This is a genomic window from Stenotrophomonas sp. 109824_Sma (assembly GCF_056480025.1).
The window spans coordinates 1-56,258 of record NZ_CM151078.1 but is presented as its reverse complement, the minus strand read 5'-3'; the positions used below and the strand labels follow the sequence as shown (position 1 = coordinate 56,258).

The following is a 56,258-nucleotide window of genomic DNA, read 5'->3' as shown; positions in this document are numbered from 1 at the left end:
GCGGTCATGATCCGAATCGCCGTCGAAGATGCCCTGGATGCTGACCATGAACGGGTATTCGCCGGCCGGAGCCGCTTCACCGCCGATGATGCGTGGTGCTTCGCGTGCCTGCGGCGCAGCGATGGCGGGTACGGCAGACGCGGCCAACAGCAGGCCGATGAACAAAGAGGTGCTGCGATACATATCCCTGTACTCCTCTATCGATGGTTGGAACCGGCGCGGCCGCGGTCCGTGCCGGTGCATCGATTGGGGAGCAGTGATGAGACCAACAGCGCGAACGCGCGCACAGTTCCGGAGCCTTGCGCCGCCTGCGACAGCTGCAGACCCACAAATGCGAACGCCATCCCGCATGGATAGGGATGGCGTTCGACGTGCCGGCGTGACCGACGTCGGCGGTGGGCTCAGCGGGCAGCCAGAGCCGACGCGATTTCCTGCTGGATTGCCCGCGCTGCGGCCTGCGGATCAGCCGCCAGGCGGATCGGTCGGCCAACCACGATGGCATCGGCGCCATCGGCGAAGGCCTGCGCCACGCCAACGGTGCGCTTCTGGTCATCGCCGACCGGGCCACCGGGTCGGATGCCCGGGCAGACGATCGAGAACCCAGCGCCGGTGGCGGCACGGATCGGGGCGGCTTCCTGGCCCGAGGCGATCACGCCGTCGATGCCAGCGGCCTGGGCGGCCAGCGCGCGCTCGACCACCACGTCCACCGGCTCGCGGTCGATGCCCATCTGCGCCAGGTCGGGGCGGCCCATCGAGGTCAGCACGGTCACTGCCAGCAGGCGCATGTCGCTGCTGTTGGCGGCTGTGCAGGCCTCCATCATGGCCGGGTGCCAGCCGTGGATGGTGGCGTAGCTGACTGGCCACTGCGACAGGCGCTTGATCACCGCCGCAGCGGTGGCCGGGATGTCGAAGAACTTCAGGTCGACGAACACGCGCTTGTCGCGGCGGGCCAGCGCATCGAGCACCTGGAAGTACTCGCCGGAGGCGAGCAGTTCCATGCCGATCTTGTAGAACGCCACGCTGTCGCCGAGGCGATCGACCCACTCCAGCGCCTGCACGCGGTCGGGTACGTCCAGCGCGAAGATCAGGCGCTCGTCATCGCGCAGCGGCAGCGGTGCGCGGCTCACGGTGCGTAGTCCAGCGCAGCGCGCTTGGCGTCGTGGCGGGCCTGGCGCGACTGGCTGTAGTCGTTGTTGAACTGCGCCGGCTCGAAGCCGCCGTAGGTCGGGTTCGGCAGCATCCACCAGCGCTCGCCGAACCAGTCGTGGTACTGCTGCAGCAGCGCGTCGCGGCCGTCGTTGGTGTTGGCGGTCACTTCCACGAAGTCGCCCAGCTGGTCACCGAACTGCATCAGCACGCGGTACTTCTGCCCGGCCAGGCGGCGGCGGCAGTTCTTCTCGCTGCCGTTCTGCTCGCACCCCGGCACCACCGTGCCCAGGCCGAGGAACACACTGTCGTCGGCCACCGGCAGGCCCTGCTCGCGCAGGTTGGCCAGGGTCGCGTCCTTCAGGTGCACGGCGCGGTTGGAGATGTACAGCAGGGTCACGCCCTTGGCATTGGCGGCCTTGGCGAAGTCGACCACGCCCGGGATCGCCTTGGCCTTCTTTTCGGCTACCCACTGGTCCCAGGTCAGCTCGTCGTATTCCTTGCCATCGCGCACCAGGCGCGCCTGGTAGGGCGAGTTGTCCAGCACGGTCTCGTCCACGTCCAGCACCACCGCCGGCTTCAGGCCCTTGGCCTCGTTGCCGCGTTCTTCCGGCACCAGTGCGTCCCAGTGGGCTTCCTTCAGCGCCGCGTCGAGACGGTCGGCGGCGGCACGGTAGGTCTGCTCGGTGATCGCCTTGTACTCCTGCGCGCGCTGCATCCACAGCACCGCGTTGAGGTTGTCGTTGGCGGTGGCATCGAGCGCGCCATCGGCCTTGGCGGCGGCGGCCGGGGCCTGCGGGGCAGCGGCTTCGGCGGCAGGCGCATCCACGCGCTTGCAGGCGGACAGGCCCAGCGCCGCCGTGGCGAGCAGGGTCAGGGACAGGGAAACGGGACGACGCATGGGTTCACCGGCAATCAGATATACCGGCGCATTTTACCGGCAAAGCCGGCCCTGGGACGGCTATGCTTGGCGGTTGACCCGTTGCCCTTCCGGAGGCCGCCATGACCGATTCCGCCCAGACCCCCGACGTCCCCCTGCTCGACGCCGTGCAGGCCCGCCTGCTGGGCTGCCTGGTGGAGAAGGAGGCGACCACCCCGGATACCTACCCGCTGACGGTCAACGCGGCGCAGTCGGCCGCCAACCAGAAGACCGCCCGCGAGCCGGTGATGAACGTCGATGCCGGCAGCGTGCAGCACGCCCTGCGCCAGCTGGAGACGCTGGGCCTGGCCCGCCAGCACTTCTCCTCGCGTGCCGACCGCTACGAGCACCGCCTGCAGGCCGCGCTGGACCTGACCCGGCAGCAGACCGTGCTGTTGGCGATGCTGCTGCTGCGTGGGTCGCAGACGCTGGGCGAGCTGGTGACGCGCAGCGAACGCCTGTACCGCTTCGCCGACACCGACGAAGCCCGCCACGCCATCGAGCGCCTGCAGCAGCGCGCGCTGCTGGTGGTGCTGCCACGCGCCAGCGGCCAGCGCGAAGACCGCTACATGCACCTGCTGTGCGGTGAAGTGGACGGTGCGGCGCTGGCGGCGAAGTACGCCAGCAGCGGCGGCGGCAGCAGCGATGCGGCCGACCCGGGCCTGGCCGAGCGCGTGGCCCAGCTGGAAGCGGCCGTGGCCGATCTGCAGGCGCAGCTGGCCGAACTGCGCGGTTGAACGTCCATATGCGGTAGTGCCGGCCGCTGGCCGGCAACCCAGGTTCACCGAGATGCCGGCCAGCGGCCGGCACTACCGGATGTCCTGCCGATGCAGTGCCGACCAACGGTCGGCACCCGCCACGATCAAACCTCGGCCGCGCCCGGCGTGGCATACAGCCGGCTCGGGCTGTCCACGCCCGGCAGCTGGATCACCCCGCGTTCCTGCATGCCCAGCCCCAGCAGGATCTTCCCGGACACCACGTTGTCCAGGTCGGTGATGCCATACAGATCGTTCAGGCCCAGTGCTCCACGTGCATGCGCAAACACCGCCCGCGCCGCCTCACCGGCATAGCCCTGCCCGGCAAATTCCGAAAGCACCGCATAGCCGATATCCGGCCCCGGCAGGCCGTCACGCCGCACCAGCCCGGCATTGCCCAGCCAGGCACCATCGGCCAGCCGCTCGATGGCATACATGCCATAGCCATGCAGCGCATAGGCCGGCAGCACCCTTGCCGCCGCGTAATCGCGCGCCTCCTGCTGCGTACGCACGCCACGATCGCCGATGAAGCGCACGAAGCCCGGATCGTTCAACAACGCCAGCATCTGCGCGGCATCACGCTCCGGATCGATCCGGCGCAGCCGCAGACGTTCGCTTTCAATCGGATGCACGCCCAGACCTCCAACAGAAAAAACGATTGTAGAGCCGTGAGCTGGGGTCGGATCCCTTCGCGAAGCGAGGGGCTCTGACCCCGATCAGGCTGGCCCTGGGGTCAGAGCCCTTCCCTGTGGGAAAGGATCCGACCCCGGGTCAATCGAACAACGCTTCGATCGCCGCCAACCCCGCCGTCGCCCGCTCCTTCTTCCGCGCCGCATCGGCCACCGGATCCGCACCATCGCGCTGGATCTCCTCGGCCGGAATCTCCTCGAAGAACCGGCTCGGCTTCAACCGCACGTGCTCGCCGAACTTGCGGGTCAGCTTGCTGTAGCTCATCCACAACTGGATCTTGGCGCGGGTGATGCCCACGTACAGCAGGCGGCGCTCTTCCTGCAGGTTGCCTTCGTCCAGGCTGACCTGGTGCGGCAGCACGCCATCCTCGCAGCCGACGATGAACACGTACGAGAACTCCAGGCCCTTGGAGGCGTGCATGGTCATCATGCGTACCTGGTTGCCGCCCTCGTCCTTGTCGCTGCGCGACAGCAGCGCCAGCTGGCCGGCCAGGTCGGCGGCAGTGGCACCACGCGGGCCACCCTCGAACCACTGAGCCAGTTCCTCGATGTTGTTGGCACGGCGCTGGTAGCTGGCCTCTTCCTTGGCCTGCTGGCGCAGCTCACTCAACAACCCTGATTCCTTGGCGACCTTGCGGATCATGTCGCCGGAGGTGACCTGCCGGGTCTGCGCACGCAGGTCGCGCAGGATGTCGGTGAAGCGCGCCAGGCTGTTGGCCGCGCGCGGTGGCAGCTGCTGCAGGGCGCCGATCGCCTCGGCGGCCTGCGCCATCGGCATGTCCTTTTCCTGCGCCAGTTCGGCCAGCTTGGCCAGCGTGCCGGCACCAACATCACGCTTGGGCGACTGCACCGCACGCATGAACGCGGTGTCGTCGTCCGGGTTCACCAGCAACCGCAGCCAGGCCAGCGTGTCCTTCACTTCCTGGCGCTCCAGGAACATCGTGCCGCCGGTCAGGTGGTAGGGAATGCGCAGCAGCTGCATCGCCTTTTCCAGCGGGCGCGACTGGAAGTTGCCGCGGAACAGGATGCAGAAATCGCTCCACGGCACGTTGCGCGACTGCGCCACGAAGGCAATCTCCGCAGCGACCTTCTCCGCTTCATGCTCGCTGTTGCGGCATTCCCACACGCGGATGCGCTCGCCGTCAGCCTGGTCGCTCCACAGCTTCTTCAGGTGCTCGTGCGGGTTGTTGGCGATCAGCGCATTGGCCGCGCGCAGCACGCGGTTGGAGCAGCGGTAGTTCTGCTCCAGCTTGATGATCTCCAGCGCGGGGTAATCACACCCCATCTGCTGCAGGTTTTCCGGGTTGGCGCCGCGCCAGGCGTAGATCGACTGGTCATCGTCGCCGACGCAGGTGAAATTGCCCTTCTCACCGGCCAGCTGCTTGAGCAGGCGGTACTGCGCGTCGTTGGTGTCCTGGCATTCGTCCACCAGCAGGTATCCGATGCGCTCGCGCCAGGCCAGGGCGATCTCCGGGTTCTCTTCCAGGATCTGCACCGGCAGACGGATCAGGTCGTCGAAGTCGACCGCATTGAACGCGGTCAACCGCAGCTGGTAGCGCTCGTAGACGCTGGCCGCTTCCTTCTCGCGGTTGCTGCGCGCAGCGGCCATCGCCTGCTCGGGCGACAGGCCGGCGTTCTTCGCGCGCGACACCAGGTTCTTCATGTCCTCGATGTCATCGGGCTTGGCGCCGTACATCAGGTCCTTGATCTGCGCGGCGGCATCGTCGGCATCGAAGATCGAGAAACCGCGCTTCAGGCCCACGGCGGCATGTTCGATCTGCAGGAACTTCAGGCCCAGCGCATGGAAGGTGCAGATGGTCACCTCGTCGGCGTCCTGCTCACGCAGGCGCTTGGCCACGCGCTCGCGCATTTCCTTGGCCGACTTGTTGGTGAAGGTGATCGCGGCGATGCGGCGGGCCGGGTAGCGGCCACAGCCGATCAGGTGGGCGATTTTCTCCACGATCACGCGCGTCTTGCCGCTGCCGGCGCCGGCGAGCACCAGCAACGGGCCTTCGATGTGCAGGACCGCGGCAGCTTGGGGAGGATTGAGACCGTGCATGGGGACAGGATTGTAGCGGGGTGCCGGCAGGCCCACCTGACTTGCATGGCGCCCGGCCGTAAGGTATTGAATCGGCACCGGAACACAGGAGCGTGGTCCATGTCCTCGACTGTCATCGCCCGTCCGCTTGCGGCCGTCCTGCTGGGCCTGCTGGCCATGCCAGCGGCCGGGTCCGGCCCGCCGCCGCGCACGGATGCCTATGAAACGATCGTGCTGCAGTCGCACGAGTTCCTCGTCTACCACCCGGACCTGCGCTTCCGCCAGCTGGGCATGGAGGCCCGCGAACGGGGCCGCGACGAAGAAGCCCGCAACAACTTCCGCAATGCCGCGCGCTATGGCGACAAGCTGTCCCAGGCGGCGCTGGCCGACATGCTGTGGAACGGGCAAGGCGGCCCGGCCGACCGCGCCCTGGGCTATGCGTGGATGGATCTGGCTGCCGAGCGTGGCACCGAATGGCTGGTGGCACAGCGCGAACGCTTCTGGGAGGCGCTGTCAGCGGATGAACGCGAGCGCGCGGTGCGCGAGGGCCGCACGCTGTACGCCGAGTTCGGCGACCCCGCCGCCACGCCGCGGCTGGAACGCGAACTGCGCGCCGGCAGCATGCAGCAGACCGGCAGCCGCGCCGGCTGGAGCGGTGCCATGCGCAGCCAGGGCCGCGGCGATGCCGGGCCGCGCGTGCTGCAACCGGAGAAGCACCAGCTGGCCCGCTACTGGGATCCGGTGGCCTACCGGCAATGGCAGGACGAAGAACTGGCCAGATCCGGGCGATGAGCCGCGCCTGCCGGGCCATCGGTGCCTTCGTGCTGGTGCTGCTGGCACCGGGGTACGCGGCCGCCAGCACCTGCGCGCCCGACCCGGCCGCGTCGATTCCGTCGGCATTGCTGACCGAGGGTTTCCTGCAGGCCCATCCCGACCTGTACTGGCGCGACCTGGGCCAGCTGTCGTGGCGACGTGGCAAGCCTGCACAGGCGCGGCTGCGCTTCCAGCGCGCCAGCCTGTACGCCGACAAGTTCTCGCAGTCGCTGGTTGCGCGCATGTACCAGGAAGGCATCGGCATCGACGCCGATCCGGTATTGGCCTACATCTGGATGGACCTGGCCGCCGAGCGCGGTTACCGCGACCTGCTGGTTGAACGCGAGCGTTACTGGCAACGGCTGGATACGGCGCAGCGGCAGCGGGTACTTGCCGAAGGCCCGGCGCTGTACGCGCAGTACGGCGATGCCGTGGCCAAGCCGCGCATGGAAACCGTGCTGCGGAACGCCCGCCATGCGATGACCGGCAGCCGCACCGGCTTCGTCAACCCGGGCCTGCGCATGGCGCTGGGCGAGGGGCCGGAGGCCAACCGGCCGGTCACCGGCGATGACTACTACCGCGATGCCTTCTGGGAACCGGCGGCCTACTGGTGCCTGCAGGAGCAGATCTGGCAGAACACCCGGCTGCGGCCCAGCATCGAGATCGGCGCTCCCCGGCAGATCCGCGACGGCGGGCCGGTCGGCGACTAGAATTGGCCGATGGCCAAGCTCTACTTCTACTATTCGGCGATGAACGCCGGCAAGACCACCACCCTGCTGCAGAGCGCACACAACTACCGCGAACGCGGCATGCGGGTGGCGATCCTGACCCCGCGCCTGGACGACCGTGCCGGCGCCGGCGTTGTCGCTTCGCGGATCGGCCTGCGCGCCGATGGCATGGCCTTCGACCGCGATACCGACCTGCAGCACTGGGTCGAGCAGGATCTGGCAGCCAACGGTCCGATGGGCTGCGTGCTGGTGGACGAGGCGCAGTTCCTGACCCGTGCCCAGGTCTGGCAGCTCAGCGAAGTGGTCGACCAGCTGCGCATTCCGGTGCTGTGCTACGGCCTGCGTACTGACTTCCGCGGCGAGCTGTTCGAGGGCAGCCAGTACCTGCTGGCCTGGGCCGACGAGATGCAGGAGATCAAGACCATCTGCCACAGCGGCAAGAAGGCGACGATGACCGTGCGCGTGGACGAGCATGGCCACGCCGTGCAGGACGGCCCGCAGGTGGAGATCGGTGGCAACGAGCGCTACGTGTCGGTCAGCCGTGCCGAGTTCAAGAAGATCACCCGCGGCGAAGGACGGATCGATCCGGCGCAGGCACCCCTGCCGCTGTAAGGGGTGTTCTTTTGCAGGGCTTGCAGCCCTGCACCTGCTCAACGCAACAGCAACAGCGAAAGCTGGTATCCCGTGGGATGGCGGGGCGGTGTGGGCTTGCAGGACACGCCGTAAACCCATCCCTGGGGGCTCGATGGCACCATCCATGGCGCCAACGGTCCTGCAAGCCCACACCGCCCCACCTCTGTCAGATCCCCACGGCTGTTGGTAGGTGTCGACCTTGGTCGACACATCTGTCAGATATCGAATGAAATTCCGGGGGTCAGATCCGTTTTCCTTCGGGAAACGGATCTGACCCCCAGAGCAATTCCCACAGATCGCGGAGATCTGTCGAAGGCGGGGTGGGTCCGGTGGCGGGAGTGTCCGCGGCATGGATGCCGCGGCCAAGCCCCCATGGACGGGTTTACGGCGTCTCCCACCACCGGACCCACCCCGCCTACCCACGGAATGCCGGCTTTTGCTTCGGCTGTTGCCGTTGCTTGGAGCCTCTGCGGGTGCAGGGCGCAGCCCTGCCGATAAACCCACTTAGTACAGCGTGCGCTCCGGCGCGCCCGCCGGCGGCGGGGTGTACTGGTACAGCCAGGTCTCCGTAAGCGTCTTGCCACCACTGCGCAGGAACAGGCGGATGTCGATCTGCTCGGTACTGCCTTCCGGCGGCACCAGGTCGAACATCGCGCGATAGCCGTTGATCTCGCGCAGCGGGCGCGCCGACACGATCTCGACCCGGCCACGGCTGGCTTCCACCACCGCCTCGACCTCGCCCTTGTCGATCAGGCTGGCCAGCTCGCCCCCTTCGAAGTCCACCGCGAAGCGCCAGCTGAAGTACTCGCGCTTCTTGCCAACCACACCGCCCAGGCCGGTACGGCTGGCCACGCAGTGCGCCAGCGGCGGCCGCGCCGGCGGTTCGGCGCCCCAGTACAGGCGGTAGCCGACCAGCAGCTCCTGGCCCGGCTGCGGCTTTTCCTTCGGGTTCCAGAACGCCACGATGTTGTCGAAGGTCTCGTCCACGGTGGGAATCTCCACCAGCTGCACCGAGCCCTCGCCCCATTCGCCCTTCGGCTCCACCCACAGGCACGGGCGCTTCTCGTAGAACACGCCGTCGTCCTGGTAATGGTCGAAGTTGCGGTCGCGCTGCAGCAGGCCGAAGCCGCGCGGGTTGCGGTCCACGAACATGTTGAAGCGCAGGTTGCGCGGGTTCAGCAGCGGCCGCCAGATCCATTCACCGGCACCGGTCCACAGCGACAGGCCATCGGTATCGTGGATCTCCGGGCGCCAGTCCCATGCCATGCGGCGGTCGTTCTCGCCCACCTGGTACATGCTGGTGCACGGGGCGATGCCCAACCGCTCGATCGCCTTGCGCGGGTACAGCGCACTGTCGATGTCCATCAACAGCACGTCGCCATTGGTGATCGCGAAGCGGTAGGCGCCAGCCACGCTGGGCGAATCCAGCAGGCCGTAGACCACGATCGTCTCCGAATCGGCCGACGGCTGTTCCAGGTAGTAGGCGATGAAGTCCGGGAACTCCTCCGGCTTGCCCATGCCGGTGTCGATCGCCAGGCCACGCGCGGACTGGCCGTACTGGCCTTCCTTGCCGACCGCGCGGAAGTAGCTGGCGCCGAGGAAGGCGGCGAAGTCGCGGTCGGTATCCTTGCGGGTGTTCAGGCGGAAACCGGCGAAGCCGAGGTCAGCCGGCAGCTCGCCATCCTTGATGCCGCTCTTGCCGTAGTTGAACGCCGCGCCGTCATAGGCCAGCTCCTGCGCCTTGCCGTCGACCACGTCGAACATGCGCACCGGCGAATGGAAGTACAGGCCCAGGTGGAAGAACTTGGCCTGGAACTTGCCCGGCTGGTCAGCCCACAGCGCATGGTCCTGGCGGTAGCCGATCGACTGGTACTGGTCCCAGTCCAGTCCCTCCAGGCGGCCCGGCAGCACCCGCTTGTGGCTCTTGTAGGGCGCCTGCGCCAGCGCGCGCGCCTGGCCCTTCAGGGTGGCGAAGTCGAACGGCTGCGGCTGGCCGAGGCGGCGCAGGCCCATCTGGCCGCTCTTGCTGGCCGCGCACGCGGGCAGGGACGGCAGGCCGAATGCAGCCAGGGCGAGGGAGGCATTGCGGATGAAGTCGCGTCGTTGCATGCAGGCGCGTCAGGCACAGGGAGGAAGGTCGGCCATCATAGGCAGACAAACGTTAACGGGCAGCGGAGACGCGCCCTGCCCGTTCAGCTGCCGCTGGCGGCCCGGCTCAGCGCTGGCAGTGGCTGCACCAGACGCTGGCACGCTGGCCGATGGTGGCGTGCTTCAGCGCACGGCCGCAGTTCGGGCAGGGCAGCCCGTCACGGCCGTACACCAGCAGTTCCTGTTCGAAGTAGCCCGGCGCGCCATCGGGGCTGATGAAATCGCGCAGGGTGGTGCCACCGCGGGTGATGGCGTAGCCCAGGATCTCCTTCACCGCGTCGGCCAGCCGCTGGTAGCGTTCGCGCGAGATCTTTCCCGCCTCGCGCAACGGACTGATGCCAGCCTTGAACAGGCTCTCGGCGGCGTAGATGTTGCCCACGCCCACCACCACCGCCTGGTCCATCAGGAAGGTCTTCACCGGCGCGCTGCGGCCACGGCTGCGGGCGAACAGGTAGTCGCCGTCGAACGCGTCGTCCAGCGGTTCCGGGCCCAGCCCCTGCAGCAGCGGGTGGATCTCACCGGCGGGCTGCCACAGCAGGCTGCCGAAGCGGCGCGGGTCGTTGAAGCGCAGCAGGCGGCCGTTGTCCAGGCTGATGTCGACGTGGTCGTGCGCACGCAGCGGGGTATCGCCGGGCAGCACGCGCAGGCTGCCGGACATGCCCAGGTGCAGCACCGCGCTGCCGATGGCGGTGTCCAGCAGCAGGTACTTGGCGCGCCGCCGGATGTCCTCGATGCGCTGCCCCGGCAGCAGCTCGGCCACTTCCGGTGGGATCGGCCAGCGCAGGTCGGCGCGGCGCAGGATCACCCCGTGCACGCGGCGGCCCTGCAGGTGCGGCGCCAGGCCGCGGCGGGTGGTTTCGACTTCGGGCAGTTCAGGCATGTAGGGATTCTATCGCTGCTCTGCCGCCGGCACCTGGCCGTCGAAGCCGGGGAATGATCCCCGGCTTCGACGGGTGTCAGGCGTCCTGCCCGGCGCGCGCAGGCTCCGCCGGGACAGGTGCGGCAGCGGCGGAACGGTCCGGGAACAGCAACGGCAGCGTTTCCACGAACCGGGCCAGGCACTGGTCGCTGTAGCGCTCGGCCGTCTGCTTGACCAAGGCGTAGTCGTCGGCCTGCCAGGCTTCCAGGGGTGCGGCCACCGGCTCGTCCACCTGGCACTGCACGCCTTCGCCACCGACCAGGCGCAGCAGCTTGCGGGTATACGGGAAGCCGACGTGCTGGGTCTGGCGCAGCTCGTACTGGGTATCGGCATCGCCCAGTTCCTTGTAGATCAGGGTGAAGCCATCGGCGGTGATCTGCACCGGCCGTACCTCTGCCGGCACAGCGCCCGGATGCGCGGTGAAGTATTCGGCCAGGCGCAGGCGCACCTGGTCCTGCAGGTAACCGAAGGCCGGGTTCGGAACAGTCTCGATCCGGGTTCCCTTCAGCTGATCCTTCTTGAACGAGCTGCCACCGAGCGTGCCGGAAAACAAAGACACGGCAACCTGCGCGGCCACCAGCTTGCCGGTGGTGGAACGCTGCACCAGGCGCAGCGTCTTGTCGCCGACCGGCTGGCCATCTGCGCCCATCTGCAGCTTGACGCTCAACGGCACCCAGCCTTGCCAGGCAGGCACCTCCGCCACGGTGGCCGCCGCCGTGTCTTCCACGACGGCGACAGCACCGGCATCAGCTGCGGGAACGTCTGCAGCCGTCGCCGTGTCGGACGGGGTGGTTGGGGGCGGCTCATTGGCCAGCACAGGCGAGGCGATGACGAGGCTGCCGAGCAGCGCGGCCGCCAGCAGCGGTGGGTTCGATTTCATGGGGGATCCTTGGGTCGTGTCGGGCCAGTGCAGGCGATTCCGTTCGGCATCGATCATCGCAATGGCACAGCACTCCCTTCCATGTCCTTCCCCCTACCGCGATCCATCGCGGTCGACATGCCAGCTCGCCTTACCCGTGCGGATCGACCGGTTCCCGGGATCGCGTCGAACCCACCATCGGCAGCACGCCGGGAATCTTTAGCGCGGAGGCGCTGCCAGTTCGCGCGCATCCAGGAAGCCATCACCGTTGGCATCCTGCTTGTGGAAGCGCTGCACGATCACCTGCCGCTGCTGCTCGCGGCTGATCACCCTGCCCTTGCCACCGGGCAGCTCCTCGGCCGTCAGCACACCGTCACCATTGCGGTCCATGCGGTCGAAGGCATACAGCATCCACTGCACGTACTCGGCCTCGCTGACCCTGCCGTCGCCATCGCTGTCCATCCGCTGCAGATAGCTGGCGGTATCGGTGACCTGGGCCAGCGCCGCGCCCGGCAGCAACGCCGCCAGCAGAAGCCCGTACCCTGCCCTCACGCGCCCACCAGGCTGTAGCCCTTCAAGCGTGCGGCGTAGGCCTGCAACGCCGCGATACCGCTTTCCTCGGCCTCGCGGCACCACGCCTGCAGCTGATGCAGGCGCTCGGCGGCATCGTGGCCGCGGGCTTCCAGCAGCGCCGCCAGCCGCGCGCGGTACTCGACCAGGGTGCGGATGCGCGGGCGCTGCGCCACCCATTCGCTGAGCTGGGCACGACTGTCCGGCTTCAGCCAGCGGCCATCGTTGACCAGGCCGCGGCGCAGCCGGCGCGGCAGCAGGCGGCGCAGCTTGGCCCCAGCCTGTACGGCTTCCTCGCGCAGGGCCGGCATGAACACATTGCGCTGGTAATCGGTCATCGCCTGGAAGCGGTGCGACAGCAGCGCCTTCAGGGTCTCGGCGTCGGGCACGGCGATGTTCGGGCGCACGTCCATGGCCGGCGCCACCCGCAGCACCCTGGCCAGGCGCAGCGCCTGCAGCAGGCGGATCGCACTCCAGCCGATGTCGAACTCCCAGCGCCGCATCGCGAAGCGCGCCGAACTGGGGAAGGCATGATGGTTGTTGTGCAGCTCCTCGCCACCGATCCAGACCCCCCACGGCGTGAGGTTGGTGGAGGTATCGGCCGACTCGTAGTTGCGGTAGCCCCACCAGTGGCCCAGGCCATTGACCACGCCCGCAGCCCAGAACGGGATCCACGCCATCTGGATCGCCCACAGGGCCACGCCGGGCAGACCGAACAGCACGCTGTTGATCACCAGCAGCAGCACCGGCCCCAGCGTCGCGTGCGGGGTATACAGGTGGCGCTCGATCGCATCGTCCGGGGTGCCGCGCCCGTACTGCTCGATGTCCGCGCGCATGCCGCGCGCTTCCCGGTACAGCTCCACGCCGTGCCAGAACACCTTGCCGATGCCGCGGGTAACCGGGCTGTGCGGGTCGTCCTCGGTCTCCACCTTGGCGTGGTGCTTGCGGTGGATGGCCACCCACTCGCGGGTGATCATCGAGGTGGTCAGCCACAGCCAGAAGCGGAACACGTGGGCCAGCGCCGGGTGGAAATCGACCCCGCGATGGGCCTGGCTGCGGTGCAGGTACAGCGTCACCGAAAAGATGGTGATCTGGGTGAAGACCAGCAACACCGCCAGCATGGCCCACCAGCCCAGGCCGAGCACACCACCGGTCAACAGGGACATCAGCGCATCAGGCATGGCAGCTCTCCGGATCGACGCGGGGATGGCAGACATGATGGGCGCTTGCGTTGCAAACTGCATCCCTGCGGCGATGAATCCCATCGCCATCCGTGGCACCGTTCACAGTTGGGGACCTGAGTTGTCGAGCCTTGATCCACGCGCCAGCGCCATGACCGCCGCCCCGCCCGTCGCGGAGCTCCCCCCGTTGATCGAACTGGACCGCGCCACCGTGGTGCGCGGCCAGGTGAAGGTGCTGCACGGGCTCAGCCTGCGCATCGCGCAGGGCCAGCACACCGCCCTGCTAGGCCCCAACGGCTGCGGCAAGTCCACCTTCATCAAGCTGATCACCCGCGAGCTGTACCCGCTGGCCCAGGGCGACGGCACGGTGGCGGTGAAGGTACTGGGCCAGAACCGCTGGCAGGTGGACCGGCTGCGCTCACAGCTGGGCATCGTCACCGGCGACCTCAGCAGCAACCTGGCCGACATGCCCGGGCTGACCGTGGAACAGGCGGTGCTGTCCGGCTTCTTCGCCAGCTACGTGGTGCCGGCCTTCCGCGAAGTGACCGCCGACATGCGCACGCGCGTCGGCGAAACACTGGCGATGACCGGCGCCCTGTCCCTTCGCGAGCGCGCCTATGCCGAGCTGTCGGCCGGCGAAACGCGCCGCGTGCTGATCGCGCGCGCGCTGGTCAATCGGCCGCAGGCACTGCTGCTGGACGAACCCTCCACCGGGCTGGACCTGGTCGCCCGCGAGCAGCTGGTGGCGACCATGCGGGTGCTGGCGCAGCAGGGCATCACCCTGGTGCTGGTGACCCACCACATTGAAGAGATCATTCCCGAGATCGAGCGGGTGGTGCTGCTGCGCGATGGCCGCGTACTGGCCGACGGCACCCGCGCCGAGCTGCTGCGCAACGAACCGCTGTCGGCGGTGTTCGGCGGCGCGATCACGGTGATCGAGCAGGAAGGCCGGCTGACCGCGTATGCGGGGTGATCGACATGCGCAGTGCAGCGGGCCGGATATCCCGGCCCACTGCACCCTCGCTCAGAACTTCAGCGCCAGCGCACGCGACTCGATCGGCGCCATCCGGCTCTGGTCCTGAAGCTGCAGGTCGCGCAGCTCATACGGCGCACCGAAGCCGACCGGCAACGCAGCCTGGTCGAACGGCAGCACCAGCTGGCCTGCGCCCGGGCCATCGAACCACGCGGCCGCATGTGCCTGCGCGACCGGCTTCAACTGGCCATCGCGGGCCGTGGCATACAGCGTGCCCCGCGCCTCATAGCGTCCGGCCGCTGCTACCTGCAGCGGCAGCGCCACCTGGCGGCTGGCCGGGTCCGGTGCCGCCTGGCCGCTGAAGCGCGCGGTCGGCCGTGCCACCGCGAAGGCCACCTTGCCATCGCGCAGCACGCCATCGGCCTGGGCGAACACCTGCAGTTCCCATAGGCCCTGCACAGTGCCGACATCGGCCGGGATCCGTACCTGCGCGCGCAGGCTGCCATCGGTGGTGCGCAGCAGGCGCTGCGGCCAGCTGCGGCCATCCGGCGCGACCAGCAGGGCTTCACCGCCCAGGCCGCCACGACGCGATGCCAGCTGCGCGGTGGTGGCGCCGTCTTCCAGCAGGCGTGCCTGCAGCTGCACGTTGCCACCGGCCAGCACCTGCGCCTGGTTGGCCTGCACTTCCAGCCGCAGCGGGCTGTTCGGCTCCAGCACCTGCACCACATAGCGGCCCTGCGCCTGCGTGCTCTGCAGGGTGTACGCACCGGCCGCACTGGTCGCGCCGGTGCGCAGCATGCTGCTGCCATCCCCCACCGGCATGCCGGCATCCTGCAGCGCGCGCGCATCGACGCTACGCGCCACGCTACTGCGGCCAGCCGGATCGCGCACCTGCAGGGTGTTGGCCGGCACTGCGCGGGCACCTGCGGCCGGGCTCAGCTGGATCACCGCATCGGGCGCCGTCAGCGGCAGGTCCAGGCCGCGCTGCAGCTGCGTGCCATCGACCTGCTGCCAGTAGCTGCGGCTGACCGAGGCATACGGCGTGGCCGCCTGCAGCGGCTGTGCCGGGTCCAGCGCCCAGGCAAACGACAACGGTGCGTGTTCGCTTTCATCAGCCGGCAGCGGCGCGGCCACCAATGCGGCAGGCACCTGATCGCCTGCACGGGCGGCCTGCAGCGGCTGCGCGGCCTGCGCCGTGGACAGGGACAGCACGGCCAGCACCGCACTGGCCAGCAGAGTGGAATGGTTCGTCATGGTCGTCTTCCTCACTGGGCCAGGTCGGTGCGCAGGATCGTGCCGAGGCCGAAGCACTCGCGGCGGCTCTGGTTGTGGCTGAGCGGCTCGGCATCCTTGGTGCGCTGCTTGTCGGTGAACCAGGTGGTGCCGGCGGCCTTCTGGCTGCTGCACTCCAGGAAGCCATCGGAGCAGGACGACAGCCAGTTCTGGGTGAACTCCAGGCCGACATTGGCGGCGTAGCCACCGCAGTAGCTGTTGCTGTCCCACACCGCCGATTCCACGTCGCTGCCGACCACGGCGCGGAACGGTTTGGGCAGCGCCGGGCGACCCGCGGTGCCGTACAGGTTCTGCGCGTTGTAGGTGGCCATGCTCGCCACCTGCTGCTGGCGCACGGCGTCGTTCTTGTAGCCCAGCAGCCAGCCCAGCGACGTCTCGAAGGTGTTGCCGTTGAGCACCGCATCGGCCAACGGCGTGCCTGCCGAAGACGGTGCCAGTGCGTTGACCTTGCGCACCGTTCGGATGATCTTCGGATAGCGGCTGTCGTAGGTCGGGTTGGACAGGATCCAACGCATCACGTTGCCGCCGTTGGAGTGGGTGATCACCACCAGCTGGGTGATGCCACGGCTGTCGATGAAGCTGGTCAACTGATTGGCCAGGCAGCCGGCGGCTTCCGGCTTCCACATGTACTGGGTGAAGTCACAGTTGATGACGACGTAGTTGCTGCTGTTTGGCAGGCCCTGGCGCACGGTGTCGATGATCGCCGGCTGCCAGTAGTCCTGGGTGGCATTGGTCTGCGCGCCGGTGCCATGCACGAAGGCCACGCCAACCACGTCGGCGGCCTGCGCTTGGGCGGTTGCCAGCCCGAGGAGCAGGGCCAGGACGGTACTTCCTGTTGCGGTGCTGCGCATCGCTTCTCTCCCTCTGTCAGCGGATCCCCCCGACCCGGCTGGAACTGGACGGCCTGTCGATCACCGTTGTGCCGATGCTCATGGCGCAGCCGTGTGAAAGTCCGTGCGCTGCGCCCGGATTCAGGAGACTGACGACAGTCGATGACGTTTTTCATACCGCTCCGATGACCATGCCGGGTCTGGCCGTATGACCGATGGCCACTGCGGTGTCGTATGGGGGCTGCGATCATGGCGCGATGTTTTCTGCCCGGAGCCTGCCCATGTCGCTGATTTCCCACCCTGCCCGCCCGCTGCTCGGCCTCGCCGTCGTCGCGGCCCTGGCCGGTTGCGCCGCCACCGCCGCCAAGCCGACCGCTGTCGAAGCCAACATCACCACCAAGGCGGTGGGCTATCTCGACAAGAGCGCGGTACCGGCCAGCCTCGACCTGGTGCCGGCACCACCGGTCGCCGGTTCGGCCGCCCTCGCCCTGGACGAGCAGGTCAGCCGTGAAGCCCGCGCGCTGCGTGGCAGCCCGCGCTTCGCCCAGGCCGGCGTCGATGCCGAACTCGGCTTCCCCGAAGGCGCCAACCACTTCTCCTGCGCCGCCGACATCGACGTCGATGCGGTGAAGACCCCGGCGCTGTACCGACTGCTCGAGCGCAGCCGGATCGATGCCAGCGCCGCCACCAAGGCGGCCAAGAACCACTACCAGCGCCCGCGCCCGTTCATGGTCAACGGTGAGCCGACCTGCTCGCCGAAGGACGAGGAAGGCCTGCGCAAGAACGGTTCCTACCCGTCCGGCCACACCTCGATCGGCTGGGCCTGGGCACTGATCCTGTCGGAGATCGCGCCGGACCGCGCCGATGCCATCCAGGCCCGCGGCCGCAACTACGGAGAAAGCCGCCTGGTGTGCAACGTGCACTGGCAGAGCGACATCCTCGAAGGCCGCTTCATGGGCGCCGCCGCCGTGGCCCGCCTGCACGACAACGCCGCGTTCAACAAGGACCTGCTGGCCGCACGCAGGGAAATCGCTGCCGCGCGCAAGGCCGGCCTGCACTCCAGCCGCGACTGCGCGGCCGAGAATGCTGTGCTGAAGATCCGCCCGCAGAGCGCGCTGTAAGCGGCGATCCGGGGTCAGAGCCCTTCCCTTCGGAAAGGGATCTGACCCCAGCGCGGAATGCCGATGCCATCGGGGTCGGATCCCTTTCCGCTGGAAAGGGCTCTGACCCCATTCGGCAACGATGGGTGTAAAGCAGAAGGGCCGGCATTGCGCCGGCCCTTCTTCATTGCATCAACGCAGCAACCGCATCAGAACTTCGCGGTGAATTCCACGCCCCAGGTACGCGGCTCGTTGAGGAAGCCGGTCAGGTTGTTGAAGTCGATCGCGCCGACCACGCGGGTCTGGTTGGTCAGGTTGCGGCCGAACACCGCCACGTCGTACTGGCCGTAATCCCAGTTGTAGCCCAGGCGCAGGCCGCCTTCCAGCGAACTACGGCCGCGGAATTCCGGCGACTCATAGATGAAGAAGTTCACCGCGCTGCGGTAGGCCCAGTCAGTGTAGGCGTACAGCTCGCTGCCATCGCTGAGCGGGAAGCCCACGCGCAGGGTCGCGTTGTGGATCCACTTCGGCGCCTGCGGCAGCGGGTTGCCGTTCACCAGCGCATAGGTCTGGCCGTTGATCACCGTGGTCGGGTCGGTGATGGTGCAGCCACCGCCACAGATCGCCACCGCCAGGTTCTTGTCCTTGATCTCGGTGTCGTTGTAGCTGCTGCCGAAGGTCAGCAGGACGTTGTCGGCCAGGTAGGCCTCCAGGTCCAGCTCGACGCCCTGGCCGATGGTCTTGTCGGCGTTGAGCAGGGTGGCGGTGTTGTTGGTGCCGCCCACCGCGATCAGCTGCTGGCCATCGACGTTGTAGCGGAACACGCTCAGGCCCAGGCGCGCGCGGCGCTCGAACAGATCAGCCTTGATGCCGGCTTCGTACGAGATCACCTTCTCCGAATCGGCCTGCGACAGGCCCGGCGCGAAGGCCAGGCGGCCCTGGATCGACGGCGCGCGGAAGCCCTTGGCCACGCGGGCATAGGCGTTGATGTCGTCGGTCAGCTTGTACACGCCGCTCAGATCCCAGCTGACGTCGTTGACGTCGGTGTTGGCCAGGTACGGGCCACTGACCGGGGTACCGAACGGAACGGCCTGCAGCACGCTGGCGCTGAAGTCCTTCTTGTCCTGGGTGTAGCGCACGCCGGCACGCAGCTTGAAGCGGTCGGTGACATCGAAGTCACCCGAAGCGAACACCGCCCAGGCCTTGTTGCGCTGGTTCTGCACCACGTGGCCGGTCTGCGGATTGCCCGGGGCCAGCGAGTCGTAGTTGAAGTTGTTGATGGTCACGTCTTCATCGAAGTAGAAGACGCCGGCCTGCCAGTCGAAGCGGCCCCACTCGTTGGACTCGATGCGGAATTCCTGCGTCCACTGGCGATGGTGCGGCAGGCCGTCAGCCGACTCCGACGAGAACGGGATGAAGCCCGGGCCGTAGTTGCCGGCGCCGAGGAACGCCGCACCGTAGCCACCGTCGATGTCACCGCGGTTGAGCGATTCGGCGGTTTCGTAGCCGGTGATCGAGTGCAGCGTCACCGAGCCGAGGTTCCACTGCAGGCGCGCGCTGCCGCCCCAGGTCTTCAGGTCGGAGAAGTTGACGCCGTCGTTGGCCACCTTGTCGCGGTCGAAGTTCTCGACCAGCGAGTTGCCACCCTTCTCGATGATGTTGGCGCGGAACAGGCGGGCGGTGCCGTTGAGCTTGCGCTTGTGCAGGTTGAACAGCGCTTCGAAGTCGTCGCCTTCGTACAGGAACTGCACGCGGCCGGCGGCTTCGTCGTAGCCTTCGAAGCCGCTGTTGGGGGCGCCGACACGGGTGTTGTCGACCCAGTCATCGCGGCGCTGGTAGATCGCCGAGACGCGTGCCGACCAGCGGTCGGTCAGCGGGCCGCCGTAGGCGCCCTGCACGTTCCAGCTGTTGTAGCTGCCGTAGCCGACGCGGATGTAACCATCGGCATCCTGCGACGGACGCGCCGAATCAAACTTGACCACGCCAGCCGGCGTGTTGCGGCCGAACAGCGTGCCCTGCGGGCCACGCAGCACTTCCACGTTGGCCAGGTCGAACAGCGGGAAGCCCTTCAGCAGCGGGCTCTCCTGCACCACGTCGTCGTACACCAGCGACACCGGCTGCGATGCATTGAGATCGAAGTCGGTGTTGCCCAGGCCGCGGATGTAGAAGCGCGGGAAGGCACGGCCGTAGGACGACTCGATGTTGAGGCTGGGCACGCGTGCGGCCAGGAAGCGGATGTCATCGCCGGCCGAGCCGAGCACATCCAGCTTCTCGCCCTGGATCGCGCTGACCGCGACCGGCACGTCCTTGGCGTTCTCGACGCGGCGCTGCGCGGTCACCTGCAGGGTGTCGAGGGCAACCGGATCCTTGGCAGCGGGGGTTTCCTGGGCGGCTGCTACCAGCGGCAGCAGGGCGGAAAGAGCGGCAACGAGGGGGCGCGCGACCGGAAATCGGCCACGGGAAGTGCGGGTCGGGGACATGGCGGTAGGCTGTGTTTGGAGGGGTGGTAAAACGGCGCTACCAGATAATTGTTGCAATACAGCACCTGCCCCGCAAATGCCGGCCGTTCATGGCCCCGTCGCCCTGCCCCCGGTGCGCTCGCTAGACTCGGGGTTTTCCAGCGCCGCGGAGCCACCGCAATGACCCAGTGGTACTTCCATGCCTCCGCCCAGGCCGACCGCGTCGGCCCCCTCGATGACGAGGCCGCGCGCCGCTATGCGCAGGCCAACCCGCGCGCGCTGGCCTGGTGCCAGGGCATGGCGGGCTGGACGCCGACCGCCGAGGTGGCCGGGCTGCGTGCGCCGGGTGCGGGCCAGCCAACCCCGCCGCCGGTACCTTCCAACACCGCCGGCAATCGTGCCGACGATATCGAATTCCGCATCGTCGGCCATGAAATGCAGTTCGTGGAGATCGAGCTCGACCCCGGCGAAAGTGCGGTGGCCGAGGCAGGCGCGTTGATGTTCAAGGACGCCACGGTGCAGATGGACACCGTGTTCGGCAGCGGCGCCGCCAGCAGCGGCGGCCTGATGGACAAGGTGATGGCCGCCGGCCGCCGTGTGCTGACCGGCGAGAGCCTGTTCGCCACCGTCTACACCCAGACCGGCCACGGCAAGGGCAAGGTCGCCTTCGCCGCGCCCTACCCCGGCACGGTGCTGGCGATGCGCCTGGACCAGCACGGTGGCCGCCTGATCTGCCAGAAGGACAGCTTCCTGGCCGGCGCACGTGGCGTGCAGATCGGCGTGCAGTTCCAGCGCAAGATCATGACCGGCCTGTTCGGCGGCGAGGGCTTCATCATGCAGAAGCTGGAAGGCGACGGCTGGGTCTTCATCCATGCCGGCGGCTGCGTGATCGAGCGCGAGCTGGCCGCGGGTGAACGCCTGGACGTGGATACCGGCTGCGTGGTGGCCTACCACTCCAGCGTGGACATGGACGTGCGCCGGGTGGCCGGCATCAAGAGCATGCTGTTCGGCGGCGAAGGCGTGTTCCTGGCCACGCTGACCGGCCCGGGCAAGGTCTGGCTGCAGTCGCTGCCGTTCTCGCGCCTGGCCGGCCGCATGTGGATGGCCGCACCGCAGGGCGGCGGCCAGAGCCGCGGCGAAGGCTCGGTGCTGGGCGGCCTGGGCCGGATGCTGGACGGCGACAACCGGTTCTGACCGCCTCCGGTAGTGCCGGCCGCTGGCCGGCAACCCCGTGGACCGTTGCCAGTTTCCCAATGGTTGCCGGCCAGCGGCCGGCACTACCTTTATGAATAGGGATCTCCCCCACCCTGCCCGCCCCGCCACAGCTTCGGTATGCTGGCGCCCTTTCCTGAATCCGGCGCCGCGAGCGCACTGCCGATGAGCCTGTTCCGCCCCCGCATGCTGCTGTCCGTCGCCCTGATCGGCCTGCTGGCCGGCTGCGGTGGCGACCCGGTCCGTCCCACGCCGCCGCCGGCGCCGACCGTGGTGCCGCAGGCCAAGCCGATCAAGATCGGCATCGCTCTCGGTGGTGGCGCAGCCAAGGGCTTCGCCCACATCGGCGTGATCAAGATGCTGGAAGCCAACGGCTTCGAGCCGGCCGTGGTTTCCGGCACCAGCGCCGGCAGCGTGGTCGGTGCGCTGTATGCCAGCGGCATGGACGCCTTCCAGATGCAGAGCAAGGCGGTCGCGCTGGACGAAGCCAGCATCCGCGACGTGCGCCTGTTCTCCGGTGGCCTGGTGCAGGGCCAGAAGCTGCAGGACTACGTCAACGAGCAGGTTGCCAACCGTCCCGCCGAGCGCCTGAAAAAGCCGTTCGCCGCCGTCGCCACGCAGCTGGAAACCGGCGAGCGCTCGATCTTCGTGCGCGGCAACGTCGGCCAGGCGGTGCGCGCGTCGAGCAGCATTCCCGGTGTGTTCGAACCGGTGAAGATCGGTGGCCGCAACTACATCGACGGCGGCGTGGTCAGCCCGGTGCCGGTGGATGCCGCGCGCCAGCTCGGCGCCGACTTCGTGATCGCCGTGGACATCTCCAGCAAGGCCAGCGGCAAGGCACCGACGGACATGCTGGGCATCGTCAACCAGTCCATCTCGATCATGGGCCAGCGCCTGGGCGAGCAGGAACTGGCGCGCGCCGACATCGTCATCCGCCCGAAGGTGCTGGACATCGGCGCCGCCGATTTCAGCCAGCGCGGCACCGCGATCCTGGAAGGTGAAAAGGCCGCGATGGCGGCCATGCCGCAGATCCGCGCGAAGATCCAGCAGTTGCAGCGCGCGCGCGCCGCAGCAGCAGCACCGGCGCCGGTGGCCGCACCGAAGTGCGAGGAAGCTTCGCGCCTGGGCAAGCTGATGGGCCGCAAGGACAAGTGCTGATCCGTTGATGCCAGGCCACCGGGCACGCCTGGTGGCCGCTCAGGGCTCCAGCTGCGACAACGGCAACGCCTGGAAGCCTTTCACCGTGCGCAGCACGAAGCTGGAATTGGCATCGGCCACGCCACCGGCGTTGAGCAGCCGGTCCAGCAGGAAGTGCGAGAAATGCTCCAGGTCGCGCACGTAGACGTGCAGCAGGTAGTCCATGTCGCCGGTCAGCGCATGGCAGGCCACCACCTCATCCCAGCCCTGCACGCTGTCCACGAAGTGGCCGATGGCGGCCTGGTCGTGCTTTTCCAGCTGCACGCGCACGAAGGCCTGCAGGCCCAGGCGCAGCTGACGCGGTTCCAGCCGCGCGCCATAGCCGACGATCACGCCCTCGCTTTCCAGCCGCTGCAGGCGGCGCAGGCAGGCCGAGGGTGAGAGGTTCACCCGCGTCGCCAGCTCGGCGTTGGTGGCGCGCCCATCCCGCTGGATTTCAGCCAGCAGGCGTATATCCGTGCGATCGAACTGGACTTCTCCGGCCATTGTTGCCCCGCAACATGGTGAGTACGCAAGGATATTGCGCCAACAAGGCCAATCGACGCAACTTTTGCAACCCTGTTGCGCGCGCCCTGCCCTAGCATCGTGGGTATCCCGTCAAGGAGTGCCCCATGGACCTCGCCCAGCCCCGCCGCGTCGAACACCAGCAGACCGACAAGGGCTACGTGCCGGTGTATACCACCGCGCTCGTCGAGCAGCCGTGGGACACCTACAGCGCCGACGACCACGCCACCTGGAGCACGCTGTACCAGCGCCAGCGCGAGCTGCTGGTCGGCCGTGCCTGCCAGGAGTTCCTGGACGCTCAGGATGAGATGGGCATGAGCGCGCACATGATTCCGCGCTTCGACCAGCTCAACGAAGTGCTCGGCGCCGCCACCGGCTGGACCCTGGTCGGCGTCGAAGGCCTGCTGCCGGAACTGGATTTCTTCGACCACCTGGCCAACCGACGTTTCCCGGTGACCTGGTGGATCCGTCGCCCGGACCAGATCGACTACATCGCCGAACCTGACCTGTTCCACGATCTGTTTGGCCACGTGCCGCTGCTGATGAACCCGGTGTTCGCCGACTACATGGAGGCGTACGGCCGTGGCGGCGTCAAAGCCCACGCGATCGGCCCGGATGCGCTGCAGAACCTGACCCGCCTGTACTGGTACACGGTGGAGTTCGGCCTGATCGATACGCCCGACGGCCTGCGCATCTACGGCGCGGGCATCGTGTCGTCGAAGGGCGAATCGCTGTACTCGCTGGAATCGGCCGCGCCCAACCGCATCGGCTTCGACCTGCAGCGGATCATGCGCACCAGGTACCGCATCGATACCTTCCAGAAGACCTACTTCGTCATCGACAGCTTCGAACAGCTGATGCAGGCGACGTCACCCGACTTCACCCCGATCTACGCGGCACTGGCCGACCAGGCGCATCTTCCGGCCGGTGAAGTGCAGGGCGATGACCGCGTATTCCAGGCCGGCACGGGCGAAGGCTGGGCCGACGGCGGCGACGTGTAAGCGCGCAACGCACACCGCTTCGCACTGGAACGGCGCACCCTGGTGCGCCGTTCTCGTTTCCACCGGCCTGCACCGTTGCCACGGCGCAGGCGAGGGCAGGGCACTCAGCCGTCCACGGCCCGGCAGGAACCGCGCACCATCAGCTGCGGATGCACGCTGGCCGCAGTCGGCGCCTCCGGTACTTCGGTCTGCACCAGCATCGCCGCCGCCATGCGGCCGATGTCGGAGACGTGGCGGCGTACCGAGGTCAGCGGCGGCCACAGCCGCGACGCCAGCGGGCTGTCGTCGTAGCTGACGATCGACAACTGCTGCGGCACCGCGATGCCGGCACGCAATGCCACCTGATACACGCCAGCGGCCATTTCGTCGTTGCCGGCGAAGATCGCACTGGGGCGTTGTCCGCCCATCAGCAGCCGTTCGGCGGCATGCACGCCCGACTCGAACGTATCGCCCGCTTCCAGCACGCGCTCGCCCGGCAGGGTCAGCCCCACCTGGGCCAGCCGATCGAGGAAACCATGGGTGCGCTCGCGTGCGCTACGACGATCTCCCGGACCCGCAATCACCGCGATATCGCGATGGCCCAGCGAGAGCAGGTAGCCCGCAGCCGCGGCGGCACCATCGCGATCGTGGGTGACCACCGCCTGCACGTCTTCCTCCGATGCATGCGCATTGATGCGGATGTAGCGGCAGTCGATCGCGTCCAGCATCTGCGCCAGCGCCACCGACTCGGAGGCGCGCGGGCCAAGGATCACGCCATGCAGCTTCTGCTGCTGCACGAAGCGGCGCACGCCGTCCGCACAGTCCGCATCCTGGCTGTTGCACGGGTGCACCACCAGCTCATAGCCGGTGCCGCGCAGCGCTTCCAGCGCGCCGTGCTGCAGGTCGACAATGCATTGGGCGCCGGGGTCGTCGTACACCAGGCCGATCAGGAAGGAGCGGCGGAACGCGAGTCCGCGCGCCAGGGGGTCGGGCACGTAACCGACCTCGCGCATCAACGCCTCGACCTTGTCGCGGGTGTCTTTGCGCACCAGCGGCGAGTTGTTGATGATTCTTGAAACCGTTTTCTTGGAAACTCCCGACAGTCGTGCGATGTCGTTGATCGTGGCTGCCTTGCCCTTCGATGCCGGCAACGCGGCATCGCTAATATTTCGCACTGACATGTATAGAACCAGGTAAGTCGGAGAATTCTAGCCTTGCGCCCGTCGGGCGCGAAGTTGCGGAATGTCGCAGCGGATCTGAAACGTGTCGTGTTCGACACGTTCTGCTGCGCGAGGTTCCATTGTGATCGCTCTACTGCCTCTGCATCTGAACCGTTCTTCCGCGCGTGTTCACCCTGAATGCGGACGCGACGCACGCGAACGCCAACATTCCCTTAACCATGCTCCGCTACAGTCAGGTGCATGGACCTGCAGACCTCTCCGTTTCCGCCGTTCCGTGGCCGCGACCGGTTGATCGCCGCGGTCGACGCGGCGATGACCTCCGGTGATGCCGGGCGCATCACCGCCGACCTGCAGCTGGCGCTGCAGGAAGCCATAACCGACAGCCGCATCGAATTGCCCGAATGCGTGCATCGGCCGGTCAGTGATCATTACGCGCGACGTCCGCTGTACCACAGCCGCGAACACGGCTACAGCGTGATTGCCATGAGCTGGGGCCCAGGGCAGGGCACGCCGCTGCACGACCACGATGCCATGTGGTGTGTGGAGGGAGTGTGGTTGGGCGAACTGGAGATCACCCGTTACGAGCTGCTGGAGCGCGCCGGCGAGCGCTGGCGTTTCCACCGCCACGCCGCGCTGCGCGGGGGCTTCGGCAGTGCCGGCAGCCTGATCCCGCCGCACGAGTATCACACCCTGCGCAACGCCAGCGATGACGCGTTGGCGATCTCGGTGCACGTGTACGAGGCGCAGATGGAGCGCTCGGCGGTGTTCGACCCGCTCGGCGGCGACTGGTACCAGCGCCGCATCCAGGCACTGCAGGCCGACCCCGCCTGAGCCAGGCACGGGGGCAGGGTGCTGCCAGCACCTTCGCGATCCACGTGGCATCATGCGCCGCTGCGCTGCCGGACCCGGCAGCGATCCGCGATGCCCGGTCGGGCAAGGAGCAAGACGATGTCCAGCGCTGATCCGCGCCTGCGCGCGCTGTTGAAGCTGGCACCGGTGATCCCGGTGTACACCCCCGAAGATGTGAATGAAGCGGTCGATGTCGCCCAGGCGTTGTTCCGCGGCGGCCTGCCGGTGATCGAAGTGACACTGCGCACGCCGCAGGCGCTGGATGCGATCAAGGCGATGGTCGAGGCTGTGCCGGATGCGGTGATCGGCGCCGGCACCGTACTCAACGCCGCGCAGATGCAGGCAGCGAAGCAGGCCGGTGCGCGCTTCGCGGTCTCCCCGGGTGCAACACCGGCGCTGTATGCGGCCGCGCGTGATGCCGACCTGCCGTACCTGCCCGGTGCGGCCTCCGCCTCGGACCTGATCCTGGGCCTGGAGCACGGCCACGACACCTTCAAGTTCTTCCCGGCGGTGCAAGCCGGTGGCGCTGCGCTGCTGGCGGCCTGGCACGGCCCGTTCGCCGATGTGCGCTTCTGCCCGACCGGTGGCATCAGTGCGCAGACCGCGCCGCAGTTCCTGCACCTGCCCAACGTGCTGTGCGTGGGCGGTTCGTGGCTGACCACCCCGGCGCTGCTGCAGACCCGCGACTGGGACGCGATCGAGCGCCTCGCCCGCGAGGCGTCCGTGCTGGCCAGCTGAACCCGCTCCACGAATCTTCAAAGGTTTGATCGTGATCAAAGCGCCGGCCTCGTGCCGGCGTCATTCTGTGGGCAAGCGCACTACGGAGATCCGAACATGAATTCGACCATGAAGGCCGCTGTCGTGCGTGAGTTCGGCAAGCCACTGGTGATCGAGGAAGTCTCGGTACCGCGCCCGGGGGCGGGCGAGGTGCTGGTCAAGATCGAGGCCTGTGGCGTCTGCCACACCGACCTGCACGCCGCCGAGGGCGACTGGCCGGTGAAACCGAACCCGCCGTTCATCCCCGGCCACGAGGGCGTGGGGCACGTCGTGGCCGTGGGAGGCGGGGTAGGGCACGTCAAGGAAGGCGACAGGGTCGGCATCCCCTGGTTGTACTCGGCGTGTGGCCATTGCGAACACTGCCTGGGTGGCTGGGAAACGCTGTGCGAGACACAGCGCAACACCGGTTACTCGGTCAACGGCGGCTTCGCCGAGTACGCACTGGCCGATGCCAACTATGTCGGCCTGCTTCCGAAGGACGTGGGCTTCGTCGAGATCGCGCCGGTGCTGTGTGCCGGCGTGACCGTCTACAAGGGCCTGAAGGTCACCGACACCAAACCCGGTGACTGGGTGGCGATTTCCGGCATCGGTGGCCTGGGCCACATGGCGGTGCAGTACGCTCGCGCGATGGGCCTGAACGTGGCTGCGGTGGATGTGGACGACAACAAGCTGGCATTGGCCCGGCAGCTTGGCGCGCAGATCACCGTGAACGCGCGTACCACCGATCCGGCCGCCTTCCTCAGGAAGGAAATCGGCGGCGCGCACGGTGCGCTGGTCACCGCGGTGTCGCCGAAGGCGTTCGAGCAGGCGCTGGGCATGGTCCGCCGTGGCGGCACCGTCTCGCTCAACGGACTGCCGCCCGGTAACTTCCCGCTGGACATCTTCGGCATGGTGCTCAACGGCATCACCGTGCGTGGCTCGATCGTCGGCACCCGGCTGGACCTGCAGGAGTCGCTGCAGTTCGCGGCCGAAGGCAAGGTTGCGGCCACGGTCAGCACCGACCGCCTGGAAAACATCAACGACGTGTTCGCGCGCATGCATGCGGGCACCATCGAAGGCCGCGTGGTGCTCGATTTCGCCGCCTGACCGCCTGTGCATGGCCGCCGTCGCTCCGTCCCCCTCTCCCACGGACGCGGCGGCCATGCCGATCCATCGGTAGTGCCGGCCGCCGGCCCGCAACCCCAGGCACTTCGCGCCGCCGTACAATGCGCGCATGCCCGGCCTGCTCAAGACCCTGTTCCTGTCCATCGTCGCCCTGATCGGCGGCGTGCTGTCGCTTGCGCTGGTCAGCAGCGTCGCCAGCTGGCTGCCTCCGCTGCTGGGCCTGTCGCCGGACAACAACAGTGTGCAGCTGGGGTGGGATCTCACCTTCAGCGTGCTCGGTGGCATCGCCGGCATTTCCTTCGCCACCTATTACGCCCCCTGCTGGCCGCGTTCGCATGGCTTCTCGATCTGGTCGCTGATCGCGCTGGGCTGTGGCTACGCCATGTGGACGGCCGGTGCGGATTTCCCGTTCTGGTTCGTCATTTCGCTGCTGGCATCGCTGCCGTTGCAACTGCTGGTCGGCTGGTGGTTCGGCCGTCGCGCCTCGCGCGATCCGCGCTGAGCATATACAGGTAGTGCCGGCCGCTGGCCGGCAACCTCGGCCATCCTACTGTTGCCGGCCGGCGCTACCGCTTCAGCGACGGCAGCGTCTGCTTCAACCGCTCGATGCCCCGCCAAGGGTCACCCTTCAAGCGCTTCGCCCTCGCCAGCGCCTTGCCCATGGGAAATGCGTCGGCGGCACTGATACGAGCCAGCTCCTCCCAGCGCAGTGGCACTGCCACACCGGCGGAATCGCGCGCGCGCAGCGACCACGAGCACACGCTGGTGGCCCCCCGGGTGTTGCGCAACCAGTCGATGAAGATGACGCCACTGCGCTTGGCCTTGCTCATCGTCGCCACATAGCGATCAGGTTGCTCCTGTGCCATTGCCTGCGCAAAGGCTTCGCAGAATGCCTTCGCCTCGTCCCAGCCAGCCTTGGGCTGCAGCGGTACCACCACATGTACGCCCTTGCCACCGGACAGCCGCACGAAGCTCTCGAGACCTGCCTGCTGCAGGCGGTCACGCACATCGCGTGCACCGGCTTTCACCTGTGCCCAGCTGACGCCGTCACCAGGGTCGAGATCGAACACCAGTCGATCCGGATGCTCCGGGTCGGCCACGGTCGCACCCCATGGATGCAGCTCCAGCGTGTTCATCTGCACCAGCTGCAGCAGGCCCCGCGCATCGTCGATATAGACATAGTCCTCGCGGCCGCTCTTCTGCTGCAGGGGCACCGCATGCACCGCGTCACCCAGGCCGGGGCCATGATGCTTCTGGAAGAAACAGACCTTGCCGACCCCATCGGGGCAGCGCAACAGTGACAGCGGCCGTCCGGCGATCTCGGGCAGGATCCAGCGCGCCATGCGCCGGTAATAGTCGGCCACGTCGCCTTTGCCTAGTCTCTGCCTGGGAAACACCACCCGCTCCGGATGAGTGATCTGGACCTCGCCTCCGACTTCATCATCTGCCGTTGCTGTGCTCATTCCCAGGTCCTCCTTCTGCTTGTCGCTGCGCAGCCGCTTGAAACTGGCCTGGCGCAGCAGGCCTTCCTTGCCCCAGCCACGGAACGCCACTTCCGCCACCGTCACTGGCTTCACCCAGCGCACGCTGGCGGCGCGGAACGGTACATGCGCCGGAAGCTGCAGCACAGGCGTCTTTACTGCCAGTGGCTGCAGTGCCTTGAGCAGCGCGCGCAGGTTCTCGTCATCGAAGCCGGTACCGACGCGGCCAACATAGCGCAGGCCCTCCTTGTCCGGCGTTGCCAGCAGCAACGATCCGAAGCCCACGCGTGAACCCTTTGGCGCCGTATAGCCGACGATCACGAACTCGTCGGTGTCTTCATGCTTCACCTTCACCCAGCTGCGGGCGCGGGCGTTCACGTACGGCGCGTCCACCTGCTTGCTGACGATGCCTTCGAATCCCGCCTCGCCACTGGCATCGAACACCTGCGGGCCGTGGTCGATCACATGTTCGCTGAAGGCCAGGATGCCCGGCATGGGTCCGATGAGATCCTTCAGCAGCGCTTTGCGTTCCAGCAATGGCGCACGACTGATGTCCGCGTTGGCCACACCCGGAAGATCGAACACGATGTAGCGCAGTGGTTGCTTCGAGCTTCCATCGATCACGCGCTGCAGCGCTGCGAAATCGCTGCGCCCTTCCGGGTCCAGCACCACCAGCTCACCGTCCAGGCGCGCATCACGCACCGGCAGCGCCCGCACGGCCTGCACCACCTCGGGAAAATCATCGGTCCAATCCAGGCCATTGCGTGAGCGCAGCTTCACCTCGCCGTCATGCAGATCGGCCAACAGGCGATAGCCGTCCCACTTGATCTCGTGCAGCCAGTGCGCGCCGTCCGGCGCACTGTCGCGATGATCGGTCAATTGCGGTTTGAACCCATGCGGGTAGGGCGCGTCACGTGCGCCGTCCAATTTCAGCGCGCGCGCATGCCAGCGTGCATCGGGCTTGCGGGTAGACGTGCGTGCGGCCGGCACAGCACGCCCTGTCTTCCCCGCAGTGCGCTTCATCACTGCGGATGCGCGCTCGGGCGCGGGCGCGCCCAGCAGATCGTCTGCTTCGGCGTCGCGCGCTTCCTCGTCACCGCGCTTGATCAGCAGCCACTGTACCTGACGCCCCTTCATTGCCGTGCGCACCAGCTTCCAGCCGCCCGCCAGGCGTTGCCCATGCAGCACGAAGTCGATCTTTCCAGCGGCCAGCGCCTGCAGTGGATCGCCTTCACAGGCCCAGGTGCCGTGATCGAAGACATCCACGTGGCCAGCACCATAGTGGCCTTCAGGAATGTCTCCTTCGAAACCGGCGTAGGACAGCGGATGGTCTTCCACTTCCACGGCCAGCCGCTTCTCACCGACACGCAGCGAAGGTCCCTTCGGCACCGCCCAACTCTTCAGTACACCGTCCATCTCCAAACGGAAGTCGTAGTGGCGCGAACTGGCATGGTGCAGCTGGATGACGAAGATCGGCCGCCGCTTGGGATCAGCACGTACAGGCGTTTCGTCAGGTTCCGGCGTCTGCCCGGCGCCACCTCCAAGTCGGCGCTTGCGCCTGTACTGGTGCAACGACATGGCTCAACCTGCCTTGCGCCGTGGTGCGATCTTCTTTGCAGCCTTCTTCGTCGCCTTTTTTGCGGCCTTTTTCACCGTCGACTTTGTGGCTGCCTTGCGCGTTGCGGTCTTCTTCGCTGGCGTACGTTTGTTCGCATCAAGGCTCTTCTGCAGCAGCGCCATGAAATCAACCACATTGGTGGTGGCGTCCTCGCGTGGTGCGGGCTCATCTTCCACCCGGGTGGTGCCGCCCTTGGACTTGATGCGCTTGTTCAACACCTGCTGCAGTCGCTCGCGGAACTCGTCGTGGTATTGGGATGGGTCCCAATCACCGGCCATCGACTCGATCAGCTGCTCTGCCATTGCCGTTTCCTTGCTGCTGATGCGGTAGTCGGAGAGTTTTCCGGTGGGCAGCTTGTAGTCCTCGGGATCCACCAGTTCCTGCGGATAGCGCAGGATCATCAGCACCAGCGCATCCTCATGCGGCATCACCGCGCACAGGTATTCGCGCGTGCGCACCACCACCCGTGCGATGCCCACCTTGCCGGTGCTGCGCAAGGTCTCGCGCAGCAGCACGTAGCCCTTTTCGGCCTTCTTGCCGGGTACCAGCAGGTACGGTTTCTCGTAGTAGCGCGGGTCGATCTGCGCCGCATCCACGAACGATTCCACTTCCACCGCTTCGTGGCTTTCCGGTGCTGCCGAGCGGATATCCCCTTCCTCCAGCACGACATAGCTCCCCTTGTCGTACTCGTAGGCTTTGACGATATCCTTCCACGGCACTTCCTCGCCTGTATCGGCATTGACCCGCTCGAAGCGGATCGGTTTGCGGTCGCGCGAGTCAAGCATGCGGAACTGCAGGTCGACCTTGCGTTCGCCTGACATCAGCGACACCGGCACGTTGAGCAGGCCAAACGACAGCGTGCCGGTCCAGATCGGGCGGGCCATGGGTGCACCTTTGATGGGGCAGGGTGCCCAGCGTGTTCCGGGCGGTGTAAACCGGCCGTGTCGATGTCGTGCAGGTGGCTTCTACGGAAAACGGTAGTGCCGGCCGCTGGCCGGCAACCACAGCACACCCGCGCGTGTACGCAGAACCCCAGCGTTACTGCAGCAACGGCCTCACTGCCGCCGCCGGAATATGGTCCAGCGCACGCCAGGCGTCTTCCACCACCGGCCGCGCCTGTGACCAGCCCAGCCGCGACTGCCCGCGCATCTGTTCCCAGTGCTCGGCCAGTTCCTCGCAGGTATCGGCGGCGTCACCGCGCGGCCAGTCGGCAGCATGGGTGGTCAGCGCGAAGGCATAGACCGGGCACAGATCTCGCCAGTTGCGATGGCTTTGCCCGCGACGTTCCTCGTAGTCAGTGAGCATGTATTGCAGGTAGTCCTGGGCCACCGCCTGCGGATCCTCATGGCGACGCGTGCGGCGCTGCGCGGTGCGCTGGCCAAGCGGATCGAGCAGGGCGTTGAACACGGACGGTGCGGGTCGTTCAAGACGGGGCATGGCCGGCTCCTGCAGCGGGGGCGGGTGGGCAGGAATACGCGCGGTGCCGTTACCGGGGGGTGAGCGAGATGTTCATGACGCCAGGTTCGCGGTGGCTTTACCTGTGGCGCGGTGTAGTGGGAACCCCCGAGCGCAGGTAGCCAGACCATGAGCCGAGAGACCTCCCGCGATCCGCTGCGCGCGAACCATCCGCCCATTCCCGGCGAGCAGCGCGGCAAACATGATGCCGACAATGCCGACTACCGCGGCACCGGCGCGCCGTTCTTCGATGCCGGGCACGCCGGAGAGCATCTGCCGGTGAAGCACGAGGCTGAACAGGCAGCCCAGGACCGCAAGGACGGCGGTGACCGCCATCGCGGCGGCCAGGAAAGCCCGCTCAAGCGGCGCGAACGCAAGCAGCGCGCCAGCGACAACCAGGACGAGGCGCTGGAGGAGACGTTCCCGGCCAGCGACCCGACCTCGCCCTTCGTGCCGGCCAAGGCGCCTGACTGATGGGTAGTGCCGGCCGCTGGCCGGCACCTTGAATACCCGAGGCGAAGCGATGCCGGCCAGCGGCCGGCACTACCCTCCTAGCGCCACGACCATTGCAGGCCGACGTTGGCCCGCCGTCCTGGTCCCGGCTCGTAGAAGCGCCCGTTGCCATCGTTGACGATCACCGAGCCGATGTAGGCCTGGTCCAGCACGTTCTCCAGCCGGGCGAAGGCGCGCAGCTCGCCACCCGGCAGGGTCCAGCGACGGCCGGCTTCCAGATGCAGCAGGGCGAAGCCGGGCGCGCGTTCGGTCGCCACGTCGTTGACCACGGTATCGCTGCTGGCGGCGGCCTCCAGCGCCCACTGCCACTCGCCGGGTGACCATTGCAGCCGGGCGAAGGCCTGCTGGCGCGGTACCCCGGGAAGGCGGCTGCCGGCAGCAACCAGGGTATTCGAGGTCAGGTACGGCGAACGCACCTGCGCCTGCAGCCAGGTCCACGCCAGCTGCAGCTCCAGCTGCTCGGCCAGCGGCTGGCGATACTGCAGTTCAACCCCCTGGCGGCGGGTGCGGCCGATGTTGCGATAGGTGCTGCGACCTCCGTTGTTGCTGGCAACTGCCAGCTCATCGTCGGTATCTGCGCGGAACAGGCTGACATCAAGCTGGGTTCCATCCTGTGCGCGCCACTTGCTGCCGACCTCCAGGCTGCGGCTGCGCGCCGCCGCCAGATCCAGCGCCAAGCCCGCCTGGCCGTCGGCGCGATAACCCAGCTCGTTGAAGGTGGGTGTCTCGAAGCCGCGGCCCACGGCGGCATGCAGGCGCCACTGCGGGCTGGCCTCGAAGCTGATCCCGGCCACCGGCGTGGTCGCCTGGTAGCGGCGGCGGCCACTGTCATCGGGGTTGGCGCCGACGATGTAGCGGTCGTCGGACGCGAAGCGCACCGCGCTGTGGCGCACGCCGGCCAGCAACGACCAGCGCGGGCTCCACTGCCACCAGGCCTGGGCGAACTGGTCCACGTTCTGCACGGTGTCGATCTGGTCGCGGCGCAGGCGCCCGCGCACACCCAACGTACTGCCGATGAAGTTCTCGAAGCCGGTGCGGTGCTGGCGCTGCCGGTCCGCGCTGAGCCCGGCCACCACGTCCAGCGGCCGGCCGACGAGGTCGCCGTGCCAGCCCCAGCGCGCGTCCAGCCCACCATAGCCGCCCTCCAGATCGATCACCCCGCCGGCATGCAGTGGGTTGGCCTGGGCAGCCGGCGGAATCGGCAGGTATTGGGTCACCGCGCGCTGGCCGGCATAGCCCATCAGCTGCCAGCGCTGCGCCCCGGTCTCCCGGGTCCAGCGCAGACCGGCCTGCTGCTGGCGCACCGATTTGCGGGTGTTGTACTGGTGCGCCACGGCGGTGGCCTGGCGCGGATCCGCCGCCACCTGGGCACGGCTCAGGCCCAGCGGGTCCTGCGCATCGGGGGCATCCAGCGCATTGAGCAGCAGCTCCAACCGCCCACCGCCCAGATCACCACCGATGCGCGCATTGAGCGATTCACGGCGCGCGTGACTGTGGTCGCGCCAGCCATCGGTGCGGAAGTGGTTGGCGGCGATGTTGTAATCCAGAACACGGCCGGCACCCTTCAATTGCGCGCCGACGCTGAGCGTGTTGTCGGCACCGGCAGTGAGCCGCAGCCGCCACGGGTCCCCGGCCTGGCCCTGCGCGCTCCACACCTGCAGCACGCCGCCGGAGGAATTGCCGTACAGCGCCGAGAACGGCCCACGCAGCACCTCGATGCGTTCGGCGCCCAACAGGCTGGCGTGCGACAGCTGGCCCTGGCCGTCGGGCATGGTCGCCGGTACCCCGTCGATCAACACCCGCACCCCGCGCACCCCGAAGGTCGAGCGTGCACCAAAGCCACGGATCGACAGCTGGGTGTCCTGCGCGAAGTTCTGCCGGTCGCGGGCGACCAGGCCCGGGACCCCGGCCAACGCCTCGGACAGCTGTGCGCCGGCGCCAGCGCGGCCGGCGTCGATCCAGACCGTGTCCTGGCTGGCCGGCAGCGCGAACGGGTCGATGCCCGGCACCCGCGCGGCCTGCACCTGCACGCTGGGCAGGGCGGTCGGTGCGGGCTCGGCCACGGCCGCCCAGGGCGACAGCAGCAGGGCGGACAACGGCAGGCAACGGCGGCGTGCGGCAGGATTCATGATTCAGGTTGATGGATCGGGCGGCAACGCACGCCATGGTACGGGGCGGCAGATGACGATGGCGGCGGCCAGCCCCGGCAGGCTTTGTTACGATGGGCTGTTTCCGGCCGAAAAGCCGCAAGCCGCGTAGCGCACTTCCTCCCCCTTTCCGTCTACCGAACGAGTACCGCCGTGTCCTTCTTTGCAAACGTGGAACTGGTCCCAGGCGACCCGATCCTGGGCCTGACCGAGGCGTACAACGCCGACAGCCGCCCGACCAAGGTCAACCTGGGTGTGGGCATCTACTACGACGAGAGCGGCCGCATTCCGCTGCTGCGCGCCGTCAAGCAGATCGAGCAGCAGCTTGCCGCTGAAGCCAAACCGCGCGGCTACCTGCCGATCGATGGCCTGCCGGCGTACACGCAGGCCACGCGTGAGCTGGTGTTCGGCAAGGACTCGCCGCTGCTGGCCGCCGGCCGCGTCACCACCGCACAGACCGTCGGTGGCAGCGGTGCGCTGCGTGTTGGCGCCGACGTGCTGAAGAAGCTGCTGCCGCACGCCACCGTTGCGCTGAGCAACCCGAGCTGGGAAAACCACCGCGCCGTGTTCAGCGCGGCCGGCTTCGAGGTGGTGGAGTATTCCTACTTCGACCCGACCACGCATGGCGTCAACTTCGATGCCCTGCTGGCCGACCTGGGCAAGCTGGACGCCGGCACCGTGGTGCTGCTGCACGCCTGCTGCCACAACCCCACCGGTGCCGACCTCACGGTCAGCCAGTGGAAGCAGGTCGCACAGCTGCTGAAGGACCGCCAGCTGTTCCCCTTCATCGACATGGCCTACCAGGGCTTCGACAAGGGCATCGAGCAGGACGGCGCCGCCGTGCGCATCATCGCCGAAGCCGGCATCGACAGCTTCATCGTCGCCAACTCGTACTCCAAGTCGTTCTCGCTGTATGGCGAACGTGTGGGTGCGCTGTCGATGGTGGCGCCGACCGCCGCTGACGCCAAGGCCGTGCAGTCGCAGGTCAAGCGCGTGATCCGCACCATCTACTCCAGCCCGTCCACCCACGGTGCTGCACTGGTGGCCGGCGTGCTGACCAACCCGGAACTGCGCGCGATGTGGGAGCAGGAGCTGACCGAGATGCGCGAGCGCATCCACGCCCTGCGCCATGGCCTGGTCGAGAAGCTGGCCGCTGCAGGTGCACCGCAGTTCGGCTTCATCAACGAGCAGGCCGGCATGTTCTCCTACTCCGGCCTGAGCCGTGAGCAGGTCGAGCGCCTGCGCGACGAGTTCGGCATCTACGCCGTCGGCACCGGCCGCATCTGCGTGGCCGCGCTGAACCAGAACAACCTGGAATACGTCGCCAAGGCCGTGGCCACCGTCGCCAAGGGCTGAAGCAACGCTCCAGTGGTTTGAAGACAAAGGCGCCGAAAGGCGCCTTTGTTTTTTGCTCTTGCTCTTGCTCTTGCCTTTGCCATCCCCACCGCGCTCGCGGCGAACCCTGAAGCGCGTGGGAGGGGGAGGTGATGCAGGACCGTTGGCGCCATGGATGGCGCCATCGAGCTTACATGGACGTACTTGCAGCGTGTCCTGCATCGCCTCCCCCTTCCACGCGCCTCGACAAAAGGAAGGCGCCACGAGCGCAACGCATCTGGAAACGATTACGCCTTCCCGCGCTCACGCACGGCCCCGCCATACGGGCGACAATAGGCGTTTTCCCGCTGCCGAGACCTGCCCGCTCATGTCCCGTACTTCGTTGACCCGCTTCCTGATCCAGGAACAGCACGCCAGCCGCATCAATGCCGACCTGCGCCAGCTGATCGCGGTCGTCGCCCGCGCCTGCACCAGCATCTCCATCGCCGTCAGCAAGGGCGCCCTCGGTGGCGTGCTCGGCGACGCCGGTACCGGCAACGTGCAGGGTGAAGCGCAGAAGAAGCTGGACGTCATCAGCAACGAGATCCTGCTCGAGGCCAACGCCTGGGGTGGCCACCTCGCCGCCTGCGCCTCGGAGGAAATGGACCACAGCCAGCCGGTGCCGGACATCTATCCGCGCGGTGATTTCCTGCTGCTGTTCGATCCCCTCGATGGCAGCTCCAACATCGACGTCAACGTCTCCGTCGGCACCATCTTCTCGGTGCTGCGCTGCCCGACCAACGTCGAACTGCCGGGCGATGACGCGTTCCTGCAGCCGGGCAGCAAGCAGATCGCCGCCGGTTACTGCATCTATGGGCCCAGCACCCAGCTGGTGCTGACCGTCGGCCATGGCACCCACGCCTTCACCCTCGACCGCGAGAAGGGCGAGTTCGTGCTGACCACCGAGAACATGCAGATTCCGGCGGCCACCCAGGAATTCGCCATCAACATGTCCAACCAGCGTCACTGGGAAGCGCCGATGCAGGCGTACGTCGGCGACCTGCTGGCGGGCAAGGAAGGCGCACGCGGCAAGAACTTCAACATGCGCTGGATCGCCAGCATGGTGGCCGACGTGCATCGCATCCTGACCCGCGGCGGCATCTTCATCTACCCGTGGGACAAGAAGGATCCGTCCAAGGCCGGCAAACTGCGCCTGATGTACGAAGCCAACCCGATGGGCCTGCTGGTCGAACAGGCCGGCGGCGCTGCCTGGACCGGCCGCGAGCGCATCCTCGACATCCAGCCCGACCAGCTGCACCAGCGCGTGCCGGTGTTCCTCGGTTCGCGCGAGGAAGTGGCCGAGGCCGTGCGCTACCACCACGCGCACGACGACGCGCAGGGCTGAGGCAGTTCCTCCGACAGCGGTCGTGGCAGAACGATGACATGACCGTGGGGTGACACCGAGGGCGGCAAACGGCACCATCAAGCCGTTGCCGCCTAAGGAATGCACGCATGCACGAGCAGGGCCCGGTCGATTTCATCGAAGTCATCCACAACGCCGTCCCCAGCGAGGTCTGCGCGGCGATCATCGAGCGCATGCGTGCCACGCGTGGCCTGCTGCCCGGTGCGGTGGGCAGTGGCGTGTTCCCGGAACTCAAGCACAGCAAGGATCTGCGCATCAGTGGCCTGGACGGCTGGCAGGACGTCGACCAGCAGCTGCAGATTGCGGTGTTCAACGGCCTACTGACTTATCTACGCCGTTATCCACAGGCGTTGATCGCCCCGCTGATGTTGCAGATCCAGGACAGCAACGGCCAACCGCGACGCCTGTCTGCCGAGGACTTTCCCGACATGCCGCCGCAGCAGCTGGCCGACCTGGCCCGTACCTGCCTGCGCCCGGGTGCAATCAACCTGCAGTGGTATGCGGCAGGCGAGGGCGGCTACCCGTACTGGCACTGCGAGCTGTACCCCAAGGATGCCCAGGCCGAGACCCTGCACCGGCATGTGCTGTGGACGCTGTACCTCAACGACGACTTCGACGAAGGCGAAACCGAGTTCCTGTTCCAGGGCCGCAAGATCGCGCCACGTACTGGCAGCCTGCTGATTGCACCGACGGCGTTTACTCATACCCATCGCGGCAATCGGCCGCAGCGCGGCGACAAGTTCATCGCGACGAGCTGGATCCTGTTCCAGAGTGCGCAGAAGTTGTTTGGGGGAGGGTGAGACTGTCGCAGCTACTTGGTCGGTCCAAAAGACCGCCAGAGATTGCCGTTGCCACCTTGCCAGGCACTGAGCTTCTCGACGGGGATTTCCCTGGGTTGACAGGTGAACTGGAGATAGAAGGAACGGTCTTCTTTTCGATAGCTGTTCCATCCGACAGACGTCACTTTGACTTCCATCGGACTATCGCGCTTGTGCGGTCGATGTAGCTCGATATCCGCCGAATCGGACAACCAGTAGTCTCCCTTGTGCGCGAAGCCCGCGCCACCACTGGTCATGCGTGCGTCGAGCACCTCCGGAATCCCTTCAGCGGACGGAGTGTATCCCTTCAGGATACCGGTGACCTTGGTGAACTCTTGGGAATCCATCACGCCCGGTGATTCCGAGAACAGGCGAAGCAGAAGAAGGGTGTCGGTGCCCTTGCTCACCACCTGACCCGCATTTGCTGTCCACAAACGCTGTTCGAACTCGTCCAGGCCAGCCGGCATGTCAGTGACGACCGTGGCCTGCGGAACGACGATGCATTCGTGCAGGGCGCGGGCCTGGACCTGCAGGGTCGCAAGGCATAGAAGAAGACCACTGGCACGGAAGCAGTGACTGCATTTCATCGTGTACAACACCAGGCGATGCGGCAAGGCTTGGATTGTTACCGGTGGGTCGCACTGCGGTCCAGCGTCCTAGAACAGACTGCCCTGCGGCGTATCCTTCTTCGGCGGCAGCGGCTTCTGGAACCGGCTGCAATCCAGCTTCGGCCAGTGGCTGTTCTGTGCATTGAATCCCAACCGTTTGCGCGCCAGCTTGAAGCGGTTGTTCAACAGATCGGCATATACGCCCTGGCCGCGCATGCGGGTGCCGAACCGGCTGTCGTAGTCCTTGCCGCCACGCAGCTGCTGGATGGTGCTCATCACATGCGCAGCGCGATCGGGATGGTGCGTATCCAGCCAGTCGCGGAACAGCGGTGCCACTTCCAGCGGCAGGCGCAGCAGCACGTAGCCGGCGGTGCTCGCACCTGCATCGTGTGCGGCCTCCAGCACGGCTTCCAGCTCACTGTCGTTGATCCACGGAATCACCGGCGCCACCATCACACCGACCGGAATGCCAGCGTCATGCAGGCGTTTCATCGCGCGCAGCCGTGCATGTGGCGCTGATGCGCGCGGTTCCAGCTTCGCGGAGAGATGCGGATCCAGCGAGGTCACCGAGAAATGCACGCTGACCAGGTTCTCCGCGGCCAGCGGCGCGAGCAGATCGATGTCGCGCTCGACCAGTGCGTTCTTGGTGATCAGCGAGAACGGATGCTTGGTCTCCAGCATCACTTCAATCAGTTGGCGCGTCAGCTTGAACTTGCGTTCGATCGGCTGGTACGCATCGGTGTTGATGCCCAGCGCGATCGGCTGCGGCACGTAACCCGGCTTCGACAGTTCCTTGCGCAGCAGTTGCGGCGCATTGGTCTTGGCGAACAGCTTGGTCTCGAAGTCCAGGCCCGGCGACAGATTCAGATAGGCATGCGAGGGGCGTGCAAAGCAGTACGAGCACCCGTGCTCGCAACCGCGGTACGGATTCACCGACTGGCTGAAGCCGACGTCCGGCGAGTTGTTGCGGGTGATGATGCTGCGCGCGGTTTCGGCGCGCACTTCAGTGCGCAGGCGCGGGGCGAGGAATTCCTCGCTCTCGTCGACCGCCCAGCCGTCGTCCACCGCCTCGCTGACGGTGCTTTCAAAGCGCCCGGCAAGGTGGGACGTGGAACCTCGGCCCTTGATCGCAATACCCATTGCGGCAGGGTACGTCGCCACCGTCTCAATGGCTGCGACGGCCGCCTGAAGGGTTCAGCCCCCTCGTAGAGGCGAGCCATGCTCGACTGCCTCCGGACGGATGGGAAATGGAGTCGAGCATGGCTCGACTCTACAGGGGAGGGGTCAGAGCAGCGCCAGGTACCCGCGCACGGTGGCATCCAGCCCGTCATACAGCGCCTCGCCGATCAGCGCGTGGCCGATCGACACCTCCAGCACCTCCGGCACATGGGCCAGGAAGTCGCGCAGGTTGTCCTGCGACAGGTCGTGGCCAGCATTGACGCCGAGGCCGACGGCCTGCGCGCGGCGGGCGGCAGTGGCGAACAACGCCAGCATCGCGTCGGCGTCGCCAGCCGCATGCGCCTCCGCATAGGGCCCGGTATACAGCTCGATGCGGTCCGCACCCACGTCGGCCGCCTGCTCCAGCAGCGGGTTGCCCGCGTCGACGAACAGGCTGACCCGGCAGCCCATCGCTTTCAGTTCGGCGATCAGTGGGCGCAGCCGCTCGGCATCCCGCGCGAAGTCGAAACCGTGGTCGGAGGTGATCTGCCCATCACCATCGGGTACCAGGGTGGCCTGCGCCGGGCGGGTCTGTTCGCACAGCGGCAGCAGCCCCGGGTAGCCCTCGCGCGGCGGCGCGAACGGATTGCCTTCGATGTTGAATTCAACGCCACGCGCGCGGGTCAACGTGGACAGGGCCAGCACGTCCTCGGCGGTGATGTGGCGGCGGTCCGGCCGCGGGTGCACGGTGATGCCATGTGCACCGGCATCCAGGCAGGCCTGGGCGGCGCGCACCACGTCCGGTTCGGCGCCGCCGCGCGAATTGCGCAGGACGGCGATCTTGTTGACGTTGACGCTGAGCTGGGTCATGGAACGGGACTACTTGGAAAGAGGGGATGGGTCGTGGTCGTTGTGGTCGTCGCTGCGGCGGGCCTGGGCCTGTTCGCGCAGGCGGCGCAGCTCTTCGGCATCGATCAGGGTGGCCGGGTCACGCTGCAGGTCGCCGAAACGGGCCACGTAGCGGCCGCGTACCCAGGCCAGCAGGAAGGCCAGGGCAGCCAGCAGGCACAGGGTCATCAACCCCGCGCTCGGGGTCTTCAGCGCGAAGGCAAAGCAGCCCAGCGCCAGCAGCAGGTACAACCAGTACATAGTCGGGCTCCCCGGATGATCGCCGCAGTGTAGCGCTGCGTCAGAGCAGCGGCGAGGCCAGCCGGGCGAAGGCCTCGGGCAGGCGGTGCAGCCATAGCGAGCGGCCGGCCTGGTCATGCACCCGAGTGGCGCGGTCGAATTCGCCCTGCAGCAGTTCGGCCAGCGCGGCGACACGGTCACGGTCGCTGATCATCATCGACAGCTCGAAGTTCAGCCGGAAGCTGCGATGGTCGAAGTTGGCACTGCCGACAATGCAGACATCGTCATCGGCAATGAACGCCTTGGTATGCAGCATCCGCGGGCCGTATTCGTAGATCTTCACGCCAGCATGCAACAGCTCGTCGAAGTACGAGCGTGCGGCCTGGGTGACGAACCAGGAATCGCTCATCTTCGGTACCAGCAGGCGCACGTCCAGGCCGCCCAGTGCAGCCGAGGTCAGTGCCATCCGCGCCGCTTCGCCCGGCACGAAATAGGGCGTGACCAGCCACACCCGCTCATGCGCTTCCTGGATCGCCGCCACATGCAGGCGATGGATGGTCTCCCAGCCCGAGTCGGGCCCGGACACCAGCACCTGTGCGCTGATCGGTCCATCCGCGCGCAGCGGCATGTCGGCCGGCCACAGGCGGGCGATGTCGAAACGGGAGTGGTCCTGGCCGCTGGCGTAGAGCCAGTCCTCGGCGAACACCAGCTGCAGGCTGCGCACCACATGGCCGCGGATACGCATGTGCAGGTCGCGGTAGGCGTCTGGCCTGCGGCTCTCGTCTTCCTCGTCAGTGATGTTGATGCCGCCGGTGAAGGCGAGGCGACCGTCGACGATCACCAGCTTGCGGTGCGTGCGCAGGTTCAGCCACGGGCGCTTGAACGGCTTCAGCAGCTGCCGCGGGTGGAACCAGATCGCTTCACCGCCGGCATCCAGCAGGGGTTGCAGGAAGCGGCGGGGCAGGGCGGAGGAGCCGACCGCATCCAGCAGCAGGCGCACCTGCACACCGGCCTGCGCACGCTCGACCAGGGCATCACGCAGAGCGGTGCCGGCGTGGTCGGGATTGAAGATGTAGTACTCCAGGTGCACGTGGTCGCGCGCCTGCGCGATCGCGTCGAGCAGCGCGGCGTAGGTGGCTGCGCCGTCGACCAGCCAGGTCACCTCGGTGGCACTGCTGGGCGCCAGCCCGGTGGTGGCCTGGGCAACCTTGGCCAGCTCGGTGCAGTCCGAATCCGGCGGGCAGACGTCACTGTAGTGCTCCATGCCCGAGCGGGCGCGGCCACGGCGCAGCCGCTGCCGCTTCACCTTCTGCGGGCCCAGCAGGTAGTAGATGAAGAGCCCCAGGTAGGGCAGCAGCGCCAACGACAGGATCCAGCTCAGCGTGGCCACCGGCTCGCGCTTCTGCAGCATGATCCAGCCCGCCAGCGCGAACAGGTACAGCAGATAGGCCACCGCCAGGATCGTGCCGAGGTGGGCGATGCCGTCGAGCCAATGGCGCAGGGAGTCGAAGAGGGCGAGCATCCGCCGATCATAGCGGCGCATGCTGCCTGTTGGGGTCAGGTCCCTTTTCCGCAGGAAAAGGGATCTGACCCCGATGGGACCCCTCGGGCACAAAAAAGACGCCCCTGTTTCCAGGGGCGTCTGCAGTCGCGTCATGACTGTTGTGTTGCGGTGTAGCGTTTACTGCTGCACAAAACCGATCTTCTTCATCTGAGCATTCTTCGCGGCGGCCAGAACCTTGGCCATCACGTCGTACTCGGAATCCGGGCTGGCGTCGATGCGCAGTTCCGGCTGGTTGGTCGGGTCACGCTGGACCTCCTGCTCCATCCGCTGCTGCAGCTCGCTGGTATTGATCGGGCTGTTGTTCCACGAGACCTGGTTGCTGGCGTCGATCTTCAGTTCGATCGGCGGCGGCGGTTCGACCAGCTGCGGCGGTGGGTTGAGCACGCGCTGCGGCAGGTCCACGGCGATCGGGTACGTCATGATCGGCGCGGTCACGATGAAGATGATCAGCAGAACCAGCATCACGTCCACGAGGGGCGTGACGTTGATGTCTGCCATGGGGCCCTTGCCACCACCACTACTGAATGCCATGGCTTATTGCCCCTTTTCTTTGGTCGCGACGAAGCCGACGTCCAGCATGCCCTGCTCCTGCGCGACCTTGGTCAGGTCGTTGATGACGCGCATCTTGGTGGTGCGGTCACCACGCAGGTTCAGCGGCGGCTGCGGGGTCTGCTGGGCGGCGGTCGCCAAGCGGGACTCGAGAGTCTGCTTGTTGATTTCTTCGTCGTTCCAGTAGATCGAGCCGTCTTCCTTGACTGCCAGCGTGATCGGGTTCGGACGCTTTTCAGCATCTTCCGGCTTCTGGATCAGGTTGGCTTCCGGCAGATCCACCTTGACCTTGTGGGACATCAGGGGCGCCGTGATGATGAAGATGATCAGCAGCACCAGCATCACGTCCACGAGGGGCGTAACGTTGATGTCGGCCATGGGGCCGCCGCTGTTACCACTACTGAAAGCCATAACGGGCTCCGTCTAGATCTTGGTGACTACTTACTTCGTCGCTGGGTGACGCGCGCCGCAATTAGCGGACGCGCGAACCGGTGGCGAAGAAGTCGTGCAGGTCGTGCGCGAAGGTGTCGAACTTGCTGATGGTCGCGCTGTTGATCTTGCTGAAGAAGTTGAAGGCGAACACGGCCGGGATTGCGACGAACAGACCGATCGCGGTCATGATCAGCGCTTCACCCACCGGGCCGGCAACGGCGTCGATCGAAGCGGAGCCGGTGGCACCGATCTTGATCAGCGCGCCGTAGATGCCCCACACGGTACCCAGCAGACCGACGAACGGAGCGGTTGCGCCGACGGTGGCCAGCAGGGTCATGCCCGACTGCAGCTTGTTGCTTTCGCGGGTGACGGCCTGACGCAGAGCGCGGTCGACGAACTCCGAACGGCTCAGGTTCTCACCGACGCCGCCGGTAGCACCGCCTTCAGCGCGCTGGTGGTGGGCAGCTGCCTGGGCAGCGTCCAGGGCGATCTTCGAGAACGGCTCCGAAGCCGGCTGTTCTTCCATCGCACGGATGGCGTCCTGCGCGTTCGGGGTGTCCCAGAACAGGCTGACGACGCGATCAGCGGCGCTCTTCAGGCGGGTGGCACGGAAGATGTTGATGACGGTCCAGTACCAGGACATGGCCGACATGGCGATCAGGGTCAGCAGCACGACCCAGGAAACCGCGAAATCACCCGGCTTGGTGGTCATTTCGTGGATCAGGTGCTCGAAGCCCATCTGCGACAGGGCGTTGGACGGATTGCCCCCGGCAGCAGCGGCGATGAAAATTTCCTGCAGCATGACGCTTACCTTTGTTGTGTGTGGTGATAAAGGGTGTAGCTAAGCTAAACAATCGAACTGGGAGCGGGGGTGGCCAGGCGGCCACCCGGGCGCATCAGTTCAGCGCAAAGTTGACCGGGACGCGAACGCGACCTGCCGCCTTCTTACCGCCAGATTCAGCGGCGTTGAAGCGCCACTTGCGAGCCGCTTCCATCGCAGCACGGTCCAGGTCGCGGTTACGGCTGGACTTTTCCACCGTGACATTGGTGACGTTGCCGCTGGCATCGACATCAATGATCAGGATCACTTCGCCCTGGATACCAGCGCGGAAGGCTGCCGGCGGGTAGCGCGGCGGATTCATGGCCTTCGACGAGATGTCCACGCTGGCCTCGATCGAGGTCGGCGGAGCCGGCGGCGACGGCGGCGACGGCGGGGTGACGATGTCGTTCGGACGCGGTTCCGGCACGTCCACGACCGGCGCCTGCGGCGGCGGCGGGACCGGCGACGGCTTCGGCGGCGACAGATTCTTCACCGGCGGCGGCGGAGTATCGGTCGGCGGCGGCGGCGGCGGCGGCGGGGGCGGCGGCGGCGGTGCGTCGACGATGGTCACCATGACGTTACGCTCCTTCTCAGCCACGGCCTTGGGGGCCACAGCGGGGATCAGGAGCATCATGAAGGCGGCCAGATGCAGGGCGATTACAAACGCGATGCCGACGATGCGAGGCCAGCTCAGCCCCTTGTCATCGGGTTGTTCGTACCGGTGAACGACTAGTTGTTCCGTCATGCGCCAAGAGCTCAATAGTGGGGCCGGAATCCCGGGGGCGGGATCCCTGATCAGCGGTGCATGACACCGCAGGAACCTCCAAGCTTATACCAATCCTGAGCGCCTGCGCATCAACTGAGCAGGCATTCAGGCGTTATTCCTACTTACTTCAGGTTGATGATTTTTTTGGCATCAGCCTGGTTCTTCACGCCCTTCGCCAGCGCCTGCTGGGCGGCCTGCTTGGCCTCGGGGACGCGACCTTCGGCATGCAGGACGCGTGCCAGGTTCAGGTAGGTCTCACCGTCCTTGGAGAGCGGGGCGGCCTTCTGCCACGCATCGATCGCCTGCGGCACCTGGTCGGAGTAGTAGTAGGACTGGGCCAGCGCCAGGTAGACCTGGTAATCCGGCTTCAGGATGCCCTTCTGCAACCCTTCGTTGATGACCGCGATGACGTCCTTTTCCTTGTTCTCGGTGTTGGCATAGATCGAGTACAGCTGCTTGTACTCGCGCTCTTCGGTGAGCTGGCCGCTGCTGCGCAGCTTGTCCATCACCGCGGCGGCCTTCGGCATCTGGTCAGCCTGCATGTACATGTTGGCCAGATTCAGCTGGGCCTTCTTGTCCGTCGGGTTCTTGGCCGCCAGCGCTTCCGCGGCCTGCACGGCCTCGCCGGTCTGGCCGGCTTCGGACAGGGCCGCCATCAGCAGCTGGTTCCAGTTGTCCTTCGGCTCGGCGGCGCCGGCGATGGCCTGCTTCAGCACCGGGATCGCTTCCTGGTAGCGCTCCAGCTGGTACAGCGCCTGGCCCTTGGCGATCAGCTCTTCCGGCTTGGTCGACTTGCTCTCGGCGAAGTACTTGTCCAGGGTGGCCAGGCCTTCGGCGGTCTTGTCTTCCTGCAGCTGCAGCTGGCCCAGCATCAGCATCGACTGGAAGTGCCCGTTGTTGTCCAGGCCGTTGAACTGGATCACCTGCTTCAGATACGCGATGGCGCCCGGCACGTCGTCGGTCTGGTACGCGGCCTGCGAGGCCAGCTGCGCGGCCAGCGACTTGTCGTACTCGTTGGAAGCGCTGTCGGCCAGGATCGCGTCAGCCTGTTCGCGCGTCTCCGGGAACTTTTCCTTGTTGTAGCTGTCGATCATTTTCTGCAGCTTGCTGCCCATCTTGGCCGAGGCCTTGGCGGTCGGCTCCTGGCGGGTCGCGTTCGGGTACAGCGGTTCGGCCTTGGCCTGCTTGCTGCTGCCGCCGCGGCTGCCACGGTCGGAGGAACGCGAGGACTGCGCAAAGGCATCGGTGACCACGGCGCCGGTCAGGGCGGTCGCGACGAGGACGGAAAGCACAGCTTTGTGGTTACGGAAAATCATCGTTCACCTCGATCGAACCGCCGGATAGCGGCAAAGTCGGACTGTCAGAAAAATCTGAGCCGCCAAACGTATCAGAAACAGATGGCGTGAGAAATCGTTTTATGTGCTGCAATACAGCATAGAACTGCGCACTCATCCGCACTTTGGCCGCAGCCCGGCCGCCTGCGCCTGCTGATAGACCGGCGTCAGGCCCGGTGCATCACGTCGCAGCTCCTGGATCCGGTTGGCCGGATCGGGGTGGGTGGACAGCCATTGCGGGCTGCGACCGCCGCTGGCGGCCATCATGTTCTGCCACAGGTCCACGGCCTGGGCCGGGTTGAATCCGGCCTGCGCCATCAGCCGCTGGCCAATCACGTCTGCCTCGCTTTCCTGGGTCCGCGAGCCCGGCAACAGGAAGGCCGTCTGCGCGCCCATCCCGCCCAGCTGGTTGACCGTACTGGCGGCGCCATCGCCATAGGCGGCACCAGCCAGCGCGCCCAGCACGGCCAGGCCGGTCTGCGCGCCCATCTGGCGGGTGATGCGTTCTTCGTGGTGACGCGCGATGACATGGCCGATCTCATGGCCGATCACGGCAGCCAGCTGGTCCTGGTTCTTGGCGACGGTGAAGATGCCGGTGTTCACGCCCACTTTGCCGCCAGGCAGGGCAAAGGCGTTCGGTTCCTTGTCGACGAACACGGCCGTCTCCCACCGTACGCCACGGTACTGAGGCGGCAACTGCGCGACCAGGGCATTGACCACGCACTGCACATAGCCGTTCTGGCGGCCATCAGTGCTGATCTTCTCTTTCTGCTTGGTCTCGGCGAACGCCTGCGCACCCAGCTGGTCCAGCTGTGCCTGCGACACGCCGCCGACCATCTGCCGTCTTCCGGTTGGCGAGGTGGTGGTCGCACAGGCACTGACCACGGTGGTGATGACTAGAGCCAGCAGCAGTTGTTTCATGGGTCCGCCCCCGTGTTCATGTGCGCAGTGTGTAGCCTACCTGCTTAATCTTTCGTCAAGCGGGCACGGCCTTACGTTGACCCCAGGAACACCATCGCGGCAAGGGCGACAGCGTTGTTCAGTGCGTGCGCGGTGATCGCTGCCCACAGCGTGCCGGTGCGCCGGTACAGCCAGCAGAAGGCGGCGCCCATGCCGCCGTACACCAGCCACAGCTGCGCCATGCCCAGCAATGAGTTCTTGCTGACACCGGGCACTTCATGGACCAGGGCGAACGCCAGGCTGCTGAGGATGAGGCCCAGCCAGGGGCGACCGGCCTGCCACAGGCGCCCGAACAGGACACGGCGGAACAGCAGCTCTTCGTAGGCGGGGGCGAGGACGACCGCAAACAACACCAGGAACAACGGGAAGCGCGCGATCGCGCTCTGCATCAGTTCCACGTTGGTGGGCACCGGCTCGATGCCGAACTGCTTGGAAAGGAAGGCGATGCCGTTGCTGCCAAGGACGATCAGCGTGGCCACCAGCAGGGTCCAGCCCCAGGTGGAAGGCCGCTGCAGCGCCTGTCGCGAGGCCAGGCGTTCGCCGGCGTTCGCCGGGCGGCGCCAGAAGTACAGCAGCAGTGCGGCGCCACCGGTGGCGATCAGGGCCATCAGGATCTGCGCCAGGGCACCGGGCTGGCCCACTGCCGTGCCGACGGCATCGGGTGTCAGTGCGCCGCCATTGGCCGCGGCGTTCGCGCGGCTGACCACGATCGCACGGTAGAAGCCCCAGAACAGGCCAGTGACCATGCTCAGGCCGACCAGCGTGACGGCGGCGATGCCCAGGTCGATGAAGAAACCTGCCAACGGTGCCACGGCGCGCGGCGGGGTAGACGCCGGCGGAACCGGAGGCGGGGCGGCGGAGACCGGGGCGGATGCGGACATCAGGTACCTGCGTTCAAGGGACGAAGGCCGGTGCAGCTCCCCGCGCACCGGCCAGGTCCCGATTGTGTCAGATATCCAGGTTGGCGACCTTCAGCGCATTGTCTTCGATGAAGTCGCGACGCGGTTCGACCACATCGCCCATCAGGGTGCTGAAAATCTGGTCGGCGGCGACCGCGTCTTCGATACGCACCTGCAGCAGGCGACGGGTTTCCGGGTTCACCGTGGTATCCCACAACTGCTCCGGATTCATTTCACCCAGACCCTTGAATCGCTGGATCTGACGGCCGCGCTTGGCCTCCTCGAGCAGCCAGTTCTGCGCCTTGGCGAAGCTGTCGACTTCGATCGACTTGGCGCCGCGGGAAATCGTCGCTCCTTCGCGCACCAGGCCGTGCAGCAGCTTGGAGGCCTGATGGATCGCGCGCAGCTCGCCGCTTTCGAACGCCGACATCGGCAGCACCTGGATGTGCTGCTCGCCCATGTGGCGACGGGTCACCAGCACGGCGGCGGGGCGCTCCTCGTTGGCGTCCTGCAGTTCCAGGCTGAAACGCGGGCTGCCCAGGCTGCCCTGGTTGAGGCGCTTGGCCAGCGCATCCAGGCCTTCGCCTTCGCCGGCATTGCGCAGGCTGTCCATGTCCATCGGCACGAAATCGACCAGCGCTTCGAGCAGGTTGCGGTCATAGCGGTGGGCGTTGCGTTCGATGGAATCGAGCGCGGCGGCATAGGCCAGCAGCAGCTTTTCAAGCGCCAGGCCTTCGATGCCCGGTTCGCCGGTGGCCGGCACCAGCGCGGCGTTTTCCACCGCACTGCTGGCCAGGTAACTGTCCAGCGCCGGGTCGTCCTTCAGGTACAGCTCCTGCTTGCCCTGCTTGATCTTGTACAGCGGCGGCAGGCCGATGTAGACGTAACCGCGCTCGATCAGCTCCGGCATCTGACGGTAGAAGAACGTCAGCAGCAGGGTGCGGATGTGGGCGCCGTCGACGTCGGCGTCGGTCATGATGATGATCTTGTGGTAACGCAGCTTGTCCGGGTTGTACTCGTCACGGCCGATGCCGGTACCCAGGGCGGTGATCAGCGTACCGACCTGGTCGGAGGACAGCATGCGGTCGAAGCGTGCGCGTTCCACGTTGAGGATCTTGCCGCGCAGCGGCAGCACCGCCTGGTTCTTGCGGTTGCGGCCCTGCTTGGCCGAGCCACCTGCCGAGTCACCCTCGACGATAAACAGTTCGGACAGCGCCGGATCCTTTTCCTGGCAGTCGGCCAGCTTGCCCGGCAGGCCGGCGATATCCAGCGCGCCCTTGCGGCGGGTCAGGTCGCGGGCCTTGCGCGCCGCTTCACGCGCACGCGCGGCGTCGACGATCTTGCCGGCGATCGCCTTGGCTTCGTTCGGGTTTTCCTGCAGGAACTCTTCCAGGCGCGCGCCGAAGGCGTTTTCCACCGCCGGGCGCACGTCGGAGCTGACCAGCTTTTCCTTGGTCTGGCTGGAGAAGCTCGGGTCCGGCACCTTTACCGACAGCACCGCGATCATGCCTTCGCGCATGTCATCGCCGGTCAGGTTGATCTTGGCCTGCTTGGCGATGCCGTTCTGCTCGATGTAGTTGTTGAGCACACGGGTCAGCGCACCGCGGAAGCCGGCGAGGTGGGTACCGCCGTCCTTCTGCGGAATGTTGTTGGTGAAGCAGTACATCGTCTCCTGGTAGGAGTCGGTCCACTGCAGCGCCACATCCACGACGATGCCGTTGTGCTCGCCGGTGACCGAGATGACGTTCGGGTGCAGCGGAGTCTTCAGCTGGGCCAGATGCTCCACGAAGCTGCGGATGCCGCCTTCGTAGTGGAAGTCATCGCGACGGCCATCGCCGCGCTCGTCGGCCAGGACGATCTTGACGCCGGAGTTCAGGAACGACAGCTCGCGCAGGCGGCGGGCCAGGATGTCGTAGTGGAATTCCACGTTGTCGTGGAAGGCGACGGTCGACGGCCAGAAGCGCACGGTGGTGCCACGCTTGGTAGTGGCTTCCAGCTTGGCCAGTGCGGTCACGGCTGCGCCGTTGCTGAATTCCTGCTGGTAGTGGGAGCCGTTCTGGAACACGTCCACCAGCAGCTTCTGCGACAGCGCGTTGACCACGCTGACGCCGACGCCGTGCAGGCCGCCGGAAACCTTGTAGCTGTTGTCGTCGAACTTGCCGCCTGCGTGCAGGACGGTCATGACCACTTCGGCGGCGGACACTTCGCGACCGAGCTTGGCGCTCATCTGCTCGTGCTTGCCGGTCGGGATACCGCGGCCGTTGTCGGATACCGAAACCGAGCCGTCGGCGTGGATCGTCACTGCAACGTGGTCGGCGTGGCCGGCCAGCGCTTCGTCGATCGAGTTGTCGACGACCTCGAACACCATGTGGTGCAGACCGGTGCCGTCATGCACGTCGCCGATGTACATGCCGGGACGCTTGCGGACAGCCTCCAGGCCTTCCAGGGCGGTAATGCTGTTGGCGTCGTAATTGCCGTTGTTTGCCGGGGTGTTCTGTTCGTCGCTCATTGCGCTTGCCGTAGGCTCCGCAGGTCGGCCACCGCTTGGAGCGATGCGCCGAGAATGAAAGGATTCCAACCCGAATTATACCAGCCGGGGTCGAGCGGCCCTGGTGTGCCCACTATGGCACAGCCACGATCTGTGCATGTTCCACGTGGAACCGGGCGATGTGGGTCAGTTCTTCCAGCGCCGCCGGCGTTTCGGTGGCGGTGATGAAGATCTGTGCCGGTCCATTGAGCAGGCGCTCCAGAACCCGCGCCTGGTGGGTGCGATCCAGCTCCGAGGCCAGATCGTCCAGCGCGATCACCGGCCATTCGCCGCGCTGCTCGGCATAGTCCTCAGCCTGCGCCAGCAGGCAGGCCAATGCCGTCAGCTTGGCCTGGCCGCGGGACAGCGCATCGCGACCAGGAATGCTGTGGAAATCCACGCTCCAGTCTGCGCGGTGCGGGCCGACCGAGGTGTACCCGGCCTGGCGGTCACGTTCCCGGGCCAGAAGCAGGGCATCGGCCAGCGGGAGCTCGTGCCGACGCCAGCCCGGGCTGAGTTCCAGTGCCTGAATGCCGAGTTGCGGGGCCAGGCTGGAAGCCAGAGCCACGGTGCGCTGCTGCAGACGCTCCAGGTAGTGCTGGCGGCGGCTGGTCAGGGGTTCGCCGGCTTCGGCCAGTTCGTGATCCCAGGTATCCAGCATCCGCGACGGGCCACCCTGCTTGAGCAGGGCATTGCGCTGTTTCAGTGCCCGCGAGTACCGACGCCACAGGGACAGGAAATCAGGTTCCACGTGGAACAAGCCCCAATCGAGGAAGCGGCGGCGGGGTTCACCACCTCCGCTGACCAACGCATGGCTGCCTGGCTCGAACGTGACGACCGCAAGCGCGGCGCACAGATTGCCAAGCTGGGCCACGTCTTCGCCGTCCAAACGTCCCTTCCAGTCCTGCCCACTGTGGCGCAGGCCGGCCTTTCGGCGGTGCGGCGGGTGATTGGCGCGTTGTTCGTCCCATTCCACGAAGATCTCCAGCGCTTCCTGGCCCTGGCGCACCAATCCATCGCGGACACGACCTCGGAAGCTGCGTCCATAAGCCATAAGATGCAGGGCCTCGAGCACGCTGGTCTTGCCGGCACCGTTGTCGCCGGTCAGCAGGTTCAATCCTGGCTGGGGCGACAGATCCACCGCACTGAAGCGACGCAGTTGGTGCAGGGCGAGGCGGCGGATAAGCATGGGGCGCGAAGGACCATCCGCACGGGGCGGTAGAGGGACAGGGAATCCATCAGCTTACTGCATCGGTCAAGCCGACACGGCCCGAAGCGGCTGCCGAGCCGATGGGCTCAACAAGGCCGGATCCGGATCGCGTGTTCCACGTGGCGCCGCCTCAACGCGGGCCGTTATCACAGCCCTGAACTGTCCTGGAAATCTTCAAATCTGCAGTGGGTGGCAGGGTGTAGACCCTCAGAATTCAACGATTTCACGGCTCATCGCGCCCCACTTGCGCGCCACCACTTCGACAGTCGCTCTGCATGACCCGCAGATTTCTTGAAATCTACGACGCCCTCTCCTGGACGGTTCCACAGATTTCAAGAAATTCATGCCGACAGTTTCACGCTGTCCACAGCGGGCATGTATGACTTATACACAAGGTATGGGCAATCTGTGGATAAAAAAGGCCTTTTACCTCGTCCTTAAAACTATCCACAGGTTCCCCCCCAGCCTGAGGTACCTCTATACAGGGGGTTTCACGCGCATAAATTTCTTTTAAATCAATTAGATAAGGCATTTTTCCACGAGATCTGGCTCTACCATCACCACCATGCTTTAGATTTATACCCAGATTTAGAAGCTAGGCTTGACCCGATCTGCCCTAAACCAGGGCTGTGGACAGTGGCGTTTCCAGAAGGGCTGCGAACTTTCAGAGTCGCGTTCCAACCGCTGGCTGATGGGGACGCAGGAGATGGAAGCTCGATCTGAGATTCCTGCGGCTGCAGCCCAAAGCGATTAGGAGTGATCCATGCACACATGGCCCGCTATCCAGCGTCTCCAGTGCAACCGTCGCGGAAGGATCAGTGGGAGCCATCAAGCATCCACCGACAGGGAACTCCCGGCTGGACAGGATCCAGCTCAATGGTTCGCCTTCAATGCTCCACGTGGAACCTAAAAAAAAACGCCCGGGAAGATCCCGGGCGTCCTTCGGTTCCACGTGGAACAACGCTGCTGTCACAGACGCAGCGGCATCACCACATGTCGCGACTTCTCGCTGCTCGATTCACGCACCAGCGCCGAGGAGTTGGAGTCGCGCAGCTGGATGATGACTTCCTCATCGCGCAGGGCGGAAAGGGCATCCAGCAGGTAGTTCACGTTGAAGCCGATGGCCAGATCGCTGACCGTGGTGTCGGCTTCGATCTCTTCCTGGGCTTCTTCCTGCTCCGGGTTGTGCGCGCTGATCTTCAGGTTGCCCGGCGAGACTTCCACGCGGATGCCGCGGTACTTCTCGTTGGACAGGATCGCGGCACGCTGCAGCGAGGCACGCAGCGCTTCGCGATCAACCTTCACTTCGCGGTCGGCGCCGATCGGAATCACCGCTTCGTAGTCCGGGAAACGGCCGTCGATCAGCTTCGAGGTGAAGGTGACATCGTCGCGCTTGACCCGGACGTGGCTGCGGCCGACTTCCAGCTCGATCTCGCGATCGCCGCTTTCCAGCAGGCGCTGCAGTTCGGTTACGCCCTTGCGCGGCACGATGATCTGGCGCTTGGAACCGCTGGGCTTGGCCAGATCGGTTTCACACAGCGCCAGGCGGTGGCCGTCGGTGGCGACGGTACGCAGGGCATCGCCGCGCAGATCGAACAGCAGGCCGTTGAGGTAGTAGCGCACGTCCTGCTGGGCCATCGCGAACGCGGTGCGTTCGATCAGTTCCTTCAGGGTCGCTTCGCCGATGGCCACGCGCTCGGTGGCTTCCACTTCGTCAACCGACGGGAAGTCGTTGGAGGGCAGGGTGGCCAGGGTGAAGCGGCTGCGGCCGGCCTGCACGGTGATCTTGTCACCGGTCTGCGAGACGGTGATCCGGCTGCCGTCGGGCAGGGCGCGGATGATCTCGAACAGCTTGCGGGCGGGGATGGTGGTTTCGCCGTCCTGGGCATCTTCAACCGCGATCCGCGACACCATCTCCACTTCCAGGTCGGTACCGGTCAGCGACAGCTGGCCGTTCTGCACCTGGACCAGGAAATTGGCCAGAACCGGAAGGGTCTGGCGGCGTTCGACCACGTTGACGACCTGTGCCAACGGCTTGAGAAAGGCTTCGCGCTGCAGTGTGAAACGCATGTGGTTCCGTGCCCCTATGCTTTAAAAAATGTGGAATAAATCAAAAGCTTGGTGGTGCTGGTAGAGACAGAATCGCTGGAAAACAACGCTAAGTCTTTGTAAATAAAAGAATTTCAGACCTCGAAACCCTCTGTATTACCGACCCCCAGGGGGTGGGGAAAGCTGTGGATAAATCCCGCGCGATTTCAAACGCCATTTTTATCCACAACGTGTCCCGCGCTTGCTACCGGATTCTGCACCGTTTTGTGCGATGACGCCTCATCGGCATCCGTGCATCATTCGCTCAGCTTCCGGATCAGCTTGTCCCAGTCCTCGCGGAGCTTGCCGTCGGTTTCCATCAGGGTCCGGATCTGGCGGCAGGCATGCAGCACCGTGGTGTGATCGCGACCGGCAAAGGCGTCGCCGATCTCGGGCAGGCTGTGCTCGGTCAGTTCCTTGGTCAGGGCCATGGCGACCTGGCGGGGGCGGGCCAGCGAGCGGGTCCGACGCTTCGACAGCAGATCCTTGATCTGCAGGCCGTAGTAGTCGGCAACGGTTTTCTGGATGTTGGGAATGCTGATCGCCTGCTGCTGGGCGCGCAGCAGGTCGCGCAGGGTTTCCTGGGCGAATTCGGTAGTGATCGCGCGGCCGGTGAAATTGGCGCGGGCGGTCAGGGTATTGAGCGCACCTTCGAGGTCGCGCACGTTGGAGCGCATCTTCTTGGCGATCAGGAACGCAACATCATCGGGAATCTCGGCACCGCGTTCGCGTGCCTTGGCCAGCACGATCGCGGCGCGGGTCTCGAAGTCCGGCGGTTCGATCGCGACCGACAGGCCCCAGGCAAGCCGCGACTTCAGGCGCGCTTCCAGGCCTTCGACTTCGCGCGGATAGCGGTCGCAGGTCAGGATGATCTGCTGCTTGCCATCGAACAACGCGTTGAAGGTGTGGAAGAACTCTTCCTGGGTGCGGTCCTTGCCGGCGAAGAACTGGATGTCATCGATCAGCAGCGCATCCACCTGCTGGAACTGGCGCTTGAACTGATCCATGGTCTTTTCCTGCAGGGCCCGGATCATCGCGCTGAAGAACTGCTCCGAACGCAGGTACAGCACCTTCGCCCCCGGGTTGGCCTGGCGCATGGCATTGCCGGCGGCGAACATCAGGTGGGTCTTGCCCAGGCCGGTGCCTCCGTACAGCAGCAGCGGGTTGTGCGCACGGTCGCCCGGCTTCTGCGCCGCCTGGAAGGCAGCGGCCAGGCCCAGCTGGTTGCTGCGGCCTTCAACGAAGTTGGCGAACGTGTAGTGGTTGTCCAGATTGCCGGCGAAGGGCACCTGCGGTTCGCTGGAAACATGCGCCGACGGCGTGGAAACCGGCGTGTTCTGCGCCTCCACGGGGCGCGGGCGCGAGCCGATTTCAAGAAAAACGTCGCTGAAGCCAGCGAAATGAGCCAGCAGCTCGCGGATCCGGGCCAGGTACAGCTCGCGGACCTGGTCGACGATGAAGGCATTCGGTGCATACAGCACCAGGCTGTCCACGCGCAGATCGGCCTGCAGCGGCTTCAACCAGGTATGAACGTCTTCCGGCGGGAACTCCGCTTCGAGGCGCTCGAGACTACGGGACCAGGCATCCAT

At 66.5% G+C, this 56,258-nt stretch carries 52 protein-coding genes (1 of these 52 running past the window's edge); 17 read left to right on the top strand and 35 right to left on the bottom strand.

Annotated features, from left to right (window positions below; all coding sequences use genetic code 11):
* The 3 genes from ACZK1G_RS00260 to ACZK1G_RS00250 form a co-directional block, all read right to left on the bottom strand.
* A protein-coding gene (locus tag ACZK1G_RS00260; protein WP_101764647.1) for a S1 family peptidase crosses the window boundary here: on the bottom strand, window positions 1-183 show its 5' end (the start). It extends 639 nt beyond the left edge of the window; the window shows 183 of its 822 coding nt (coding positions 1-183); the start codon lies at window positions 181-183; its stop codon lies off the left edge, out of view.
* 218 nt (window positions 184-401) lie between these two features.
* Window positions 402-1,127: an orotidine-5'-phosphate decarboxylase gene (gene pyrF, locus ACZK1G_RS00255; protein ID WP_101764646.1), complete on the bottom strand. Its 726-nt coding sequence runs from the start codon at window positions 1,125-1,127 to the stop codon at window positions 402-404.
* A complete protein-coding gene (locus ACZK1G_RS00250; RefSeq protein WP_101764645.1) occupies window positions 1,124-2,047 on the bottom strand; it encodes a 5'-nucleotidase, lipoprotein e(P4) family in 924 nt (307 codons plus the stop codon). The genes pyrF and ACZK1G_RS00250 overlap by 4 nt, the downstream gene beginning before the upstream one ends.
* Before the next feature lie 101 nt (window positions 2,048-2,148).
* Here ACZK1G_RS00250 and ACZK1G_RS00245 point away from each other — a divergent pair, with 101 nt between their 5' ends.
* The gene (locus ACZK1G_RS00245) at window positions 2,149-2,802 is read left to right on the top strand and encodes a YceH family protein (RefSeq protein WP_101764644.1); all 654 of its coding nucleotides are present in this window, start codon (window positions 2,149-2,151) and stop codon (window positions 2,800-2,802) included.
* 125 nt (window positions 2,803-2,927) lie between these two features.
* Here ACZK1G_RS00245 and ACZK1G_RS00240 read toward each other — a convergent pair whose 3' ends face one another.
* Window positions 2,928-3,452 (bottom strand): GNAT family N-acetyltransferase, encoded by a 525-nt coding sequence (locus tag ACZK1G_RS00240; protein ID WP_101764643.1) that lies wholly within the window; start codon window positions 3,450-3,452, stop codon window positions 2,928-2,930.
* A gap of 139 nt (window positions 3,453-3,591) precedes the next feature.
* Complete coding sequence (locus ACZK1G_RS00235) at window positions 3,592-5,568, bottom strand: UvrD-helicase domain-containing protein (RefSeq protein ID WP_478447911.1); 1,977 nt, start codon at window positions 5,566-5,568, stop codon at window positions 3,592-3,594.
* A 99-nt stretch (window positions 5,569-5,667) separates the two neighbouring features.
* Between ACZK1G_RS00235 and ACZK1G_RS00230 the strand changes: the two genes are divergently transcribed.
* The 3 genes from ACZK1G_RS00230 to ACZK1G_RS00220 are packed head-to-tail and all read left to right on the top strand — an operon-like array spanning window position 5,668 to window position 7,700.
* Complete coding sequence (locus ACZK1G_RS00230) at window positions 5,668-6,339, top strand: SEL1-like repeat protein (protein ID WP_101764641.1); 672 nt, start codon at window positions 5,668-5,670, stop codon at window positions 6,337-6,339.
* Window positions 6,336-7,070, top strand: coding sequence for an SEL1-like repeat protein (locus ACZK1G_RS00225; RefSeq protein WP_236251693.1), 735 nt, complete (start codon window positions 6,336-6,338; stop codon window positions 7,068-7,070). The genes ACZK1G_RS00230 and ACZK1G_RS00225 overlap by 4 nt, the downstream gene beginning before the upstream one ends.
* 9 nt (window positions 7,071-7,079) lie before the next feature.
* Entirely contained in the window at window positions 7,080-7,700 is a 621-nt protein-coding gene (locus tag ACZK1G_RS00220) for a thymidine kinase (RefSeq protein ID WP_049445723.1), read from the top strand.
* 525 nt (window positions 7,701-8,225) lie between these two features.
* Here the strand turns inward: ACZK1G_RS00220 and ACZK1G_RS00215 are convergent.
* The 5 genes from ACZK1G_RS00215 to ACZK1G_RS00195 form a co-directional block, all read right to left on the bottom strand.
* Window positions 8,226-9,830, bottom strand: coding sequence for an OpgD/OpgG family glucan biosynthesis protein (locus ACZK1G_RS00215; protein ID WP_049445726.1), 1,605 nt, complete (start codon window positions 9,828-9,830; stop codon window positions 8,226-8,228).
* Between the two features lie 106 nt (window positions 9,831-9,936).
* Window positions 9,937-10,749: a bifunctional DNA-formamidopyrimidine glycosylase/DNA-(apurinic or apyrimidinic site) lyase gene (gene mutM / locus ACZK1G_RS00210; RefSeq protein ID WP_005421105.1), complete on the bottom strand. Its 813-nt coding sequence runs from the start codon at window positions 10,747-10,749 to the stop codon at window positions 9,937-9,939.
* Between the two features lie 76 nt (window positions 10,750-10,825).
* Entirely contained in the window at window positions 10,826-11,668 is an 843-nt protein-coding gene (locus ACZK1G_RS00205; RefSeq protein WP_101764640.1) for a hypothetical protein, read from the bottom strand.
* Window positions 11,669-11,866: 198 nt separating this feature from the next.
* Window positions 11,867-12,199, bottom strand: coding sequence for an EF-hand domain-containing protein (locus ACZK1G_RS00200; RefSeq protein ID WP_014035450.1), 333 nt, complete (start codon window positions 12,197-12,199; stop codon window positions 11,867-11,869).
* Window positions 12,196-13,398 (bottom strand): DesA family fatty acid desaturase, encoded by a 1,203-nt coding sequence (locus tag ACZK1G_RS00195; RefSeq protein ID WP_101764639.1) that lies wholly within the window; start codon window positions 13,396-13,398, stop codon window positions 12,196-12,198. The genes ACZK1G_RS00200 and ACZK1G_RS00195 overlap by 4 nt, the downstream gene beginning before the upstream one ends.
* Window positions 13,399-13,549: 151 nt before the next feature.
* On the opposite strand from ACZK1G_RS00195, the gene ACZK1G_RS00190 reads away from it, so the two are divergent.
* Window positions 13,550-14,371 carry an ABC transporter ATP-binding protein gene (locus ACZK1G_RS00190; protein ID WP_049445731.1) on the top strand — a complete coding sequence of 274 codons (822 nt, stop codon included), beginning with the start codon at window positions 13,550-13,552 and terminating at the stop codon, window positions 14,369-14,371.
* 51 nt (window positions 14,372-14,422) lie between these two features.
* On the opposite strand, the gene ACZK1G_RS00185 is transcribed toward ACZK1G_RS00190, so the two are convergent.
* Entirely contained in the window at window positions 14,423-15,625 is a 1,203-nt protein-coding gene (locus ACZK1G_RS00185) for a DUF4785 domain-containing protein (RefSeq protein ID WP_049445734.1), read from the bottom strand.
* An 11-nt stretch (window positions 15,626-15,636) separates the two neighbouring features.
* A complete protein-coding gene (locus ACZK1G_RS00180; protein ID WP_014035446.1) occupies window positions 15,637-16,515 on the bottom strand; it encodes a hypothetical protein in 879 nt (292 codons plus the stop codon).
* A gap of 260 nt (window positions 16,516-16,775) precedes the next feature.
* Here ACZK1G_RS00180 and ACZK1G_RS00175 point away from each other — a divergent pair, with 260 nt between their 5' ends.
* Window positions 16,776-17,615, top strand: coding sequence for an acid phosphatase (locus ACZK1G_RS00175; protein ID WP_101764638.1), 840 nt, complete (start codon window positions 16,776-16,778; stop codon window positions 17,613-17,615).
* A gap of 188 nt (window positions 17,616-17,803) precedes the next feature.
* On the opposite strand, the gene ACZK1G_RS00170 is transcribed toward ACZK1G_RS00175, so the two are convergent.
* A complete protein-coding gene (locus ACZK1G_RS00170) occupies window positions 17,804-20,074 on the bottom strand; it encodes a TonB-dependent receptor (RefSeq protein ID WP_049445741.1) in 2,271 nt (756 codons plus the stop codon).
* Between the two features lie 159 nt (window positions 20,075-20,233).
* On the opposite strand from ACZK1G_RS00170, the gene ACZK1G_RS00165 reads away from it, so the two are divergent.
* The gene (locus tag ACZK1G_RS00165) at window positions 20,234-21,247 is read left to right on the top strand and encodes a TIGR00266 family protein (RefSeq protein ID WP_049445742.1); all 1,014 of its coding nucleotides are present in this window, start codon (window positions 20,234-20,236) and stop codon (window positions 21,245-21,247) included.
* Window positions 21,248-21,430: 183 nt separating this feature from the next.
* Complete coding sequence (locus ACZK1G_RS00160) at window positions 21,431-22,423, top strand: patatin-like phospholipase family protein (RefSeq protein ID WP_014035442.1); 993 nt, start codon at window positions 21,431-21,433, stop codon at window positions 22,421-22,423.
* 39 nt (window positions 22,424-22,462) lie between these two features.
* On the opposite strand, the gene ACZK1G_RS00155 is transcribed toward ACZK1G_RS00160, so the two are convergent.
* Window positions 22,463-22,948 carry an Lrp/AsnC family transcriptional regulator gene (locus ACZK1G_RS00155; protein WP_049446786.1) on the bottom strand — a complete coding sequence of 162 codons (486 nt, stop codon included), beginning with the start codon at window positions 22,946-22,948 and terminating at the stop codon, window positions 22,463-22,465.
* A 125-nt stretch (window positions 22,949-23,073) separates the two neighbouring features.
* Between ACZK1G_RS00155 and phhA the strand changes: the two genes are divergently transcribed.
* Window positions 23,074-23,967: a phenylalanine 4-monooxygenase gene (phhA, locus tag ACZK1G_RS00150; protein ID WP_101764637.1), complete on the top strand. Its 894-nt coding sequence runs from the start codon at window positions 23,074-23,076 to the stop codon at window positions 23,965-23,967.
* Window positions 23,968-24,071: 104 nt separating this feature from the next.
* Here the strand turns inward: phhA and ACZK1G_RS00145 are convergent, their stop codons facing one another.
* On the bottom strand, window positions 24,072-25,127 hold the full coding sequence (locus tag ACZK1G_RS00145; protein ID WP_101764636.1) for a LacI family DNA-binding transcriptional regulator: 1,056 nt from the start codon (window positions 25,125-25,127) through the stop codon (window positions 24,072-24,074).
* A 240-nt stretch (window positions 25,128-25,367) separates the two neighbouring features.
* Here ACZK1G_RS00145 and ACZK1G_RS00140 point away from each other — a divergent pair, with 240 nt between their 5' ends.
* From ACZK1G_RS00140 to ACZK1G_RS00125, 4 genes are all read left to right on the top strand, one after another.
* On the top strand, window positions 25,368-25,958 hold the full coding sequence (locus ACZK1G_RS00140; protein WP_101764635.1) for a cysteine dioxygenase family protein: 591 nt from the start codon (window positions 25,368-25,370) through the stop codon (window positions 25,956-25,958).
* Between the two features lie 117 nt (window positions 25,959-26,075).
* A complete protein-coding gene (eda, locus tag ACZK1G_RS00135; RefSeq protein ID WP_101764634.1) occupies window positions 26,076-26,714 on the top strand; it encodes a bifunctional 4-hydroxy-2-oxoglutarate aldolase/2-dehydro-3-deoxy-phosphogluconate aldolase in 639 nt (212 codons plus the stop codon).
* Window positions 26,715-26,810: 96 nt separating this feature from the next.
* The gene (gene adhP, locus ACZK1G_RS00130) at window positions 26,811-27,839 is read left to right on the top strand and encodes an alcohol dehydrogenase AdhP (RefSeq protein ID WP_014035436.1); all 1,029 of its coding nucleotides are present in this window, start codon (window positions 26,811-26,813) and stop codon (window positions 27,837-27,839) included.
* A 127-nt stretch (window positions 27,840-27,966) separates the two neighbouring features.
* Window positions 27,967-28,359: a hypothetical protein gene (locus ACZK1G_RS00125; protein ID WP_014035435.1), complete on the top strand. Its 393-nt coding sequence runs from the start codon at window positions 27,967-27,969 to the stop codon at window positions 28,357-28,359.
* A 64-nt stretch (window positions 28,360-28,423) separates the two neighbouring features.
* Here the strand turns inward: ACZK1G_RS00125 and ligD are convergent, their stop codons facing one another.
* The 3 genes from ligD to ACZK1G_RS00110 all read right to left on the bottom strand — a co-directional run bounded on the left by ligD (window position 28,424) and on the right by ACZK1G_RS00110 (window position 32,393).
* Window positions 28,424-30,916, bottom strand: coding sequence for a DNA ligase D (ligD, locus tag ACZK1G_RS00120; RefSeq protein ID WP_101764633.1), 2,493 nt, complete (start codon window positions 30,914-30,916; stop codon window positions 28,424-28,426).
* Window positions 30,917-30,919: 3 nt separating this feature from the next.
* Entirely contained in the window at window positions 30,920-31,840 is a 921-nt protein-coding gene (gene ku, locus ACZK1G_RS00115; RefSeq protein ID WP_197622037.1) for a non-homologous end joining protein Ku, read from the bottom strand.
* A 154-nt stretch (window positions 31,841-31,994) separates the two neighbouring features.
* Window positions 31,995-32,393: a hypothetical protein gene (locus ACZK1G_RS00110; RefSeq protein WP_071228659.1), complete on the bottom strand. Its 399-nt coding sequence runs from the start codon at window positions 32,391-32,393 to the stop codon at window positions 31,995-31,997.
* A gap of 147 nt (window positions 32,394-32,540) precedes the next feature.
* Between ACZK1G_RS00110 and ACZK1G_RS00105 the strand changes: the two genes are divergently transcribed.
* Window positions 32,541-32,885 carry a hypothetical protein gene (locus ACZK1G_RS00105; protein WP_071228660.1) on the top strand — a complete coding sequence of 115 codons (345 nt, stop codon included), beginning with the start codon at window positions 32,541-32,543 and terminating at the stop codon, window positions 32,883-32,885.
* A 77-nt stretch (window positions 32,886-32,962) separates the two neighbouring features.
* Here ACZK1G_RS00105 and ACZK1G_RS00100 read toward each other — a convergent pair whose 3' ends face one another.
* On the bottom strand, window positions 32,963-35,053 hold the full coding sequence (locus ACZK1G_RS00100) for a TonB-dependent receptor family protein (RefSeq protein WP_101764631.1): 2,091 nt from the start codon (window positions 35,051-35,053) through the stop codon (window positions 32,963-32,965).
* 171 nt (window positions 35,054-35,224) lie between these two features.
* Between ACZK1G_RS00100 and ACZK1G_RS00095 the strand changes: the two genes are divergently transcribed.
* The 3 genes from ACZK1G_RS00095 (at window position 35,225) to ACZK1G_RS00085 (ending at window position 38,608) form a co-directional block, all read left to right on the top strand.
* A complete protein-coding gene (locus ACZK1G_RS00095) occupies window positions 35,225-36,427 on the top strand; it encodes an amino acid aminotransferase (protein ID WP_101764630.1) in 1,203 nt (400 codons plus the stop codon).
* 346 nt (window positions 36,428-36,773) lie between these two features.
* A complete protein-coding gene (locus tag ACZK1G_RS00090; RefSeq protein WP_101764629.1) occupies window positions 36,774-37,790 on the top strand; it encodes a class 1 fructose-bisphosphatase in 1,017 nt (338 codons plus the stop codon).
* 107 nt (window positions 37,791-37,897) lie between these two features.
* Window positions 37,898-38,608, top strand: coding sequence for a 2OG-Fe(II) oxygenase (locus ACZK1G_RS00085; RefSeq protein ID WP_101764628.1), 711 nt, complete (start codon window positions 37,898-37,900; stop codon window positions 38,606-38,608).
* 11 nt (window positions 38,609-38,619) lie between these two features.
* On the opposite strand, the gene ACZK1G_RS00080 is transcribed toward ACZK1G_RS00085, so the two are convergent.
* The 16 genes from ACZK1G_RS00080 to dnaA all read right to left on the bottom strand — a co-directional run bounded on the left by ACZK1G_RS00080 (window position 38,620) and on the right by dnaA (window position 56,258).
* Window positions 38,620-39,240, bottom strand: a complete 621-nt coding sequence (locus tag ACZK1G_RS00080; protein ID WP_233490818.1) for a hypothetical protein — start codon at window positions 39,238-39,240, stop codon at window positions 38,620-38,622.
* 42 nt (window positions 39,241-39,282) lie between these two features.
* Entirely contained in the window at window positions 39,283-40,374 is a 1,092-nt protein-coding gene (locus ACZK1G_RS00075; RefSeq protein ID WP_197622038.1) for a PA0069 family radical SAM protein, read from the bottom strand.
* Window positions 40,375-40,518: 144 nt separating this feature from the next.
* The gene (locus ACZK1G_RS00070) at window positions 40,519-41,262 is read right to left on the bottom strand and encodes a pyridoxine 5'-phosphate synthase (RefSeq protein ID WP_014035423.1); all 744 of its coding nucleotides are present in this window, start codon (window positions 41,260-41,262) and stop codon (window positions 40,519-40,521) included.
* Between the two features lie 9 nt (window positions 41,263-41,271).
* On the bottom strand, window positions 41,272-41,541 hold the full coding sequence (locus ACZK1G_RS00065) for a hypothetical protein (RefSeq protein WP_049446808.1): 270 nt from the start codon (window positions 41,539-41,541) through the stop codon (window positions 41,272-41,274).
* A gap of 40 nt (window positions 41,542-41,581) precedes the next feature.
* Window positions 41,582-43,042 carry a cardiolipin synthase gene (cls, locus tag ACZK1G_RS00060; RefSeq protein ID WP_042358375.1) on the bottom strand — a complete coding sequence of 487 codons (1,461 nt, stop codon included), beginning with the start codon at window positions 43,040-43,042 and terminating at the stop codon, window positions 41,582-41,584.
* 159 nt (window positions 43,043-43,201) lie between these two features.
* Window positions 43,202-43,615, bottom strand: a complete 414-nt coding sequence (locus ACZK1G_RS00055; RefSeq protein ID WP_005411740.1) for an ExbD/TolR family protein — start codon at window positions 43,613-43,615, stop codon at window positions 43,202-43,204.
* Window positions 43,616-43,618: 3 nt separating this feature from the next.
* On the bottom strand, window positions 43,619-44,044 hold the full coding sequence (locus tag ACZK1G_RS00050) for an ExbD/TolR family protein (RefSeq protein WP_005421196.1): 426 nt from the start codon (window positions 44,042-44,044) through the stop codon (window positions 43,619-43,621).
* A gap of 61 nt (window positions 44,045-44,105) precedes the next feature.
* Entirely contained in the window at window positions 44,106-44,867 is a 762-nt protein-coding gene (gene exbB / locus ACZK1G_RS00045) for a TonB-system energizer ExbB (RefSeq protein ID WP_005411738.1), read from the bottom strand.
* A 94-nt stretch (window positions 44,868-44,961) separates the two neighbouring features.
* A complete protein-coding gene (locus ACZK1G_RS00040; RefSeq protein WP_008265902.1) occupies window positions 44,962-45,630 on the bottom strand; it encodes an energy transducer TonB in 669 nt (222 codons plus the stop codon).
* A gap of 143 nt (window positions 45,631-45,773) precedes the next feature.
* The gene (locus tag ACZK1G_RS00035; RefSeq protein WP_014035419.1) at window positions 45,774-46,967 is read right to left on the bottom strand and encodes a tetratricopeptide repeat protein; all 1,194 of its coding nucleotides are present in this window, start codon (window positions 46,965-46,967) and stop codon (window positions 45,774-45,776) included.
* Between the two features lie 132 nt (window positions 46,968-47,099).
* Window positions 47,100-47,906, bottom strand: coding sequence for a M48 family metallopeptidase (locus tag ACZK1G_RS00030; protein WP_049446811.1), 807 nt, complete (start codon window positions 47,904-47,906; stop codon window positions 47,100-47,102).
* A 71-nt stretch (window positions 47,907-47,977) separates the two neighbouring features.
* Window positions 47,978-48,826, bottom strand: coding sequence for a CPBP family intramembrane glutamic endopeptidase (locus tag ACZK1G_RS00025; protein ID WP_049446813.1), 849 nt, complete (start codon window positions 48,824-48,826; stop codon window positions 47,978-47,980).
* Between the two features lie 67 nt (window positions 48,827-48,893).
* Window positions 48,894-51,353, bottom strand: a complete 2,460-nt coding sequence (gene gyrB / locus ACZK1G_RS00020; RefSeq protein WP_014035416.1) for a DNA topoisomerase (ATP-hydrolyzing) subunit B — start codon at window positions 51,351-51,353, stop codon at window positions 48,894-48,896.
* Between the two features lie 112 nt (window positions 51,354-51,465).
* Window positions 51,466-52,560 carry a DNA replication/repair protein RecF gene (gene recF, locus ACZK1G_RS00015; RefSeq protein WP_075675780.1) on the bottom strand — a complete coding sequence of 365 codons (1,095 nt, stop codon included), beginning with the start codon at window positions 52,558-52,560 and terminating at the stop codon, window positions 51,466-51,468.
* A gap of 990 nt (window positions 52,561-53,550) precedes the next feature.
* On the bottom strand, window positions 53,551-54,651 hold the full coding sequence (gene dnaN, locus ACZK1G_RS00010; protein WP_005411731.1) for a DNA polymerase III subunit beta: 1,101 nt from the start codon (window positions 54,649-54,651) through the stop codon (window positions 53,551-53,553).
* 275 nt (window positions 54,652-54,926) lie between these two features.
* On the bottom strand, window positions 54,927-56,258 hold the full coding sequence (gene dnaA, locus ACZK1G_RS00005) for a chromosomal replication initiator protein DnaA (RefSeq protein ID WP_014035414.1): 1,332 nt from the start codon (window positions 56,256-56,258) through the stop codon (window positions 54,927-54,929).

Coding starts and splice junctions, on each gene's coding strand:
- ACZK1G_RS00250 (WP_101764645.1), bottom strand. CDS start 2,047: ATGCGTCGTCCCGTTTCCCTGTCCCTGACCCTGCTCGCCACGGCGGCG.
- ACZK1G_RS00245 (WP_101764644.1), top strand. CDS start 2,149: ATGACCGATTCCGCCCAGACCCCCGACGTCCCCCTGCTCGACGCCGTG.
- ACZK1G_RS00235 (WP_478447911.1), bottom strand. CDS start 5,568: ATGCACGGTCTCAATCCTCCCCAAGCTGCCGCGGTCCTGCACATCGAA.
- ACZK1G_RS00230 (WP_101764641.1), top strand. CDS start 5,668: ATGTCCTCGACTGTCATCGCCCGTCCGCTTGCGGCCGTCCTGCTGGGC.
- ACZK1G_RS00225 (WP_236251693.1), top strand. CDS start 6,336: ATGAGCCGCGCCTGCCGGGCCATCGGTGCCTTCGTGCTGGTGCTGCTG.
- ACZK1G_RS00220 (WP_049445723.1), top strand. CDS start 7,080: ATGGCCAAGCTCTACTTCTACTATTCGGCGATGAACGCCGGCAAGACC.
- ACZK1G_RS00215 (WP_049445726.1), bottom strand. CDS start 9,830: ATGCAACGACGCGACTTCATCCGCAATGCCTCCCTCGCCCTGGCTGCA.
- mutM (WP_005421105.1), bottom strand. CDS start 10,749: ATGCCTGAACTGCCCGAAGTCGAAACCACCCGCCGCGGCCTGGCGCCG.
- ACZK1G_RS00205 (WP_101764640.1), bottom strand. CDS start 11,668: ATGAAATCGAACCCACCGCTGCTGGCGGCCGCGCTGCTCGGCAGCCTC.
- ACZK1G_RS00195 (WP_101764639.1), bottom strand. CDS start 13,398: ATGCCTGATGCGCTGATGTCCCTGTTGACCGGTGGTGTGCTCGGCCTG.
- ACZK1G_RS00190 (WP_049445731.1), top strand. CDS start 13,550: ATGACCGCCGCCCCGCCCGTCGCGGAGCTCCCCCCGTTGATCGAACTG.
- ACZK1G_RS00185 (WP_049445734.1), bottom strand. CDS start 15,625: ATGACGAACCATTCCACTCTGCTGGCCAGTGCGGTGCTGGCCGTGCTG.
- ACZK1G_RS00180 (WP_014035446.1), bottom strand. CDS start 16,515: ATGCGCAGCACCGCAACAGGAAGTACCGTCCTGGCCCTGCTCCTCGGG.
- ACZK1G_RS00175 (WP_101764638.1), top strand. CDS start 16,776: ATGTCGCTGATTTCCCACCCTGCCCGCCCGCTGCTCGGCCTCGCCGTC.
- ACZK1G_RS00170 (WP_049445741.1), bottom strand. CDS start 20,074: ATGTCCCCGACCCGCACTTCCCGTGGCCGATTTCCGGTCGCGCGCCCC.
- ACZK1G_RS00165 (WP_049445742.1), top strand. CDS start 20,234: ATGACCCAGTGGTACTTCCATGCCTCCGCCCAGGCCGACCGCGTCGGC.
- ACZK1G_RS00160 (WP_014035442.1), top strand. CDS start 21,431: ATGAGCCTGTTCCGCCCCCGCATGCTGCTGTCCGTCGCCCTGATCGGC.
- ACZK1G_RS00155 (WP_049446786.1), bottom strand. CDS start 22,948: ATGGCCGGAGAAGTCCAGTTCGATCGCACGGATATACGCCTGCTGGCT.
- phhA (WP_101764637.1), top strand. CDS start 23,074: ATGGACCTCGCCCAGCCCCGCCGCGTCGAACACCAGCAGACCGACAAG.
- ACZK1G_RS00145 (WP_101764636.1), bottom strand. CDS start 25,127: ATGTCAGTGCGAAATATTAGCGATGCCGCGTTGCCGGCATCGAAGGGC.
- ACZK1G_RS00140 (WP_101764635.1), top strand. CDS start 25,368: ATGGACCTGCAGACCTCTCCGTTTCCGCCGTTCCGTGGCCGCGACCGG.
- eda (WP_101764634.1), top strand. CDS start 26,076: ATGTCCAGCGCTGATCCGCGCCTGCGCGCGCTGTTGAAGCTGGCACCG.
- adhP (WP_014035436.1), top strand. CDS start 26,811: ATGAATTCGACCATGAAGGCCGCTGTCGTGCGTGAGTTCGGCAAGCCA.
- ACZK1G_RS00125 (WP_014035435.1), top strand. CDS start 27,967: ATGCCCGGCCTGCTCAAGACCCTGTTCCTGTCCATCGTCGCCCTGATC.
- ligD (WP_101764633.1), bottom strand. CDS start 30,916: ATGTCGTTGCACCAGTACAGGCGCAAGCGCCGACTTGGAGGTGGCGCC.
- ku (WP_197622037.1), bottom strand. CDS start 31,840: ATGGCCCGCCCGATCTGGACCGGCACGCTGTCGTTTGGCCTGCTCAAC.
- ACZK1G_RS00110 (WP_071228659.1), bottom strand. CDS start 32,393: ATGCCCCGTCTTGAACGACCCGCACCGTCCGTGTTCAACGCCCTGCTC.
- ACZK1G_RS00105 (WP_071228660.1), top strand. CDS start 32,541: ATGAGCCGAGAGACCTCCCGCGATCCGCTGCGCGCGAACCATCCGCCC.
- ACZK1G_RS00100 (WP_101764631.1), bottom strand. CDS start 35,053: ATGAATCCTGCCGCACGCCGCCGTTGCCTGCCGTTGTCCGCCCTGCTG.
- ACZK1G_RS00090 (WP_101764629.1), top strand. CDS start 36,774: ATGTCCCGTACTTCGTTGACCCGCTTCCTGATCCAGGAACAGCACGCC.
- ACZK1G_RS00085 (WP_101764628.1), top strand. CDS start 37,898: ATGCACGAGCAGGGCCCGGTCGATTTCATCGAAGTCATCCACAACGCC.
- ACZK1G_RS00075 (WP_197622038.1), bottom strand. CDS start 40,374: ATGGGTATTGCGATCAAGGGCCGAGGTTCCACGTCCCACCTTGCCGGG.
- ACZK1G_RS00070 (WP_014035423.1), bottom strand. CDS start 41,262: ATGACCCAGCTCAGCGTCAACGTCAACAAGATCGCCGTCCTGCGCAAT.
- ACZK1G_RS00065 (WP_049446808.1), bottom strand. CDS start 41,541: ATGTACTGGTTGTACCTGCTGCTGGCGCTGGGCTGCTTTGCCTTCGCG.
- cls (WP_042358375.1), bottom strand. CDS start 43,042: ATGCTCGCCCTCTTCGACTCCCTGCGCCATTGGCTCGACGGCATCGCC.
- ACZK1G_RS00055 (WP_005411740.1), bottom strand. CDS start 43,615: ATGGCATTCAGTAGTGGTGGTGGCAAGGGCCCCATGGCAGACATCAAC.
- ACZK1G_RS00050 (WP_005421196.1), bottom strand. CDS start 44,044: ATGGCTTTCAGTAGTGGTAACAGCGGCGGCCCCATGGCCGACATCAAC.
- exbB (WP_005411738.1), bottom strand. CDS start 44,867: ATGCTGCAGGAAATTTTCATCGCCGCTGCTGCCGGGGGCAATCCGTCC.
- ACZK1G_RS00040 (WP_008265902.1), bottom strand. CDS start 45,630: ATGACGGAACAACTAGTCGTTCACCGGTACGAACAACCCGATGACAAG.
- ACZK1G_RS00035 (WP_014035419.1), bottom strand. CDS start 46,967: ATGATTTTCCGTAACCACAAAGCTGTGCTTTCCGTCCTCGTCGCGACC.
- ACZK1G_RS00030 (WP_049446811.1), bottom strand. CDS start 47,906: ATGAAACAACTGCTGCTGGCTCTAGTCATCACCACCGTGGTCAGTGCC.
- ACZK1G_RS00025 (WP_049446813.1), bottom strand. CDS start 48,826: ATGTCCGCATCCGCCCCGGTCTCCGCCGCCCCGCCTCCGGTTCCGCCG.
- gyrB (WP_014035416.1), bottom strand. CDS start 51,353: ATGAGCGACGAACAGAACACCCCGGCAAACAACGGCAATTACGACGCC.
- recF (WP_075675780.1), bottom strand. CDS start 52,560: ATGCTTATCCGCCGCCTCGCCCTGCACCAACTGCGTCGCTTCAGTGCG.
- dnaN (WP_005411731.1), bottom strand. CDS start 54,651: ATGCGTTTCACACTGCAGCGCGAAGCCTTTCTCAAGCCGTTGGCACAG.
- dnaA (WP_014035414.1), bottom strand. CDS start 56,258: ATGGATGCCTGGTCCCGTAGTCTCGAGCGCCTCGAAGCGGAGTTCCCG.